Raw genomic sequence first — 57,671 nt, 5'->3', positions numbered from 1 at the left:
ACTTCATCCTGCCCCTGTTTCACGGCATTCAGGGTCGGCTCGGGCAAAGCCTCCCCCGGCTTCGGTGCGGCGTCAGGAAAGCGAAGGTCGCTCATCAGCCGACCTTCCGCATCGATCAGGAACCCCTCACCGGTCTCGCCCATGCCGCGCGGGTTGGCCATGATCTGCCCAAGCTGTGTCATGGGCTTTTGCAAGACCACCGCTCCGAGGTTGAGGCCGGTGCCGCTGCGCACGGGGCGCGCTGCGAAAAACCGCCCCTCGCCGGCGTTGAAATGCGGCGGAGGCACGGCGACGGTGCTTGCCGACACCATGCGCCGCGGCGCGTTCAACCAGTCCAAAGCCTTTGTCGCGGCCTCCTTCAGGCCGGCGGGCTCGTCCCTGAGGGGGTGGCCGATCGCGGCGTGATCACGAACCGCGAAGACGATGCGACCGTCGCGATCGACCAGATAAAGATCGTCCAATCCATGCTCAGCAAAAATCTGTTCGATCACGGGGCCATAGCGGTCCTGCAGCAGGCGGTAGTCCCGCAGAGGGCCGCTCATTTCGCCCGCGGACGCGCCGGCCTCGGCCGTCCCGTTTCTCAAACTATCGATCGCCGCGGAGTCGAGGTTGTCAACGCTTCTTGTGAACTCGTAAAGCGCCCGGGCCGTGTCGGGATTGGCCGAGATCGTGCGGGTGTTGGAAGCAAGCCGCTGCGCCCAGTCTTCCACCAGCGCCGCGCGCGCCTCGAGCGTCCGCCCGAGACGCTGCCTCCCCTCGCTTTCCAGCAACCCGTGCGCGGTGCGATAGGCAGAAATTCCCATGATCGTCAGTGCGACCATTGCGATCGCCACCAGCATCAGCGGTAACTTCAATCCGAGTTTGAGATTGTCGAAAAAGCGCATCAACGTCCTCCGGCGAACTGCGGCAGCGACCCGACAGATCGGGGCAATCGCGGTCACCATCCGGCGAAGAGTTGAAGATTCCTCTAACTTCGGAAAATTTCCTGCGCTCTACGATGCAGACGCGCTCAGACACCAAGCAAGGCGGCGCGCAGAAGACCCGAGCGACGCCGGAATTCCGACAGCACCAATGCTCCCGGCGCGAGCGGGTCATCTGAGCCGTGCGCGCGCGCGAGGACGGCTCTCGCCTGCCATCCCGGTAGAAGCGCGGCCTTGGCGGCGCCGAGCCGCAGCTTGCGCGCGGGCTCGAGGCGCGCCTGCCCCTCGGCCGCGAGCTGGCGCAAGGTCGCTGCGTCGGGCGCAGCGAGTGGCGGACGACCGCGCGCAGCCAGGTCGGGCCATGCCTGCAGAAGCGCCGCCAACCCGGCGCCCGCGCCGAAACTGCGCACCGCGATCTCGGCCTCATTCGGCGCGCCGAGCGCCTCGGCAGCGGCCCAGTACAGCGCTCCAGCGGTCTGGTCGAGATAGGCCCAAAGGCTTGAAACATCGCCGAAAGGTTCGGGCCAACAGTCGGCGCGTCGAGCCTCGGCGGCAGCAATCAGATGGCGGGCGGGCGCTGCGACCGACACCAGCGCGGGGCCGATCTCGTGCGGGGGCTCCCGCTCTTCGGACAGCGCCTCGAGGGCATCGACCCACCATTGCAGTCGCATCTCGGCGACCATCGGCTCTGACGAAGCCCAGGGCGCGCGCGCGATCTCGAGATTGGCGGCGTAAAGCGGCCAGAGGCGGTCGCGCAGTTCGGCGGGCGCGGCCATCGTCGCGGCGAAGCGATCGGGATCGCCCTGGCGCACGGCCTCGGCTGACGCTTGCAGGGAGGCGGCCAGATCGCTCATGCCGGTTGCGCCCCGTCGCGAAGCAGTTTCCAGATCATAGCGTCGAGGAGCGCCTCGAAACTCGCGTCGACTATGTTCGGCGACACGCCCACGGTGGACCAGCGCTGGCCTGCGCCGTCTTCGCTGTCGATGATGACGCGGGTCACGGCCTCGGTGCCGCCTTGGGTGATACGGACCCGGAAATCGACCAGTTTCATGTCGTCGATGAGGTTCTGATAGGGGCCCAGATCCTTCGACAGGGCTTTCGAGAGTGCGTTCACCGGGCCGCGGTCATGGCCCTGCTCGTCCATACTTTCCGAGACCGAGAGCATCTTCTTGCCGCCGACCTTGACCACCACGACGGCTTCCGAAATCGAAACCATCTTGTCGTAGCGGTTCTTCCGACGCTCCACCGTGACCTTGTAGCGCTTCACCTCGAAGAAATTCGGCAGCTGCCCCAGTTCGGCACGCGCGAGCAGCTCGAAACTCGCCTGCGCGCCGTCATAGGCATAGCCCTGATCCTCGCGCTCCTTGATCAGATCGAGGATACGCGCGAGGCGCGGATCGTCCTTTTCGACCTCGATCCCCATCCCCTTGAGCCGCGCGCGCAGGTTCGATTGGCCCGCCTGGTTGGACATCGGGATCAGCCGCGTATTCCCCACCACAGCCGGATCGATATGCTCGTAAGTGTCTGGATTCTTGAGGATCGCCGAAGCGTGCAGACCAGCCTTGTGAGTAAAGGCCGAGGCGCCCACATAGGGCGCCGAGCGCAGCGGCACCCGGTTCAGGATATCGTCGAGCTTGCGCGAGAGCTTGGTGATCCCGCGCAGGCTCTCATGGCTGATGCCAGTGTCGAGCGTCGACGCGTAAGGCTCTTTCAAGAGCAGCGTCGGGATCAGCGTGATCAGGTTCGCGTTGCCGCAGCGCTCGCCCAGACCGTTGAGCGTGCCTTGGATCTGGCGCGCACCGGCCTCGACCGCGGCGAGGCTGCCCGCCACGGCGTTGCCGGTATCGTCATGGCAATGGATGCCGAGACGGTCGCCGGGAATGCCCGCCGCGATCACCGCCTCGACGATCTTGCCGATCTCGCCCGGCAGCGTGCCGCCATTGGTGTCGCACAGAACGATCCAGCGCGCACCCGCCTCAAAGGCCGCACGGCAGCACTCCAGCGCATAGCCCGGGTTCGCCTTGTAGCCGTCGAAGAAATGCTCCGCATCGAACAGCGCCTCGCGACCTTGCGCCACCATATGCGCGACCGAGGCGCGGATATTCTCTAGGTTCTCCGCCAGCGTGATCCCGAGCGCGGTGGTGACGTGGTAGTCATGCGTCTTGCCGACGAGGCAGACGGCGGGCGTATTCGCGTTCATCACGCCCGCGAGAACGTCGTCATTCGCGGCCGAGCGCCCTGCCCGCTTGGTCATCCCGAAAGCCGTGAAGGTTGCCCGCGTCTCGGGCCGTGCTTCGAAGAAATCGCTGTCGGTCGGGTTCGCCCCGGGCCAGCCGCCTTCGATATAATCGATGCCGATTGCGTCGAGCGCCTTGGCGATATCGATCTTCTCAGGCACCGAGAACTGGACGCCCGCTGATTGCTGCCCATCGCGGAGCGTCGTGTCGTAGAGATAGAGGCGTTGTTTGGTCATTGGTTGCCTCCGTCGAGGTTACGTTCCGCCCAGCGGCACGTCGGGCCGCGCCCTAAGGGTCCAAGAACCACCGGATCGCTTGCGATCCGGTTCGCCCCCGACTCGCCCCCCAGGGCGGGGGCGAAGATGCCCCCACCCTCGGGCCGGGGGCAAACCTGCGTTGCGTAAGCCATCACAGACCCTCCAGCTTGGCGGGGTCGAAATCGGATCCGGGCAGCAATTCCACCCCGGCCTTCGACATGCGCACCTCGACACCTGCCGCGACGAGCGCCTGTTTCATTGCATCGACCGGCGCGAAGTCCTTGGTTTCCATCGCATTAGCACGCAAAGCAACGAGCTTGTCGGCGAGCCCCGAGAGATCGGCCTCCGGTGCCGCGACCCAATCGCCCATCCCATCGTCAAGCAGGCCGAGCATCGCAGCGGAAGCCTTCAGAACTGCTGGATCATCGATTTGATGCAGCGCCGCGATGGCACCCGCCGTGTTAAGATCGTCGGCGAGCGCAGCGATCACCTCCGGCGCCGCCTCGGGTGAAGGTGTGACCCCATCAACAGCTGTCCGCCACTTGCGCAGGGTCGCAGCCGCCGCCCGCGCCTTCTCCGCCGTCCAGTCCATCGGCTTCGTATAATGCGTCTGCAGGAACACAAACCGGATCACCTCGCCGGGAATGCCCTTCTCGCCGTGATGGCCGTCGAGCAGATCCCGCACGGTGAAGAAATTGCCCAAGCTCTTGGACATCTTCTTGCCCTCGACCTGTAGCATCTCGTTATGCAGCCAGTAATTCGCGAAAGAGCCCTCGGGATGCGCGCAGCAGCTTTGCGCGATCTCGTTCTCATGGTGCGGGAATTGCAGGTCGATGCCGCCGCCATGGATGTCGAACGACGCACCCAGCAGCTCGTAAGACATGGCCGAGCATTCGATATGCCAGCCCGGACGGCCTCGGCCCCACGGGCTATCCCAGCCCGGCAGCCCCTCGTCGGAGGGCTTCCAGAGCACGAAATCCATCGGGTCTTCCTTGAAGGGCGCGACCTCGACCCGCGCGCCCGCCATCATGTCGTCGACCGTCCGCCCCGACAGCGCGCCATAGTCCTTGTAGCTGCGCACCCGGAACAGCACATGCCCCTCGGCGGCATAGGCGTGACCGTCTTCGATCAGCTTTTCGATCATCGCGATCATCGCGCCGATATAATCCGTCGCGCGCGGCTCCCGATCCGGACGCAACGCGCCGAGCGCATCCATGTCGGCATGATACCAGCCGATGGTCTCCTCGGTCCGCGCGCGGATCAGTTCTTCCAGCGACCCTTCGGCCCCGGCCTCCTTGCGCGCCAGCGCCGTCGCGTTGATCTTGTCATCCACATCCGTGAAATTGCGCACATAAGTGACGTGTTCCGGCCCGTAAACGTGGCGCAGCAGCCGGTAGAGCACGTCGAACACCACGACGGGCCGCGCATTGCCGAGATGGGCGCGGTCGTAAACGGTCGGCCCGCAGAGATACATCCGCACGTTCTTCGCATCGATGGGATGGAAATCCTCGACCTTCCGGGTCAGGGAATTGCGCAAACGGATCTGGGTCATAAGTCCTCGCAAAGGGTCGGCGGCACCTGCCGGCGGGCTTACAAGGTCATGTCGTTTTTGGAAAGAGAAGACCGGCCCGCGTGACGATGTCAGCGGATAATGCAGCAGATGATGATGGTCTTCGTGGTCATGGCGAGAAGATAAGCCGTCGCCCGCCCAAAGGTCCAGAGCAAAATTGGGCGCGCCCAAAAACGAAAAGGGGCAGCCGCAGCCACCCCTTTTCGGACTTCTGATCAGCGATTTACGCGACGATCTTCACTTGAACTCGACGTCGTCCATCGCCTCGACGATCACCAGATCGCGTTCGGCCGCGCCTTCGGCATGGGCCAGCGCCGCCTGATAGTCGTCGGAGCGGTAGCAGGTTTCGGCCGCCTCCAGCGAGGGGAACCAGGCAACCACGTTGCGCGCCCGGTCATTGCCTTCCAGCTGCACGTAGCGCGCGCCGCGGGCGAGGAAGCGCCCGCCATGTTTCGCGATCGCGGGCCCCGCGCCTTCGGCATATTTGCCATACGCCTCGGCGTCTTTCACGGTTACATGGGCGATCCAGAATGCGCCTGCCATCAAAGTTCCTCCAACAAAGTTTTCACGGCCGCAACGGCCTCCTCGGCTTTCGATGGATCGGCCCCGCCGGCTTGCGCCATATCGGGACGGCCACCGCCGCCTTTCCCACCAAGAGCCTGCGCGGCGGCCTTCACCAGGTCGACCGCGCTCACACGCTCGGTCAGGTCCTTCGTCACGCCAGCCGCCACGGCCGCCTTGCCGCCCGCATCCGCGACGACGAGGATCACGCCGGAACCGACCTTGTCCTTCAACTCGTCCACGATGCCGGGAAGGTCCTTGCCGGTCACGCCGGACACCACTTGAGGCACGAACTTCAAGCCATTGATTTCACTTACGTCCGGGCCGCCGGAAGCACCACCGCCCATCGCAAGTTCGCGACGCAGCTGCGCGATCTCGTTGGCCTGCGCCTTGCGCTCGTCGAGGATCGCCTGCAGACGCCCGAGCACATCCTGCTCGGAGGTCTTGATCAGCCCTTCGATCTCGGTGAGCAGCTTGTCGCGGCGGCGCAGTTCGGCCATCGCGATATCGCCGGTCAGCGCCTCGATCCGGCGCACGCCAGACGACGACGCGCCTTCGCTCGTCAGCACGAAAGTACCGATATCCCCGGTGCGCTTCACATGGGTGCCGCCGCAGAGCTCGAGCGAATAGATATTGCCGGTCGTACCCTTGCCGGAATTGGCCAGTTCGCCCATCGAGACGACGCGCACCTCGTCGCCGTACTTCTCGCCAAACAGCGCCTGCGCGCCCAGGTCGCGAGCATCATCCGGCGTCATGATCCGGGTGTCGACCGGCGTATTTTGGCGAATGAATTCATTCACTTCGCGCTCGATCTTCGCGATTTCCTCCGGGCTGAGCGCCTTGTTGTGCGAGAAGTCGAAGCGCAGACGATCCTCGGCATTGAGCGAGCCGCGTTGGGCCACGTGATCGCCCAGCGTGCGGCGAAGCGCCTCGTGCAGCAGGTGCGTGGCCGAGTGGTTCGCCCGGATCGCGCTGCGGCGGGCGTGGTCGACTTCCAGCTTCGCGCCCTGCCCCTTCGCAATCTCGCCTTCGGTCACACGCGCGAACTGGATGAACACGCCAGCGACTTTCTTGGTGTCGGTAACCTCGGCTTTACCTGTGTCGGTCACGATCCAGCCACGATCGCCGATCTGGCCGCCGCTTTCAGCGTAGAACGGGGTCTGGTTGACCACGACCTGAACCTCGCCGGTCGCTGTGTCGATCTCGGCACCGTCGGTTACCAACGCGGTGATCTGCCCCTCGGCAGTCTCGGTGTCATAGCCGAGGAATTCGGTCGCGCCGAGTTTCTCGGACAAATCGAACCAGATCGCGGCATTGGTGGCTTCACCCGTGCCGGACCAGCTGGCGCGCGCCTTGGCCTTCTGCTCTTCCATCGCGGAGTCGAACCCTTCGGTGTCGACCTCGCGATCCCGCTCGCGCAGAGCGTCCTGCGTCAGATCGAGCGGGAAGCCAAACGTGTCATAGAGTTTGAACGCGGTCTCGCCCGGCAGCTTCGACCCTTCGGGCAGGTCCAGAAGCGCCTCGTCGAGCAGCTTTAGCCCGCGATCGAGCGTGGTCTTGAAGCGGGTTTCCTCGCCCAGAAGGGTCTCTTCGATCAGTGCCTGCGCCCGGCCAAGCTCGGGGTAAGCCGCGCCCATCTCCCGGATCAGCGAGGGCACCAGCCGGTGCATCACCGGATCCTTCGCGCCCAGCAGGTGCGCGTGGCGCATCGCGCGGCGCATGATCCGGCGCAGAACATAGCCACGTCCATCCGCCGAGGGCATCACGCCATCCGCGATCAGGAACGAGGTCGAACGCAGGTGATCCGCGATCACGCGGTGATGCACGTTGCCCGGCCCGTCCGGGGCGCCATCGGTCGCGTTGGCCGAGGCCTCGATCAGGTGGCGCATCAGGTCGGTGTCGTAATTGTCGTGCTTACCCTGCAGCAGCGCGCCGATCCGCTCGAGCCCCATGCCGGTGTCGATCGACTGCATGTCGAGCGCGCGCATCGAGCCGTCCTCGAACTGCTCGTTCTGCATGAAAACGAGGTTCCAGATCTCGATGAAGCGGTCGCCATCTTCCTCGGGCGAGCCGGGCGGGCCGCCCCAGATGTGATCGCCGTGATCGAAGAAAATCTCGGTGCAGGGACCGCACGGCCCGGTCGGGCCCATCTGCCAGAAATTGTCCGAGGTCGGAATGCGGATGATCCGCTCGTCCGGCAGACCCGCGACTTTCTTCCACATCTCCGCCGCCTCGTCATCGGTATGGTAAACCGTGACCAGCAGCTTTTCTTTCGGAATATCGAAATCCTTGGTCAGCAGCTCCCAGGCGAAGGGGATCGCGCCGTCCTTGAAATAATCGCCGAAGGAAAAATTCCCCAGCATTTCGAAGAAGGTATGGTGGCGCGCAGTGTAGCCGACATTGTCGAGGTCGTTATGCTTGCCCCCGGCGCGCACGCATTTCTGCGCGGTCGTCGCCCGGTTGTAGTCACGCTTCTCCACCCCGGTGAAGCAGTTCTTGAACTGCACCATGCCGGAATTGGTGAACATCAGCGTCGGGTCGTTGCGCGGAACGAGGGGCGAGCTGTCAACGACCTGGTGGCCGTTGCGCTCGAAGTAATTGAGGAAAGTGGAGCGGATTTCGTTAAGGCTGGGCATAGTGTCCTGTCTCGCCTGATCGGGCTTGTTCGCTCCCGTTTAACGCCCGCCCTTCCCCCTGTCCAGCAATCGCAAAAGGCCGGGAGTTTGCGCTCCCGGCCTTTGCAAGAATTCGCGGTGAAGATCAGTCTTCGGTCAGCGCGTCGTCTTCGGACAGATTGTCGAATTCGAGCCCGTGGCTGGCGCGGATTTTATCCTCGATCTCGTAGGCGACATCGGGATGTTCGCGCAGGAAGGTTTTCGCGTTTTCACGGCCCTGCCCGATCCGCTCGTCCCCGTAGGAATACCAGGCGCCGGCCTTGTCGACGACCCCCGCCTTGACGCCCAGATCGACCAGTTCGCCCATCTTCGAGATACCCTCGCCATACATGATGTCGAACTCGACCTGCTTGAACGGCGGGGCGACCTTGTTCTTGACCACTTTCACGCGGGTCTGGTTGCCCACCACCTCGTCGCGATCCTTGATCGAGCCGATGCGGCGGATGTCGAGGCGCACGGAGGCGTAGAATTTCAACGCGTTGCCGCCCGAGGTCGTTTCCGGCGAGCCGAACATCACGCCGATCTTCATCCGGATCTGGTTGATGAAGATCACCATGCAATTCGAGCGCCCGATCGACGCGGTCAGCTTACGCATCGCCTGGCTCATCAGGCGGGCCTGCGCGCCCACGGTGTGGTCGCCCATATCGCCTTCGATCTCGGCCTTCGGCGTGAGCGCCGCGACCGAGTCGACCACCACGAGGCTGACCGCGCCGGAGCGTACCAGCGTATCGACGATTTCCAGCGCCTGTTCGCCCGTGTCGGGCTGCGAGATCAGCAGCTCGTCGAGATCGACTCCGAGCTTGCGTGCATAATGCGGGTCGAGCGCGTGTTCGGCGTCGACGAAGGCGCAGACGCCGCCCTTCTTCTGCTCTTCCGCGATCGCGTGGAGCGTCAGCGTCGTCTTGCCCGAGCTTTCAGGCCCATAAATTTCGACGATCCGGCCTTTCGGAAGACCGCCGATCCCGAGCGCGATATCCAGACCGAGCGAGCCGGTCGACGTCGCTTCGATTTCCCGAGCGGGCGTCTCGCCGCCGAGCTTCATGATCGAGCCTTTGCCGAACTGCCGCTCGATCTGCGCCAGCGCCGAGTCGAGCGCCTTCTGCTTGTCTGCCTTGGGAGATTTATCCATGTCGAAAAGCTTCGCTACTGCCATTTGTCCGCTTCCTTATTTCACAGCGACGGCCGGTCGGCAATGCGACGACCTCGCGCGGATGTTCACCTCATGTTCTGCTCGCACTATGCGCACGAAACATGAACATTACAATAAAATTCTGATAGCCCTACTGAACCGCATTTACTCTTAAGAAACGGTTTACCGACGCGAACCGAATGATTATCACCGGCGGAGTTAGGAGCTAGACCCGCCAAGATGCTGATTTTCTGGACACAAAAACTCGTCTTTCTGGCCACGCCGAAAGCGGGCTCCTCGGCGGTCGAGACCGCTCTGGAGTCCCTCGCCGATGTCGCGCTGACTCGTCCGGCGGTTCTCAAACACGCCTCCGCCCGCAATTTCCGGGACCATCTCGAGCCGCTTCTTGCCGCGAAAACCGATGCGAGCTTTACCACGGTTGCGCTGATGCGCGAGCCGCTCGACTGGCTGCGTTCGCTCTATCGCTTTCGGCTGCGCGACTTGATCGAGGAGAGCGACATCTCCGCCGGCTATTCCTTCGACCAGTTCGCGCGCGATTATATCGACGATCCGCGCGCCGGGTTCAGCGACGTGCCCAGTCAGTCGGCGTTCCTGTGCGACGACGATGGCAACACGCTGGTCGACCGGATTTTTCCCTATGAGCGGATCGAGGATTTCGTGCATTTCCTCGAGGATCGGCTCGGTTTCGCGATAACTCTGCCGCGGGTGAACGTGCCGCCTGCAGTCGAGACTGGGCTCGCCCCCGAGACCGAGGAGGCGCTGCGGACCGCGATGCAGGAAGATCTCGCGCTCTACGATCGGGTCACCCGCGCCTTAGCGTGAGAGGAGCTCCTGCACAGTCGCGGTCAATTCGCCAAGCGAGAAAGGTTTCGGCAGGAAGACCGAGTCGGGCACCGGCGAGCTGCCGTTCTGGAACACCTCCTCGGCATAGCCCGACATGAAGACCGTGCGCGTGCCCGGCCGCGCCTCGAGCGCCTGCCTCACCCAGCTTGGCCCGTCGAGACCGGGCATGATCACATCGGTGACGAAGATATCCACCTTCAGCTCCGAGTCTTCCAGCAATTCCAACGCCTCTTCGGCGCTCTCAGCCTCGAGCACGGTGTAGCCGCGCAGCTGGAGCGCGCGCGAGGCGAAGGCGCGAACCGGCGGTTCATCCTCGACGAGAAGTACGGTCGCGTCACCGGCGATGACGTGGCTGTCACGGACGGAGGTTTGTGCGATCTCCACCTTGGGCGCGATGGTCGATGCTGCGGCGCGCGGCGGCACCGGCGCCTTTGTCGCAGGCTCGAGCTCGGGCGCGGACTCGGCCGATTGCGACACCTCGGCCTCCTCCGCCAAGTCATAGGCGGGCAGCAGGATCGTGAAGCTCGTCCCCGTGCCTATGACGGAATCGCAGAAAATGTAGCCCCCGGTCTGCTTCACGATGCCATAGGCGGTGGAGAGGCCGAGCCCGGTCCCCTCGCCCGTGCGTTTCGTGGTGAAGAAAGGTTCGAAAATCTTGCCTAGCTTGTCGGCGGGGATCCCGGAGCCGGTATCGGTGACCTTGATCGCAACATAATCGCCCTTGGGCACCGTGACGCGGTCCCGCGGGCGGTTCTCGGCCAGGTGGAACGCTTCGGTCTCGATCCGGATTTCGCCGCCGCCGGGCATCGCGTCGCGCGCATTCACCACGAGATTCATGATGACCTGTTCGAGCTGCCGCTTATCCGCACGCACCCGTCCGGCATCACATTCGTGCCTGACGCTCAGCGCGACCTTCTCGCCGACCAACCGGTTGAGCAGATGGGTCAGGTCTGACAGCGTGTCGCGCAGATCGAGGGTTTCGGGTTTCAGCGTCTGCTTTCGGGAGAAGGCGAGTAGCTGGCCGACGAGCGCCGCGGCGCGATTGGCGTTCTGACTGATCTGGTCAAGATCGGCGTAATCGCCATCTCCCTTGTCATGGCGCAGCATCAGCAAGTCGCAATGCCCCGAGATCGCCGTGAGCAGGTTGTTGAAATCATGCGCGACCCCGCCCGCGAGCTGGCCGATCGCCTGCATCTTCTGGCTTTGCACGAATTGCGCCTCGAGCGTCTTGAGCTGCGTCGCGTCGGACAGCACCGCCAGAAGCCCCGCGCGTCCATTTTCCACGATCCGCGACAGGGTGACCTGCAGGAAGACCTCCTTGTCGCCGCGTCGGGCGCGCAGCACTTCGGGGCGGCCATCGGCACGACCGGCGAGGGCATCGTTCACCCAATCCGAGACCGGACGGCCGAGCCCTTCGAGCAAGTCCGACAGACGGGACTGCGGCTCGATCCGGCCCAACAGGCCGCGCGCCGCGCGATTGGCCGCGCGCACCCGGCCATGCGCGGAAAGACGCAGCATCGCGACGGGCAGCGCCTCGAAATTCGCGCCCTCCTCTGCCGAGCGCGGTCCGGGGATCGGCAGCAGATAGACCTCGGATCGTCCTCCTGCGCCTTGAAGCTGCGCTACGACTGCCGTGACCGGGCCATCCTGCCCCTTGATCTCATGCTCCTCGCCCGAGCGCAGCGGAAGATCGGTGAAGATCCGGTCGAGAGACCGCACCCGCTCTCCGACGAGCCGCCTCAGCGCTTCGTTCATGAACAGAATCGTGCCGCCCTTGGAGACGGTGAGCATCGGCAGGCTGATCGTTTCCGCACCGCGCCCGCCAATCGCCCTCTCGGCCATGTCTTCGAGACGCCACAGAAAATCGCCAGAGCCGATGCGGTGCACCGAGAGTCGCAGATGGCCGCGCCGGGTCACCAGATCCTCGCGCGCGGCCCCCTTCGCCTCCGCCTTGCTCTGCAATCGACGCAGCACTGCGCCCGGATCGGCGAAAAGTTCCGCAAGGGTTCGCGCTAGCCCCTGCCCGCCGCGAGAGCCGAACCGGTCCAGCGCGGCGCGATTTTGGTAGCCGATCTCGCCCTCCGGGTCCGTGGTGAAGCTGGGCGCGGCGTCATGGGCGACGAAATTCGCGATCGTTTCCTGCTGCCGCGCCCGTCGCCTTCGCTCCTGCGCCAAGGCGAGCCGCAACCAGCCCGCCGTGATCACGAGCGTGCCGGCGACCGAAAACATGGCCCAGGTCACAACCTCGTCGGGCATCACGAAGGCAACCGCAGCCGCGATCCCTGCAGCAAGCAGCAGATAAATCGCACCTGGCGCCAGCGCGGCCATCGTCTTAGAGAGTGGCTGCAGCATCAATTCGTTCCGCCCCACACTCTCCTCCCTGCCTGACGTCTCGGACCCATAGCGCGGCAAAAAACTTAAAACCCAATTAACGAGACTAGACTTTCAGCGAACGCGCGAGTCAATCACGCGACCGTGAGAAAGCGAGCGCCCGTTCGGGAAACTCAAAGCTGGAGATGGGCCACGAAAAACCCGTCGCCACCCGAGAGCGGCGTGATCTGGCGCTGCGACAGCACCTCGCAGCCGTGGCGCATGGCGAAATTGGCGATTTGCGCGCCATTCTCGACCGTAAGCAGCGAGCAGGTCATGTAGACGAGGCGGCCGCCGGGGGCGACAAAGCCGCGCGCGGCGTCGAGGATTTCGCTCTGCAAGGCGACGAGTTCCGACAGCCGCGCGGCGCTCAGACGCCATTTCGCATCCGGCGTGCGTCGCCACGTTCCCGAGCCCGAGCATGGCGCGTCGACCAGAACCAGATCGTAGCCCGTCCCCGGATCCCCCGGCGCGCGCAGGGACACCTTCGCCCCGGCCCGTTTCGCGCGCGCGGGCAAATCGCGCATCCGGCCCGCATCGATGTCATGCGCTGCGATCAGCGCCTCCGGACAGGCTGCCGCCAGCGCCAGCGACTTGCCGCCACCGCCCGCGCAATAATCGAGCACACGCTCCCCGGGCCCGAGCGGCACCGACGCGATCGCCGCTTGCGAGGCCGCGTCCTGCAACTCCACCAGACCGTCCTTGTAAGCCGCGGCCTGCTGAATGCGCCGCGCCCCCGCGCCGAGTTCCAGCGCGGTCGCGGCCAGCGGGTGGGGCGTGGCTTCGATCCCGTCCTTCGCGAGCGCCGCGATCGCACGTTCGCGGTCCGTCTTGGCAAGATTGACGCGGAGGAAAACCGGTGCGCGGGCGCGCATCGCCTCGGAGATGGCGCCGAAATCCGCACCAAGATCGGAAGCGAGCTGATCACGCAGCCAATCGGGCCAGTCCAGCTGGGCAATATCGTCGGGCAAGGCATGGGGCAGCGCGGCGCGCTCGGCTTCGGACAAGGGGTCAGGCGCAAAGCCCTCCCCGGTGAAGATCGTCGCGGGATCGACGCCTTGCAGGCGCAGCGACCCGGCGACGAGCGCGCGTCCCGCAGCCCCGCCGCCGGCAAGCGCTGCGCTTGCCTTGCAGCGCAGCACGTCAAAGACGTGATCGCGGATCGCCGCGCGATCCTTTGAACCCGCGAAACGGTGACTGCGCGCCCAGTTGGTCAGCGCGCGCTCGGCCACCTCGCCCGACTGGATGCGGTCGAGAATATCGATGGCGGCGGCATAGCGCGCGGCTGGCGTCATGGGCGGGCTCCGAGGCGGGCTGTGATCTGGCCCGGTTCTAGGCGCGCCGGCTGGGCGGCGCAATGCCACGCGACAAAGACCGCTCCCGGGCCACACGCTCGTAGAATCTTGCTGTTAAACCTTAATTTATTGATCGTAACCCACTTTTTGCCACATTTACGCCGCGACAACTCCCTTTTTCTCCCTAAGGAACATGTAAAAGGACGTTTTCAGCCACGGGGTATCCCTCCTTGAAACGATTAATGAGTTTTCTGTCGGCCGAAGACGGCGCCACGACGATCGAGGCGCTGCTCTGGTTGCCACTTTTCGTCGGAATGCTGGCGGTAACCGTCGACGTTTCCCTCATTTTCAACGCCCAGTCCCGCATCCTCGGCATCGTGCAAGACGTCGATCGCGCCTATTCGGTCGGGCGGTTCGAGAATGACGAAGACACCATGGCGCGGCTGCGCGCGCTGCTTCCCTATGACCAAAACACCTACACGCTCGACACGAGCGTCACCGACGGGATCATCGAGACCCGCGTGACGATTCCGATGTCCGAACTCGTCGCGACGGGCCTCTTCACCAAAGTTCTGAACATGGACCTCACGGTCCGCGACTACCGCTACATGGAGTCCTGAGATGAGCCGCGTAACGATTACCGATTTCACCGCTGAAGAAGATGGCATGATCACTCAGCTTTCGCTGTTCTGGACGATCCTGTTCCTCGCCGTCGGCAGTCTCGCGCTCGACGTCTCCAATGGCTATCGCGAGCGGGCGCAGATGCAGGATGCGACGGATGCTGCCGCGCTCGGTGCGATGTATCTTGCTTCCGACCCCCTGATCACCAAAGACGAGGCGAGGACCCGCGCGGCCGAGCTGGCCCATTCCAACCTCGGCTCCGACGATGCGACTTCGGTCATCACCAAAGACGATGTGACCTTCGGCTATTACGACGCGACCAACAATCGCTTCCTTACGGATTACGCCCCCGACCTCGATCTCAGCCCCGCGGTGCGCGTGATGGCGCATCGCACCACCGACCGCGCGAACGCAGCGCCCACCTTCTTCGGTAAGGTGATCGGTCAGGACGGGTGGCAGATCAATACCGGCGCCGTCGCCGAAGCATACCAGCCCGCCTGCCTCACCGAAGGCTTGGCCGCGAAAGGTGTCATCGACCTGCAATCGGGCAACAGCTTCGCGTCGGGCTTCTGCCTCTACGCGGCGCAATACGTGTCGCTCAACCAGAACAACATGTTCGAGAGTGGCGCGATCGTGTCGATGCCCGACACCAGCAAGCTCGACATCCCCGCATCCGGCTTCACGCAGAACGACGGCTTGCAAGAGGCGCTGCGCACCTCCTTCTACAAGCTGCGCGTGCTCGACCGCATTCCGAAGATCATCGAATCCATGCGCGACGGCACTGGCTATTTGCCCTCCTATATCACGAACCGGACGCCGACCTTCCTCAACGGGACGAAGCTCGACACCACCGATTTCGCGCCCGGCAATCTCTACATACTCGACTGCAATTCGAGCGTGACGATCTCGGTCCCGAACAAGGTCGACGGGTCCGTGACGACCGACCCGAGCGTGATCTCCGAGGTCGCGGTTATCGCGAACTGCCCGGTGAAATTCGGCAACGGCGTCGCGCTGGAAAATGCGATCTTCGCAAACACCTCGACCGATGATCGCAGCTTCTCGGCGCCGCAGGGGCTGAGGATCGGGCGCGACGACAATTGCGCACCCGATGGCGGCGCGAAGCTGATCACGATGGGCGGTGTCTCTTCGGCGGCAAAAATTTCCTTCTACGGCGGTCAGATCCTCGCGATGAAGGATGTAAGCTTCTCGGCGCAGGCAGACGGGATCGAAGGAGTCGCGATCGTCTCTGGCGGCAAGATCGACGGCACCTCCAACTCGCGCTTCGGTCATTGCGATACCGGCATGGAGAGCAATATCGAGATGAGCTACTTCCGCCTGCGGATGTAAGGGACCTCCCAGCGGGCGCAAAGCGCGATCGAAACAATCCGCGGAAGATGGGATAGGAGAGGCCACGTTTTGGCCGCTCCATTGCTCCCGTCGTCGCCATGCCTGATCGCGCCGCTTCCGAGCAACCGCCTTCCCTACCGCGCGTGGCGATCGGTTTCAACAAATGCGGCACCCGCTTCCGGGGATGCCATGGCGGCCTGTTCGCGGTTCGGGCGTGGTGATCCCGAGCTTCGAGATTTTCGCCCGGCCCAGTAGTTTTCGCAGCAGTCGCGCCTTTCGCAGCAGTCGCGCCTCCCGCCCCGGTCACGGACCGGGATGGCCCTGCTCAATCGTCGGATTTGTAGCTGTAGCGGTAGTTATAGTGATATTGATAATGACCGCCATAACGCTCGGCCGCCTCGGCCTTGAAGCCGTTGAGGACCGCGCCCGTGATCGACGTGCCCGCCGCCTCGAAGCTCGCCTGCACGGCACGCACCGCGCCCTGCATCGTCTCGAGATGGCGCGCGATCACGATGCTCGCGCCTACGGAGCGCCCGATCACCACCGGATCGGTGACCGCAAGCGCGGGCGGCGCATCGACGATGATGAGATCGAACTCGCTGTCGAGCTGGCGAAGCATGGTCCCGAACTCGGCCCGCATCAGCAGTTCCGACGGGTTCGGAGGGTAGCGGCCCGAGGTGATCACCTTCAGCCCCTCGACCGGCCCGTCGCGCATCACCTCTTCCAGCGCCTTCTCGTGGCCGAGATAATCCGAAAGGCCCTCCACCGTCTTCGGCAGATGCAGGAACCGCGCGAGATAGCCTTTGCGCATATCTGCATCGATCAGACAAACTCGCTGCCCCGCTTGCGCCGCGACTACGGCGAGGTTGATCGAAAGGAAGGTCTTGCCCACCCCCGGCGCGGCCGAGGTCACCTGGATCGAGTTGGTCTGCGCATCCAGTAGCCCGAAATGCAGCGAAGTGCGCAGGGATCGCAGCGCTTCGGTCGTCACGGCGTCTGAATGTTCAAGCGCGAAGATCGGCAGGTCGCCCTTGCGGTGACGTAGATCGGACGCCTCCTTGGCGAAGGGAACGGTTGCGAAGACTGGCAGACCGAGCGCTTCGATCTCTTCGGCGCCCTTGATTCCGTGACGCAGCGCGCGACGGATCAGAACGTAGGCTGCGCCGATGATGAGACCCAGTATCCCCGCCAGCGCGACGATCCGAGATTTGCGCGGCGCGACCGGGATGATGCTCGCATAGGCTTTGTCGATCACGCGCACCGAACCGACAGTCGAGGCGCGCACGACCTGCAATTCCTGCGATCGGTTGAGAAGCTGGGTGTAGACCTGCTGCGCCACTTCGAGGTTACGCTGCAGATTGAAGATGTCCTTCTGCGTCTCGGGCAAACCTTGGGTCGCCTTCTTCGCCTGTTCCAGCTGCGCTTGCAGTTCCTTGCGGTTTTGCAGCAGCGCCTGATAGGCGGGGTGGTTGACCGTGTACTGGTTCTTCAGCTCGGCCTCTTTCAGATCGAGCGCGGACAGTTCCCCCTCGATCTTCGTGACGCGCTCCAACAGGGCCTGGGTCTCGTATTTCACGTCGACCGATTTCTGCTTCTGGCGATAGGCATTGAGCGCCTGCTCCGCCTCGGACACGTTCTTGCGCGCCTCGGGCAATTGCTTCTGGATGAATTCGAGGCTGTTCTCGGCGGAGGCCGAATTGCGCTCGATATTCTGGTCCACGAAAGACGCCGCGATCGCGTTGAGAATCTTTTCCGCGCGCTGGCGGTCGGTGTCCTGATACGCGGTATGCAGGATGTTCGAACCGCGCGGGCTTTCGGAGACCGAAAAGTTTTCGCGCATCGCCTGAATCGTCGCGTTGAGAGAGCGGCGCCCGATGTAGAACTCGCGGCCGACCGGGGCATCCATCTCGGATAGCGCAAGCGCGAAATCGCCATCGCGCGCGGTAACTTCGTGGCCGACCGTACCGCTGACTTCGGTGCCGTCGAGCAGCGTGACGCGATAGCTGTCGGCGCCGGTCACGGTCAGCGTCATCGGCTCTCCCTGCCATTGAGCGGGCACTTTCAGCTTACCGATCTGAACCGTCTCTGCGTTCCACTGGTATTGGGTGAACAGGCCCGGATCGGGCAAGTGCAGGTTCGCGGGAAGCATGCCGATAAGCGGCAGCCGGCGCGGAATGACGAAGTTCTGCAGGTCGAGCTTGTTCGCCGCATCGCCCAGCACCAGCCGCGACGACATGATCGCGATCTGGGTCTCGGCCTGCGATTTGCCGCCAACATCGCTGCCGAGAAGCGTCTGCATCGACTCCGGAAGCGCCGACAGACCGTTTTGCGACTGCTCGAGCTGCAACAGGCCGTTCGCCTCGTAGACCACCGGTTTGCGCAGCGCGACGAAAGCGCCGAGGATCACAGCCAGGGCAAAGGCCAGCGCGATCCATTTCCAGCCCCCCAAAAGCGCGCCGGCAAGCGCCATCAGGTCGATTTCGTCATCCTCGACCTCGGGCTGCGCAGCATGTCTCTGGGTTATCTCGGAAATTTGCTTCATCTGTCCCGCTCAATTTCTCAAATGCTTATCCAAACCCACGCGCGCCGCCAGTTACGCCGCTCACCGTTTCGGCGCGAGGCGCGAGACCCACGCCTCGCTCGCGGCGGAAATCTCGGTAAATGCCTTGCGATGAGCCTCGATCGGCTCGCGGTACGGGTCGGCGATCCCCTTGCTGCCCATCCATTGATCGAACAGCATCACCCGCCCGCCCAGTTGCGGCGCGCGGCGCGTTATCTCGCGCTTGTGGCCAGCCTCCATCACGAGGATCAGCTCGTGCTCGGCCCCGATCTCGGCGGTGAACTGGCGCGCGACATGGCCGTCGAGGCTCAGTCCGTTTTCCGCGGCGACCTCGCTCATGGTCTCGTCCGCGCCCGCGCCGACCACCGCGCCGATTCCGGCAGAGGTGACCTTGCACTCAGGCAGTGCCGCAGCGAGAAGCCGTTCGCCCACAGGCGAGCGACAGATATTTCCGACGCAGACGACGAGGATGGATCCGACTTTCGCCATCGCTCAGTTCGCCAGTGCGGAGGCCGCGCGAGCGGTGCTCAGCGTCGGCAGGATGTTGGAGACCACACGGTTCCATTTCGCGACCGGCGCGGTCGTGACATAGACGACGTCCTGCGGGTGCAGGAAGAATTTCGTGCCGACGACAAAGGCCGCTGCGCTCGACGTATCAAGCTGGAACACCACCACGCCGCTCGGCGTGTCACGGAACACGAAGACGCCGCGCGCATCGGCCTGATTGGTGTTCAATCCGCCGACAGCGGTGACGGCTTCGGTGAGGCTCACGTCGTCCTTGGTCAGGTCGATCGGACCGGGCTTCACCAACTGCCCCAGCAGATAGGCTTCCAGCTTCGTCGCGCGCTGCACCGAGACGACATCGCCATTGCGCAGTACCGGGTTGTTGGAGGCGATCCCCTGATTGAGGAAGGCCTGCAAGTCCACCGCGTAGCTGCGCCCGCCGCGGCGCACAAGAACCCGACGCGCATCGGCGGCATCGTTCAGACCACCCGCCTCGTTGATCGCATCGAGCAGCGTGAGCGATTTGGAGGTCAGCGGGATCCGCGCAGGCTTGCCGACCTCGCCGGTGACCGACACGGTCTGCGAGTTGTAGCCCACCACGCGCACCGAAACCTGCGGCGAGGGGATGAACTCCTTCAGCTTGCGCGAGAGATCGGCACGCACCTGTTCGGGCGTCCGGCCCGCGGCGCGCACGTTGCCGACGTAGGGATAGTAGAAACTTCCGTCCGAATTGACGCGAAGACCGCCCTCGGCGGGCGTCCGGGTCGAGCCTGCGGGCGAGGTCAGTTCGGGATGTTCGTAGACGACGATATCGAGCAGATCGCCCGGCCCGATGCGGTAGTTCCAATAGCCGTTCGAAGGCAGGGTCGTGCGCCCGCCGCTCAGATCGGAGGGCGCGCCGAAGGTGGAGACGTTGGCGAGGCTCAGCCGCACAATCGCGACATCGCCCGCTGCCGGATCCTCGACGGAACTGACGTTACGGGTATTTACCGGGAAATTGGTGGTCGACGTGTCGCAGGAGGCCAAAAAGAGCGACGCGCAGAGCGCCACAAAAATCCTCGTCACTGCCCCCATCGTGCCCTCCTGAGCCTCTTAATCCAAGCTTCTGATCCGTTCCGGCCATGCGGTCGGGACCGGGTTTCGTCTAGCGCCTCTGAATAGACAAGCTGTCGCCGTTTTCAACCGTCCAATCGCGTCGAGGCGCGATTCTGGCTCAAATCACTCAACCTGACGGCGAGCCTCCCACCCGCTGGAACCGCGTGAACTCCGCCCCGATCGTGTGAGCATATGCGCGACAGGAGCTCATCCTCATTGGTCGCGAACGCATTGGTCGCGAACAGGTGAGTGAAGTTTTCTGACGTTTTTCGCCTAACGCGAGTCAAAAGCCGTTGACCCTCCGGAAAAAAGTTAAGTATCCCTGTCGAGCAAGAGTATCCGTACGATTATCGATATTTTTTACGATGACGCGTTAGCGGAATATTAACATCTGCCGCCGCGATAATATTTTTTTCATGCAAGAGGGCAGTGTATGATTGGCCTTGAATATGTTGTGACGGCTTTCCTGGCATCGTTCCTGATGGCGGCCCTCATCGTTGCAACAAAGAGTTTTCATGGCAAGCTCACGCTCGACGGCGATCACGGCATCCAGAAAATCCACGCGGCCCCGACCCCGCGGATCGGCGGCTTTGCCCTTCTGTCAGGTGCGTTGGTTGCGGGTCTGACTTTGGATGCGCAGACACAGGCGCTTTGGTGGACGATCTGCCTCTGCGCGAGCCCTGCATTCGGCTCCGGGGCGATCGAGGACATCACCAAGAAAGTCTCCGCCAAGTGGCGCCTGCTCGCCACCGTATGTGCGGGGCTGATTTTTTGCCTCGTGTCCGGCTACCACATTGAACGCGCGGATATCCCCGGGCTCGATTACCTGCTGCGCTACCCGGCGTTCGGGATCGCACTCAGCGCCATCGCTATCGGCGGGATCGCCAATTCGCTCAACATCATCGACGGGGTGAACGGGCTCGCCTCCGGCAGCGCGATCATCGTCTTTTCTGCTTTCGCGGTTATCGCCGAGCAGACCAATGACGGGCCGATCTTGGCGATCTGCCTGCTGATGATCGGCTCGATCGCGGGATTCTTCGTGATGAATTTTCCGGCCGGAAAGCTGTTTTACGGTGACGCCGGGGCCTATGCGACAGGGTTCGTACTCGCCGTGATCGGCATCGTCTTGCCCGCCCGCAATCCCGAGATTTCACCGCTGATCGCCGTGCTCGCGCTCGCCTATCCGTGGATCGAGACGGTCGTCTCGATTCGCCGCAGGCTGAAGCGCGACGGAACCCATCCCGGCGCGGCGGATCGGCTGCACCTGCACAGCCTCGTCTATCGCAGCCGTGCGAAACGAATTGCCGAAGCGCTCGGACATCCGGAGATGCGCAATCCGATCACCTCGGTCGTTCTCTGGTCACTGAGCCTGATCGCGTGCTCCATCACCGTGATCAGCGCGACTTCACCCGCATCCCTCGGCGCGGGGGTCGGCGTGGTTTTTGTCTGCTACATGCTGATCTATCGTCGCGTCGCGCTTGGCAGCAAGCTTCGTCGTGCAATGGCGACCGCGCGCCGCGCACGGATCGATATGTAACGCGAGAGCTCACGCGCATCACCTTGGAATCCGCGCGTCTTAGCCCGGCGTATTCCAAGCGGTGGAGCCGAGTGCCGACCGGCGCGTCGAGTCTTACCTATCCTGCGCGGATCGGCGCTCGTCACCACCTTGCCCGGGCCCAGATCGGCCCAAGCGATTCCCTAATTGGCCACCTCGCGATACGGCGCTTCATCCTGCACAGGTGCAATGCTCTCCCAGAGCATCATCCACACCAAGGCCGCGAGAGGAAAAATCGCGAGTCCTGTCAACATCGGCTCCTACCCCAACACTCAAACACCCGTCTTATGATTGTCATATCATAACTCGAGCGAATCAGTGCGCATTTGTAAGGCCTGGAGCACTGTCGATTTGGATAGTTTTGCAGCGTTCCTCTGTGGTTAGGCGGAATCAAAAAGGCCCCGCTTCAAGCGAGGCCTTTCGAAAGATCGCGGATCGCGCGGATCAGTTGGTGCCGTTGGTTCCGTTGGTCCCGTTAGTGCCGCCGCTGCCCATAGCAGCTGCCGCGAGGCCGACGCCAACGATCACCGCAACGACCGGGGTCGCACCGCCGAGGTTGCTATTCGCCGCCGCCGTGCAGGATACCACGGCCTCACCTTTATTATTGTACACAGCGTCGACCACAGCTGTGTCGCAAACATTATTCGCTTTTGCCCAGGCAACGAGCGCGTCGTGGCTAAGATTGGCCGGCGCTTGCAGGTTCTGGGCCGCACCCGGAAGGGCACCAGCAAGAGTGGCTGCCACTACAACGGCACCCGTAAAGAACTTCGTCATCGAAACCTCCGATCAGGTTGGGATAGGTAAGACATTATTATCTTACATTAATCTTTTGGTGAACCATAGGGTTATTTGATACCCAAGGCCCATTCAGTTTAGTCGAGCACGCCGATCGCGATCTGCCCCACAGTTGGGGAAACCCATTGCCGCCCGGCCTGGATCCGTCCCGTTTTATCGGTCCAGTAAATATTGGTTATGGCCATCTTCGGATTGCGACATTGTTCTTCGTGGCGCGACAATTTTAGCCCTGCGAGGGTTTCGTTTCCAGCCGCAGTCATCTTGCAGCCGAGCAACACATAGTCCGCATGATTGTCCGCCGTAAGGAAGCGGTAGGTCCGGCGATAGGCGTCCATCTTGGCGCTGCGAAGGGCGGCGAGCGTCGGCCCCGAATCCGCCGCCATCAGATCGTCGCCCAAGCCGCGGGTCGCGACCACCACGCCCCGATCGACCGACACGGTGATATCGTCTCCGGACCGCCAAGTCTCGACGGTGCCATTCCGCCCGGCCAGAGACAGGGTCGCATTCGCGTCGCGCGACGGAATGACAACTTCGAGCCCGCGCTTCGGAACTGCTCGCGTCACCACCTTCACGCCCACACCTTCGCCATTCGTTGCGGATCGCACGGGCGCGCCCTGCCCCACAGCCCCTCCGCCCGGAAGCGTCATCGTGTTGCCCAGTTTGTCGAATTGCGCACAGCCCGCGACCGCCAGCAGCGCCGCGCCGAAAACAAGTGATCTCATCGCCAGAACCGCTCCCAATTTCCGTCGAAGGAGGCGGGCTGATCTTCGCGCACCATCCCGTAAAGCCTGTTGGCCACACCCAACCGCGCCCCGCCGTCGCGCACGATCGGCTGGATCACCGTCGAATAGCGCTGCTTCGTCGGCTGCCCGGTCGCCCAGTGCAGCGGGATGGTGATCATGAAGCCCTTGTCGAACGAGCCCTCGCCGAAATCTTCCGAGGACACATCGGTCCTCGTCGCATAGACCCCGACTTTCCAGCCATTGTCGAAAACGCGCGAGAAGCTCAGCGTCGCGCCCCAGTCGCCGGCGAGGTAACGGCCGACATCGAGCTGCGTATAGAACTGGTCGGTGAACTGATAATAAGCGGATAGATGGCCCGTCGTGACCTCGTAGTCGCGCAGATCGAAGCGCTGGTCGTAGCCGCGCTGGCGTACCCGGTTAAGCTCGGCCCCCAAAGCAAGGCGGCTGTGTTCCGGCGCCCAGAGAAGCTCGGTCGAGACACCCGCGAACATCGGCTCCAGATAGCCGGCGGTCACACGCCCGAAGAGATCGCGTCCCGGACGGAAGAAATAGGCCCCCGTCAGTTCCGGAATCGTCGGACCCGACCCCTTGTAATAGAGCCACGCATCCGAGCGCACATGCGGTAGCACCGAATCCGACGGCCGGTTCGCCTGATCGAGATTGCCGATCACCTTCTGGTTCACGCGCCCCGACAGCAACAGACCTGGCGCGATCTCGTATTGTGCCTGCACGCTTACACCCAGATCGGCGCGCAACGGATCGTCCGGGTCGAACAGGCCCGGAAGCAAATAAGGGCCGACACCCCAGGAAAAGCGCGGGTAGGTGCCGGGCGCGACCGGCAGCCGAGGGGGCGCGCCGTCAATCTGTGCATGGGCGCGCATCAGTTCGCCGCCGACGGGGTGGAATTCATAGGCCTCGAGGTCGTCGCGACGGATTGTCGTGGTCGAGACGGGCTGCGAATTTTCCGACAGGGTGATCGCGAACCGATCGACCATAGCAGGGGCCTGCGCGCTCAGCACCCGCGCGGCGCGCCCGAGCGCTTCGGGCGGCGCGTTGTATCGGTCGTTGCGAATCTGGATCGCAAGGGTGGAGCCGCTGAGCTTCGCACCTTCCAGCACCAGTCCCTGTTGCGCCAAAGCCGGGCGCAGCTTCGCCGTCAGATAGGCCGGATCGTTCGTCCAGCTTTGCGCCGCCTCGACGCCCGCGCGCGGTACGACCGGCGGCGGTGCATCTTTCAGCCCGCTCGGATGCGCGTTGTGCTTGGGGTTCAGCGCGTAGCTCAATTGCACGCTGAAATCGGTTCCGTAGAGATAGCCCGCCGTGATCGAGGCCTGATCGTTGATCTTGTATTGCGCGGCGATGTTGACCGGGGATTTGCGATCGAAGGTCGGACCGTCCTCGCGCGTATAGGCGTCGGAGGAATATTCCGCCATCAGCCGCAGCCTGTCCGTCGCCTGCCATTCGACACCCGCAAACAGTGCCGCATCCCCGGTAAACCATTGCTGCGGCTGGAACGTCCCGCCCTGCGCCCCGGTGCGATCTCCGCGCGTCTTGAAGTGATCGCTCAGCACGCCCAGCGGATTGTCGAAGCCGTTATTCGACCCAAGTCGCCCCCAACCGATCCCCGCCGTCGCGCGCAGTTTCGGCGAGATCGACTTGGTCGCCACGACATATTCCCCGGAATAGACCCCGGTGCCGGTCATGTCGTTGATGCCGAACGCCATCGCAGGCCAGAAGCGCCCCTCGTCGAGGAACCGATACTGGATCGAGAAGCTGCGATCGTAGAGCGTACCGCCGCCCATGTAGTTCTTGATCGTCGAATATCGGAAGCCAGCCGACAGGCGCGGCGTGATCTGGAACGCGGCCGAGACGCGCGTCTGTCCGGCGAAGGCGAAGACATTGAAGCCAAGCTCCGCATCCTCGCGACTGCCCGCGACGGGCATGTCGATCAGCCCCGGGATGCCATAGCTGTTATAGCCCCAGGCCCTGTCGGCCGATTGCGCGCAGGCGGGGCCGAAGCCGAGACCCGCGAGCGCACTGCTCGCCATAGCAAAGAAGAGAAAACGGGAGCGGTAGGGGCGCGCCAACATGTCAGGAAAATCCGCCTCGGTCACAATCAATTGGAGACCTAGCAGAGAGTCGCACTCCTCTGAAACGCGAATTGCTGCTTTTCCAAGGAATTGTCACCGATTTGCACTGCCGGGCGGCGACCCGCCGCCGAGCACGTGCTATTCGCCCACTGCGCGCATGTAGACATCTTCGTAGCGGATGATGTCATCTTCCCCGAGATAGGCCCCCGTCTGCACTTCGATCAGAACCATCGGCATCATTCCGGGGTTTTCGAGCCGGTGCGTCTCGCCGATCGGAATGTAGACGGATTCGTTTTCCGTCACGAGGCGCGCTTCCTTGCCCAGCGTCACGAGGGCGGTGCCCTGAACGACGATCCAATGCTCGGCCCGGTGGTGGTGACTTTGCAGACTGAGCGCCGCGCCGGGCTTCACCGTGATCCGCTTCACCTGGAACCGATCTCCGGTGACGAGGCTCTCGAACCCGCCCCAGGGTCGGTGATCGCGCGGGAAGTCTGTCGCCTGCGCAGCGTCGCGGGCCTTGAGCGCGTTAACCGCCGCTTTCACATCCTGCGCGCGCGAGCGATGCGCGACGAGGACCGCGTCGGGCATCGCCACCGCGATCACGTCCTCGAGCCCGATCCCGACCATCTGTAGCCGCGGGTCTTCCGAGCGCAGCAGGCTGTCGCGGCAATCGATCGCGGTGGCAGCGCCCGACAGCGCGACCCCGTCGGAACGCGCAGCCGGGGCCGCGCGGCGCACCGCCTCCCAGTCGCCCAGATCCGACCAGCCCGCCTGCACCGGCATCACGGAGACGCAGCCCGCGCGTTCCATGATCGCGTAATCGATCGAGATGTCGGGCGCATCCCCCCAGGTATCCGGGTCGAGTCGGAGAAAACCCAGATCGGCGCGCGCGGCAGCGAATGCCGCCTCGACGCGCGCGAGGAGGCTCGGCGCGTGGGTTCGCGCGGCCTCGAGGATCGCGCCCGAGGAAAACAGAAAGAGGCCAGAATTCCATAGGTAATCGCCGCTTTCATAGAGGGCGCGCGCCCGTACGAGATCGGGCTTTTCGATGAACCGGACCAGGGGCACGGGGCCGCCGACGCCTGACTCCTGAGAAGGTTCGAGATATCCATATCCCGTCTCGGCCCGGTCGGGGGTAATGCCAAAGGTCACCAACCGCCCTCCCCGCGCCGCCAGCTCCGCGCCTGCGATCGCCTCCTGAAACGCCTGCGCATCGGCGATGACATGATCCGAGGGCGCGACCAGCATCAGCGCCTCCTCCCCTGCCTCGCGTCGGAGCAAGAGCGCCGCGGCGAGAATGGCGGGGGCGGTGTTGCGCCCCTCGGGCTCCAGCATCACCGCGCCGGGATCAATGCCGACCGCGGCAAGCTGCTCGGTCGCGATGAAGCGGAAGTCGGATTGTGTGAGCACCAGCGGCGGCGCGAAACCCGCGCCCGACAACCGCTCTGCCGTCGCTTGAAACAGTGTTACCGGCCCTGTCAGTTCGGCGAATTGCTTCGGATAGCTGCGCCGGGACAGCGGCCACAGACGCGTTCCCGACCCGCCCGCTAGAAGAACCGGAGTGATCATGTGCATCCTCCCCATCTCGGCAGGTTTGTCCTGCCATGTCGGAGCTTTGCACGGTCATTCCTAACGTTACGTTAACGACGCTCGGAACCACTTTGGCGCGCATCTTTACGCACGAATTCGCCTTGTCAGATTGACTTGTCAGGCCCTATCCATCAGTCAGCAAAGCACACCCCGGTTGGACAAAAGACCCAAGCCATGACCGATCAGAGCCCGGCCCGCGCGTGGCATGTGGCGCAGTTCAAGCCCAACAGCGCCGCCATCGCCCGGCGCAATCTGGCGCGCCAGAAGTTCGAGGTTTTCCTGCCGATGATCGAGACGACGCGCCGCCAGTCGGGCAAATTTGTGACCCGCAGCGCGCCGCTCTTTCCAGGCTATCTTTTCCTGCGCGAGACACCTGGCTCGGCGCATCTCGGCGCGGTGAACGGGACGCAGGGGATAACGCGGCTCGTGGCGCTTGCAGGTCGCCCGACGCCGGTGCCCGACGCGATGATCAAGGCGCTGCGCGCGCGCTGCGATACTCAAGATCAAGTTCAGCCGCTGCCGGATTACGCGCCCGGCGATGCGGTCACGCTGGCGACCGGGCCGTTCGCGGATTTTGTGGCGACGGTCGAAAGGGTCGATGCCGAGAGACGGGTCTGGCTGCTGTTGGATTTCATGGGCCGCGAGACCCGGATCAAGGCTACGCCTGACGCCTTGATCTAAGCCCGCGAACCAGCGCTACAGCCTAGCCTTTGTGCTGCTCATACGCGGCCAAGGCGCGCTCCCGCCCTTCCTTGAGATCGATCAGTCGATCGGGATAGTCCTGATCCGGCGTTAGCGCCCAACTCTCTGGGATCGCTTCGAAATAATCCGTCGCCATCTCAGGCGGATTGGCCTGCCCCTCGGCGATGAAATCCTTCCGGTAGCGCCCGTCCCTATCGAATTTATCCAGCTGCGTCTCCGGATTGAACACGCGGAAATAGGGCGTCGCGTCGGGCCCCGGACCTGCGACCCATTGCCATCCCATCGCGTTGCTTGCCGGGTCCCAGTCGATCAGGCAGTCCTCGAACCAGCGCAAGCCCACCCGCCAATCGGTCATCAGGTGCTTGCTGAGATAAGAGGCCACGATCATCCGGGCGCGATTATGCATCGTGCCGGTGACATACATCTCGCGCATCGCCGCATCGACGAAAGGCTCTCCGGTCATACCGCGCCGCCACGCCTCGGCGTCGTTATTGTCGCGCCGCCAGTCGAAGCCGTTCCACTCGTCGCGCCAGTTTCTCTCGGCCATGTCGGGCCAGTGAAAGAACAGGTGCCAGGCGAATTCGCGCCAGACGAGCTCTTTCAGGAAGGTCTCTGCACCGGGGTTGCCCTCGGCCATCTCGCGATAACCGGCATGCCAGATCGTACGCGGGGAGATCTCGCCATAAGTCAGGTTTTCGGACAGGCCCGAGGTACCGCCCGAAGCGGGCACATCACGCTGCGTCTTGTAGGCCGAGAGGCGATCGCGCAGGAAATTCGACAGCCGCGACTGCGCGGCGCGCTCGCCGACATTGACATGTTTCGCAACGATGGCCGCACCGCGCCGCATCGCCGCTCCCATCTTCCAGTCCTCCAGCTTTTCGCTTCTTGGCCAATCACTTGGCGGGCGAAGTTCAGACACTGTCTTAACTTCCGGCGCGACATCCGTGCCCTTCACCGCGTTCCAAAAGGGCGTGTAAACCTTATAGGGGCCGCCGGTCTTGGTCTCCACCGTCCACGGTTCGAACAGCAGATGCCCGGTGAAGCTTTTTGCCTCGATCCCGTCGTCGGAGAGCGCGGATTTCACCTCCGTATCGGTGTCGCGACCCGGCTTGTCGTAGCGGCGCGACCAATAGACCGCGCCCGCCCCCGTCTCCTCGATCAGCGCACGGAGCACCGTAAGCGGCGCGCCCTTGCGCAGGATCAGCTTCGAGTCTTTCTCCGAGAGGCTTTCCGCAAATGCCTCCACCGCAAGACCGAGCCGCCATTTCGCCGCCGCCCCCAAGGCTTCGACCTGGTCGTCATGGATGAAGACCGGGATCACCGGGGCACCGGTCGTCGCGGCCGCCGCCATCGCCTCATGATCGTGGAATCGGAAGTCGCGCCGCAGCCATAACAGGACGGGGGTGTCACTCATGCTCGTCTCCTTTGCCTCCCTCTCCCTACGCGCCGCGCCCGATCCGGTTCAGTCGCGCCCAAATTTTCCGCATCCGCCCCGCTTGACCATAGCGCCGCACCGTCAAACCCGGCGCTCCTGCCTAACGGCCGTGCAAATGCCTCTTGCGAGGGCGAAAAAGCCGCTCTAGCGTTTTCACAAAACGAACACAAAACAGGGAAGATACAATGAAGACTTCTGCTCTCCTTATGGCGGGGATCGCCGTGGCCGCACTGAGCGCGCCCGCGCGGGCCGCCGATCCGGACCTGACTATCTTCGATTGGGCCGGCTTCGAAATTCCGGGCCTGTTCCAGCCCTATATCGACAAATACGGCGACAGCCCGACTTACGCCTTCTACGGCGATGACGACGAAGCCTATCAGAAACTCGCCTCCGGCTTCAAAGCAGATGCCGCCCATCCCTGTTCGCAGATGATCTCGAAATACAAGGACGCCGGGCTGATCGAGCCCTGGGATGTCTCCAAGATCCCGGAGTTCAAGAATATCGACCCCAAATACCTGAACTCGAAGATTTTCGTCGATGACGACAAGAACGTCTGGTACCTGCCGACCGATTGGGGCGCGACCGCAATCGCCTACAATCCCGACAAAGTCCCGGCCGAGGACGTGGCCAGCCTCGATGTCTTCGTGAACCCGAAATATGCGGGCCGCACCTCGCTGCCCGACAGCTCGGACGACGTCTGGGCGCTGGCCTATCTCGCGACCGGCGTGACCGACTGGACCAATGTCACCGACGAGCAGTTCCAGGCCGCCGCCGACTGGCTGCGCGAAGCCAACAAGAACGTGCAATCTTACTGGACCGACCCCTCGCAGCAGGCGCAGTTGATGGCCTCGGGCGAGGTTCTGGTCGCGTGGTCGTGGAATGACGGCGTCGCCTATCTGCAGGACGACAATTATCCGGTCGCCTTCCAGCGCGAGGCGAAAGAGGGCTCGTCGACCTGGTTCTGCGGCTTCGTGAACCTCAAGGACGGTCCCGGCTCGGAAGAAAAGCTTTACGATTTCATGAACGCATGGCTGCGCCCGGAGGCGGGCCCGGTTCTCGTCGACGAGATCGGCTACGGTCACACGAACACCGAGGCGATGAAACTGATCCCGCCGGAGCAGCTGGAAACGGCAGGCCTGACCGAGATCAACGCGCCTGTCCTCGCACAGACGCCGAACTCGCCGGAGCTGCGTGAAAAGCAACTGGCCGAGTTCGAGAAGATCAAGGCTGGCTTCTGATCACTGCGCCGAATACGTCACAACCCGAGGGCCGCGTCTGACGCGGCCCTTTCTAATTGCCCCCCTCGTGCTAGCTGCGTGCAACCGACCATTTGAGACCGACCATGATCCTCGACGCAGCCATTCTCATTCTCGCCCTGATCGTCCTTGCCGCGATGTTCCTGCCGCAGCTACGCGACCTGCCGCGCTGGCGCGCCATGGTGACGCCGCTGGCCTCGATCATCGGCTCGGGCTTCCTGGTGCTGGGGCCGATCCTAGAGGTGCGCTACGGCAGTTTCGCGCCGCTTGCGATGGCGGCCTTGTGTGGCTTGGGATGGCTGTTCGGCGCGGCCGTGCGCGCCAATATCCGCGCCGAGGACGTGCCCGACACCCGCGCCGTCAAGCGCATCGAAGAGGTGGCACAGCTCGCACTCGCCTTCGCCTATGTCATCTCGGTCGCCTATTACCTCAACCTGTTCGGGGCCTTCGCGGTTTCGCTTACGCCGTGGAACACGGCTTTCGCGGCGCGCGCGGTGACGACGACGATGCTCGCCATCGTCGCGATCGCCGGATTCTCGGGCGGGTTCAAACGGCTAGAGCAGATGGAATATGCCTCGGTCGCACTCAAGCTCGCGATCATCGCCGGACTGATCCTCGGCCTTGCGGTCTATTTCGGCAAGGTCGCCGTCGCGGGCGATCTTGTGGTCGATGCGCCGACGCTGGGGCCGTGGGACTCTTTACGGCTGCTCTTCGGCCTGATCGTGACCGTGCAGGGGTTCGAGACCGCGCGCTATCTGGGCAAGAGCTACGATGCCGACACCCGGGTCGCTGCGATGAAATGGGCGCAGATGCTCGCGACCGCGATCTACATGGTCTATATCGCGCTGCTGGCTTACATCTTCACGCCCAACGCCCATAACCTGACCGAGACCGCGATCATCGACATGATGCGCGTCGTCGCCCCGATCCTGCCGGCCATGCTGGTAGCCGCGGCGCTGGCCGCGCAGTTCTCCGCTGCCGTGGCCGATACCGGTGGCGCGGGCGGTCTGATCGCGGAATTCTCGCGTGGGAAGATCCCGCAAAAGGCGGCCTACCCGGTGTTGATCGGCGCGGGCATCGTGCTGACCTGGACGACCGACCTGTTCCAGATCATCTCCTACGCCTCGCGCGCCTTCGCGGGCTATTACGCGCTGCAAGCAGTGCTGGCCGCACTGCAAACCGAAGGGACGAAGCGCCACGCGTTCTGGGCACTTGCTGCGCTTGGGGTCGCGATCACGCTTCTGGGCATCCCGGCCGAAGGCGACTGAGGCGCCTATCCGGCCAAGCTAGCTCTCGGCCAGCGCCTGCGCATGCAGCCGCGCATCGAGCGCATAGTAATCCCCTATGAAGCCGCGAATATCGTCCGTCAGGAACGCCTCGTAAGGTGGGGTGCGCGCCCCCATCCAGTCCCCCGGCAGGGCATCGGAGAGATCGCGCGCCAGCGTCCCGCGTGTCTTTTGCGCCGCATTGGTCAGCCCGAGCCGGATCTCGCGCAGGTCCTCCGGCAGGCGCTCACGCAGGAAGGCCTCGAAACTCTCGATCTTTTCCAGCGCGAAGAGCCTGTCCCAGCGGCGATTTTGCAGGTAGCTCCACTGTGCCGCCCAGTGGCTGTCCTGCACCTCGCGCGCAGTGGCGTTGATGTAGAAACAGAATTGGCGAAAGCTCAGCCCGCGCTCGACCATCTCCCGGTCCGGCGCGTCTCCCCCCGCGAAGAACGCATAGACCGACCGGGTATGATGGAGCACCGAGTCTTGCATACGATTGCGCCCGAACTTGTCGCAATAGCAGCTGACGAGCCGATCGACGGGATCGCGCAGAAGCGCGACCGAGACCCAATCCGGCGCGTGATCAACGCGGGCGCGTGCGGCGAAGGCCCAGTGGCGTGCCTGCATCCGGCTCTGCCCGGAATCGAGCCAGTAATGCGACATGCCCGGCTCGGCTCGTCCATCGCCCACCAACCGCAGAGCCCAATCCTTGACCGAGGTATTGGCGACCTTCGCGATCGGGCAGAACACCACCCGCGCCGGCGCAATGTAGAGCATCGCGCCATCGTACTGGCTACGATCCTGATCGCGCAGAAGCCGGGCCTTGCGTCGATATTCCTCCGACCCGCGCAGCTCCCGCTCGACATCGGCCACGCTCGCGCGCCGCTCTTTCAACGCGGCCTGCGCCCGCGCTTTCGCAGGCCGCCCGAGATAGGCCTGAAACAACGTGTCGATCGCGTCAGGCGTGGCGCGCATTTGCGCGGCCAGTTCCGGATCGGCAAAGGCGACGGGCTGCAGGGATAAACCCGTCATGCGGCGAGACTTTCATAGCCGGACATCAGAGGCGCGAGCTGCGCGGGCCAGCCATATTGCGCCACGTCTTCGGGGCGGCGCTGCGAGCCGATCGCCCCCGTCATGGCATCGCGCAACAAGCGACGAAACTGCACAGGATCGTCCGCGACATGAACGCCGCTCAGCCCCTCCGCATCCTCGAACCCGCGCATCGCCGGGCGCATCGCGACGACGGGCTTGCAGGACAAAAGCGCCTCCGCGGTCTTGAGATTGGTGCCGCCTCCCTCGGTGATCGGCAGGCAGATGGCGCAGGCGTGATGCAGAAGACCACTCAAGGTTTCTTCCGCCACCACGCCCAGGGGCGCGACGAATTCCGCGTTCATCTGCGCGTAACGTTCATAGCGGGCGTCGGTGGTAATAAGGTGGGTCATCGCCCCCGCGACGGCGAGGCGGCTACGAGGCGGAAGGAACCCCGGAATTTCGCCAAAAGACGCCCAATAGCCCGTGGCGTTCGGCGGATGCGCTGAGCCCGCAACGAGTGCGTAAGCCCCATCCAACGGTGCGGGTGGACGCGCCTCGGGATCGGGCGCCCAGCAGCCGTTCGGAGCCACGACGATTGCCGGCGCGCCCGGCTGGCACGCGAAGTGCCGTGCATCGGCCTCGCAGACCGCGATGACCAGATCGGCCGCCGCGACGAGCGCCGCTTCGAGCGCTTCCGCCTGCGCGCGCCAATGCGGGTCGATCAGCGCCGCCTCGACATTATGGGCGGAATAGATGAGCCGGGCGCGGCGCAGGATGGGGTCGCGTTCCAGCGCTTCGGCGAAAAGCGGATAGAGCCATGGATGCTCGAACTGCACCGCGTCGGGTGCGAAGTCGCGCAACTCGCCGATCAGCCCGGGGATCAATGGATGAGCGGCGAGAGTGTCCGATATATGCAGATCCTCTCGGCGCTTCGGATCGTGGAGACGCGGCAGCAGCGCCATCGGCACCGCCGTACGTTGCTCGTCCGGGGAGCCGTCGGGATAGCCGCGCGTCGAATAGATCGGGACATAGCGAAAGATATGCCCCGCCGCCCGCGCCTGCCGCGCGATCGCTGCGACCCGGCGCTGACCGCCATGTAGCGGGCGGTGGATCGGATAATGACCGAAAGCGGCGATCTTCATGCGGCGTCCTCCCGGTAGGTCGTGGCGTTTTCGGAAAGCGCGTAGGATGAGGCGGGACGTGAAGATTTCTCCGACGAGTCCACGTCGAAACCTTCGGTCAACGCCACTCGAAAATCGGCCCATCTATGCGGCTTGAACCGCTCCACATGCGCGCGGGCCGCGCGATAGGCCGCCTCGTCCACCATCAGCGCCTCGGTGCGCGCAAGCCAGCGCTCGCCCTCGAACAGACCGATCGCCTCGGAGGCCCCGCCCCCGGCTTCGATCAGCGCTGGCGCATCCGACGTGAGACAGGGTTTGCCATGCAGCAGCGATTCCACGACAGGCAGGCCCCACCCTTCGTAATGGGAGGGGTAGATGGTGAAGCGACAGTTGCCGTAGAGCACCTGCAACTCGGCATCGTCCACATCGTCGAGGATGCGGATCGCGCCATGCGGCAGGCCGGGATCGGCCCGCACCATCGCGAGCAGCGGGTCGATCGACCAGCCGGGCTGCCCCACCCAGACCAAGGGCAAGACATCGCCGCCGTGCCGCGCACACAGCTCCCGCCAGAGGCGATAGGCGAATGCGTGGTTCTTGCGCGGCTCTTGCGTGCCGACCATGAGGACGTAACGCCCGGGCTCCAGGCTTCGGTGCGCGAAGATTCCCGAGAGATCGTCGGCGGGCGTGGTTCGCGCCACCGCATCGGCACCGAGGGCAACGACACGCACTTGGGTCGGGTTCAACTCGGGGTAGCCGCAACTGGCGGCGTGGGCGAGCAGATCGCACCGCGTCACCTCTGAATTCGTCCAGATCCGATCCACCCCCCAGAGCATCCAGTGCAGCGCGGGCGGAAAAGTCTTGCGCGTCGTGGGTTCGGCGACATGCCCCCAGAGGATCGGGATCAGGTCATGAATGTAGTAGCTCAGCCGCCAGCCGTGGGACTGGCGCATCTCATAGGCCGCGCGGTAGCGCGCGTCGCCCCAGAATCCGCCGGCCGAGACATAGTCACTCACTTCCTCGGGCGAAATCCGGTTTCGATCGGCGCAAATCTCGTCATGGACCGTATCGATGAGCCCGTAATTCGCCCGGTGATTGAGCGCATCGAGCGCGCGGATGCGCGGCGCGATAGGCGGAGCGATCCGCTCGAGCCGTACGAGCCAGCGGCGCATCTGGGCATATTCGTCACCGCTCAGCCGCAGCAATTCCTCCGCCGCGGCGCTCTCACGCCGCGCACGAAGTGCAGCTTCGCTTGGTCTTGCGCCCTGTCCCGAGTCGCGTCCGACCGCCCGCAATCTGCGCGAGACTCGCCAGACAAACCGCCCGATCCGCGCCCATGACCGCCAGCGGCGCGGCGCGGTGAGGGCGCGCGCAGGTGCCTCCGGCTGAAAACCGTTGCGAAAGATGACCTCTTCGAAGATCGCCTGAGGGATGCGATAGAACCCGCCACGCGCCTCGTCATAGATCACTGGCACCGTCCGCACGCCGAAGTGCGCGGCAAACGCCCGCCAGACCTCATGTTCCACCCGAAGGATGCCCATGGGGCGCCAATGGCGGAACTGATAGCTCGTGCTGAGATCGATCAGGATCGTCTTGTCGCGCATCGCGCCCCTCCATGGCCAGTTCTTGACCCGACTCGAGCTATAGCGTGCTGCCAGTTCACGTCCGGTTAATGCGCATTCATCCCATCCGACGCCTTGAAGCGCCCTGATCTTCCCCCTATATTCCAAAGCGTTCCCGGCAACGGGGACTATGGGCATAAACGCGCATGTAATAAGCGGATCGGACCCGGGGGCGGTACCCGGCGGCTCCACCAATCAACCCTCGTTGGGGGAGAATGGGGCCGAAATAGGATCGACGAACGTGTAAAGATGTTTGCTTTGTCCCGGTGAGCCACCACCGTTATCGGTGCAAATTGTACAGTTGCCAACGACAACCGTGCTCCGGTCGCTCTGGCTGCGTAAGCAGCTCGGGTAACCGAAACTTAACTCCTTGCGCTTAGCCGCGTAAGGCGGGGCCCGCAGGAGCCTTGCAACAGAATCCTGCATTTCTTCCCCCCTTTGTTCATTCGATCACCGTTAACCGGTTTGAAATTCGTGACTGCAATGCTGGCCCGAAAGGATCGGCTGGACGAAATCGACGGGTTGTTTGACGCGGATGCCTTGACCAAAGGACCGATCTCTGGGCTCGAGATTCGACCGGAGGTTTTCGGCGAACGGGTTCCGGCGTTGCGGGCGCATTTACACGGAATTCAGATAGCCGTGCTACGCCATGTCGAATCCGGCGACTGGCTCTGGACGCTTCTGAAAGTCGCGGGAAAATCCGCGCAGACCGCGCGTTCGCTGGAGTTTACCGGACAATTGGCCATGCGATTTCGCGGAGAAAAAATCGTGGAATCTTACAACACTCACGACGTGATTGCGCTGCTCTAGGGCTTGGAACTGATGCCCGCCGACACGGTCGCGCTCTGCCTATCCGGAGAGATGCTGGAGTAAGCAGAAACGCTACCCCGTCTCGCCTCTAGGATGCAAAAGCATCGATCGCGACGAGGCTGGCGCGTCCCCGCAAAGTCGCGCTTCGCGCTCCCTCGCCCGCCTTGCGGCCCGCCAAGAATCCCCTATGCTTGAGGCCGAGAAGAAAGGGACTTGGCCATGACGCAATCCATTGATTACGGAAACCTGATGCATCACGCGATGCGCGGGCTGATCCAGACAGTGCTGAGCGACATCGCGGCGAATGGCCTGCCCGGTGAACACCACTTTTTCATCACCTTCGATACCCGTCATCCCGACGCCGAACTCGCCGATTGGCTGCGCGAACGGTACCCCGAGGAAATGACAATCGTCATCCAGAATTGGTATGACAATTTCGAAGTGGGTGAGGACGGTTTCTCGATCACGCTGAACTTCGGCAATTCGCCCGAGCCTCTCTATGTGCCGCTCGACGCGATCACCACCTTCGTCGATCCCTCGGTAGAGTTCGGCCTGCGTTTCGAAACGCAGGAATATGACGACGAAGACGAATTCGAAGAGGAAGAGGTGGCCGAGGAAGAAGAGGCGGCCCCCGCCGCGCGTGGCGAGGCCGAAGTCGTGAGCCTCGATCAATTCCGCAAGTAACCCGGTGGCGTCGGAGCCTCCGAACCGCGAAGCGCTTCTGTCGCTTTATCGCGGCTATCTGACTTGCCTGAACGAACAGGACTGGGCGCGTCTCGGTGATTTCGTGCATCCCGAGGTCACTCATAATGCGCGCCCGCTTGGCCTCGCGGGCTACCGGGAGATGCTCGAGGGTGACCATCGCGCGATCCCCGACCTTCATTTCGATGCGGAAACACTTGCGGCCGATCCGCCAGTGATCGCAGCACGGCTGCGCTTCGACTGCACGCCCGTGGGAATGCTCTTCGGTCTGCCGGTGAACGGCCGCCGCGTGAGGTTCGACGAGCATGTCTTCTATCGCGTTGCAGATGGCCGCATCCGCGAAGTGCATTCGCTGATCGACCGGGATGCGATCGCCGCACAGATCTGAGAGCCGCCCCAAGTATACCTCCGTATACCGTTGCAAAATTCCTTCGCGGGCCCTATCAGTGCGTGCGAAAGATTGCGCGCAATCATGGAGGCCCAGATGACCGCGACCCGCACCGAAACCGACAGCTTCGGCCCGCTTGAAGTTCCTGCAGACAAATATTGGGGCGCGCAGACGCAGCGCTCGATCATGAACTTCCCGATCGGATGGGAGCGCCAGCCGGTCCCGATCATCCGCGCGCTCGGCGTGATCAAGAAGGCCTGCGCGATGGCCAACAAGGCGCAGGGCAAGCTGGACGCGAAGATCGCCGATGCGATCATCGAGGCGGCCGGCGAAGTGATCGAAGGCAAGTTCGACGACAACTTCCCCCTCGTGGTCTGGCAGACCGGATCGGGTACGCAGTCGAACATGAACGCCAACGAGGTGATCTCGAACCGCGCGATCGAAATTCTGGGCGGCGAGATGGGCTCGAAAGACCCGGTTCACCCGAACGATCACTGCAACATGGGGCAGTCCTCGAACGACACCTTCCCGACCGCGATGCATGTCGGGATCGCGATGCAGGCGCGCGACGTGCTGCTGCCCGGTCTGCGCAAACTGCACGCGGCGCTGGAAGCCAAGTCCGAGGACTTCAAGGACATCATCAAAATTGGCCGCACCCACACGCAGGACGCGACGCCGCTGACCCTCGGCCAGGAATTCTCCGGCTACGCCCATCAGGTGAAGAAGGGAATCGAGCGCGTCGAAGCCTCACTCGGCGACATCTACGAACTGGCCCAAGGCGGCACCGCCGTCGGCACCGGTCTGAACACCCAAGTCGGTTGGGCCGAGACCGTGGCGGCGAATATGGCCGAGATTACAGACCTGCCCTTCGTCACCGCGCCGAACAAGTTCGAAGCGCTCGCCGCGCATGACGCGATGGTCATGTTCTCGGGCGCGCTGAAAACCGTGGCCGCCTCGCTCTTCAAGATCGCCAACGACATCCGCCTGCTGGGCTCTGGCCCGCGCTGCGGTCTGGGCGAGCTGATCCTGCCGGAGAACGAGCCGGGCTCCTCGATCATGCCGGGCAAGGTGAACCCGACGCAGGCCGAAGCGCTGACCATGGTCTGCGCCCATGTCATGGGCAATGACGCGGCCATCGGTTTCGCCGGCTCGCAAGGCCATTTCGAGCTCAACGTCTACAACCCGATGATGAGCTACAACGTGCTGCAATCCATGCAGCTTCTGGGCGACAGCGCCTCGGCCTTCACCGACAACATGGTTGCCGGCATCGAGGCCAACGAGCCGCGCATCGAGAAGCTGCTGCACGAGTCGCTGATGCTGGTCACCGCGCTCGCGCCGACGATCGGCTACGACAACGCGACCAAGGTCGCGAAGACCGCGCATAAGAACGGCACCACGTTGAAGGAGGAGGCGATCAAGCTTGGCTTCGTCGACGAGGAAACCTTCGACAAGGTCGTCCGCCCCGAGCGGATGATCGGCCCGAAAGCCTGATCCAGCTTCCATGAATGACGAAGGGCGGCCCCGGTGGCCGCCCTTTTCATTGGGGGGCTCTGCCCCCGCGCTTTCAGCGCTCCCCCGGGATATTTCGGCAAGCCCGATGCAGCCATGTCCGTTCGGGCTTGTCTAAATATCCCGAGGTGAATGCCGAAGGCAGAGGGGCAGCGCCCCTGCCCGGCCCGCAGTTCTCAGGCAAGATGAAGATGTACGCGGCGGTTCATCTTGCCCTTCTTCTCGATCTTGCCGAGCCGGAGGCCACCGATCTCGCCGGTCGAGGCGACATGGGTGCCGCCGCAGGGCTGCAGGTCGATGCGGTCGGCAGCTTCGCCGATCGCGACCAGCCGCACCCAGCCCTGCCCCTTGGGCGGCGCGACCGAGAGCGTCTTGACCAGCTCTGGCTGCGCCTCGAGTTCGGCATCGGTGATCCAATGCTCGACCACTTTCAGGTCTTGCGCGACCCAATCGTTCAGCTGCCGTTCGATCGCTTCCAGATCTTCAGGCCTCTCCGGCATATCGAAATCGAGCCGCCCCTTGTCGGACCCGATCTGTCCGCCCGTCACCGGCAGCGGGATCGCGACCGACAGCAGGTGAAGCGCGGTATGGACGCGCATGTGGCGGTGGCGGCGTTCCCAGTCGAGATGCTGCTGCACCTGAGCACCGAGAGGCGGCAGGGGCTGCGGCTCGGCGGGCACGAGGATCACCGCGCCGGGCGCACCGGGTTCGGCCTTCACGGTGGTCGCGATCTCGATCTCGCCGCCGTCCCAGACCAGCTTGCCGCTATCCCCCGGTTGGCCGCCGCCGGTCGGGTAGAAGATCGAATCCGCGCAATAGATGCCGCCTTCGTCGGTCAGCCCGGTCACCGGAACTTCGAGATCGCGGGCATAGGGGTGGATACGGTAGCTTTGCTGCTGCGATTGTTTAACGGTCTCCTGCATCGGCCTCTCCATCGGAACTGTCGTGGCGCTGTCGTTCTAACCCTTCCGGACCTTCGCCGGGTTGGGGCTTGCCATACTCGGCGCGGCTGACGGGGCGCTTGGAGGCGGTGTCGTCACCGTCCTCCGAACCCTCGTCCTCGGCCTCGGCGGATTGCGCCTCGGCGTCGTCCTTATTGGGCCGCAACACCTCGGGGTTGCGCAACCAGACGTCACGCTGTGCGAAGGGAATCTCGATCCCGGCCTCGGCGAAGCGTTGATTGATCTCGTGGTTCATCTCGCTCTGGACGCGGAGGATGAAGTTCACGTCCGAGAGGATCACGCGCACCTCGAAATCGAGGCTGTCCGCGCCGAAGCCCTTGAAGATCACGACAGGCTCGGGGTTCATCATCACCAGCGACTGGTTCGCGGCCACCTCGTGCAAGATGGTCTCGACCTTGCGGGTGTCGGTGCCATAGGCCACGCCGACCGGCACGATCAGGCGCCCCGTGACATTGCCGCGCGTCCAGTTCGTCACCTGCCCCGAGATCAGGTCCGCATTGGGCACGATGACTTCGGTGCGGTCGAAGGTCTCGATCCGGGTGGAGCGCACGGAGATCGCCTTCACGATCCCCATCTGGCCGTTGACCTCGATCCAGTCGCCTTCGGAGATCGGGCGCTCGATCAGCAGGATGATGCCCGAGACGAAGTTCTGCACGATGGTCTGCAAACCGAAACCGACACCGACAGAGAGCGCACCGGCGACGATGGCGAGCGAGCTGAGGTCGATCCCGGCCGAGGAAATCGCGATCACCGCGGCGAGGAAGATGCCGAAATAGCCAAGGCCCGAGACGATGGCGTTCTGCCCGCCCTTGTCGATCTTGGTCTTCGGCAGAAGCGAGGTTTTCAGCGCCCCTTGCAGGAGCCGGGTAACCATCAGGCCGATCACGAAGACGATCGCGAAGGTCAGGAAAATGCCAGGCGAGATCGTGACGCCGCTGACCGAGACGCCGTTCTGGAAGCGCGTCCACATCTCGGCCAGATCGGCCGGGCGCGCGCCCCAGATCAGAGCTGCGGGCGGCATCGCGAGCAGGCCAAGCAGGAACCCGATCAGCGCCGGGATGAGAGAGTCGCGCCCGTCGTCCTCGCGCCGGGCGACCAGCACATAGACATCGGTAAAGAACTGGTTGAGCACCAGGAGCAGCGCGATCAGCCCCAGCGTCAGGATGGTCGGGAAGATCAGCGCGTTGGCGGCGTTGATATAGCCGATACCGCCCAGAACCGGCGCGACCACCGCGACCGCGATCAGCGCATTGCCGAGCGCCCCCACGAGCCGGTCGCGGAACGCGCCCTCCTCGGAGCCGGAGGTCTCGTTGCGCAGGTGACGCCGCAGCAGTTGCCCGAAGCGGAATAGCGCGATCGCGGCAAGAACCTGCAGCGGAAAGACCAAGACGCCGAAACCGGCATCGAGCGTATGCCCCGCCGCATCGATCTCTTCGGCCGTTTTCGCGCTTCCCTCGATCACATCCTGCCCGCGCGCGACGAGCCAATCGCCGAACGGGCCCTGGATCGCCGCGAAAACCGCCAGCGAGATCGTCAGCAACCGGCCTTCGCGGCGACGCTCGCTTTGCAGGGTGAAGGGCGCGACTTGCCGGTCGTTGCGCGGGAAGATGCGGCCCGAGAGCCAGAAGGCGACGAAGGCCGCGCTCAGCACCACGCCGATCGCTATGAGCAGCTCCATCCATCGCGAGCCGAAGAGTTCGGTCTGAACCAGCGCAGCTTCGAGCAGCACGATCCCCGCGATCGGCAGCAGGAGCTGCCCCAGCGAGACGATGAAATCGATCACCCTCTGCGCATTGCGCGCCAGCCGCGCCTCGAGCACATCGGCCAGCTTGTCGATCCATGTCCGGCCGCGCGCCACCAGAAGCAGCGCCACCAACAGCAAGCCCACGATCGCGGGCGCGTTGTTGCGCGCACTGGCATAGGGATCGGTGTCATTGAGCTGCTGGCCCATCTCCGAGGCAAGCTCGGAGGTCAGTTCCGACAGCACTTTCAGCCCCTCGGGCCAGTTTATCGGGTTCAGCGGCGAGGGTGTGAGCCGCAACAGCTTGTCAGTCTGCCGCGCGCGCAGAAGCTGGTCGATATTGGCAACGATGGAATCCGCGCGGCTCGCGGCCTCGGTCGCGCGCAACCCAGGCGATTGCAGCTGCGCCAACTCGTCGTTGAGCTTCTTGCGCCGGTCGGCGATCGCCTTGTCCTCGCTCTGGCCCTCCTTCGGCGGAGGTCCGAGCGCTTCGATCTGCGCCTTGACGGTCGAGATCTGGCTGGCGTTGATATCCTCGGCCGCCTTGAATTTCTCGCGCCAGTTGACGACCTCCTGCCGGATCTTGTCGAATTCCTGGCGCTGTGCCTTGTCGGCCTGCACCATCTGCTCGGCTTCGGTCGCGGTTTTTTCCCACGCCTTGTAATCCGGCGGCTCGGGGCTTTGTGCAAAGACGATCCCCGGAAGCGCCAGCGCGACGGCCAGCAATAGCAGACGCGCCAGACGCAGGATCGTCATCCCTCGAACACCTCCGGCATCTCACGCGGGGCCCGGTCGAGCCATTCCGGCACAGGCAGCCCCTTGCCCTTGAGGAAGTCGGGGTTGAAGAGCTTCGACTGATATCGGTTGCCGTAGTCGCACAGCACCGTCACGATCGTGTGGCCGGGGCCAAGCTCGCGCGCCATATGCATTGCGCCCGCGATATTGATGCCTGAGGAGCCGCCCAAGCAGAGGCCTTCTTCCTGCAGCAGGTCGAACACCACCGGCAGCGCCTCGCTATCGGGGATGTTGAAGCTCATATCCGGGGTGAAGCCCTCGAGATTGGCGGTGATCCGCCCCTGCCCGATGCCTTCGGTGATCGAAGACCCCTCGGATTTGAACTCGCCGGTCGTGTAATAGCTGTGCAGCGCCGCGCCATCGGGATCGGCGAGGCCGATCTTCACGCCCTTGGGCTGCAGCGCCATGCCGGTGCCCGCGAGCGTGCCGCCCGAGCCCACCGCGCAGATGAAGCCGTCGACCTTGCCGCCGGTCTGATCCCAGATTTCGGGGCCGGTCGTTTCGATATGGGCCTGCCGGTTCGCGGTATTGTCGAACTGGTTGGCCCAGATCGCGCCATGCGGATCGGTCTTGGCCAGTTCCTTCGCCAGCCGCTCGGAATAGCGCACGTAGTTGTTGGGGTTGCGATACGGCGCGGCCGGGACCTGCACCAGCTCGGCGCCGGCCAGCCTCAGCATGTCCTTCTTTTCCTGGCTCTGCGTCTCGGGGATCACGATCACCGAGCGGAAGCCCATCGACGCGCCCACGAGCGCGAGGCCGATGCCGGTGTTGCCCGCCGTGCCTTCGACGATCGTGCCACCGGGTGCGAGCTCGCCGCGCTGGATCGCGTCGCGGATGATGTAGAGCGCCGCGCGGTCTTTCACCGATTGGCCGGGATTGAGGAATTCCGCCTTGCCGAGGATCGTGCAGCCGGTCTCTTCCGATGCCTTCCTGAGCTTGATGAGCGGGGTATTTCCCACCGCCGACGCCAGATCGCTGCAGATACGCATCGCGCTTTCCTCCCGTATCGAGTTGCCCGCCACGGGGCCGTTGAAGCCAGACTTAGGACGCGGCGCGCGCCACCTCAACCCCGCGATTACGCGACGCCCGCCATCCGCTGCAGTGCGGCGCGCTGCCCGGCGAGCCAGAGTGCGAGCACGACAAGCGGCGCATTGCCCGCCTCGCCGGTCGCCACCAGCGTCATCAGACGCTCGAACGGCACCAGATGAGCGCGGATATCTTCATGCTCATCGGCCTTGCCGCCAAGCTGCGCAGCCTCGTCGGGAAGATCGGCGATCCCTATATAGGAATAGACGAATTCGCTCTTGGCTCCCGGCGACGGATAGTAGCGCGGGGCCTCGATGAGGCGCGCAATCGTGATGCCCGCCTCTTCCCCCGCCTCGCGCAGCGCCGCTTCCTCGGGCGTCTCGCCGGGATCGACCCGGCCCGCGATCGCCTCGATCATCCACGGGTTCGGCTCACCGCGGGCCAGCGGCCCGGTGCGGATCTGTTCGATCAGCATCACCCGGTCGCGCACCGGATCATAAGGCAAAACGACGCTCGCATCGCCCGAAACGAAGGCCGCCCGGTCGAGCTTGGCGCTCATGCCTCCGGCAAAGAGCCGGTGTTCCAGCTTGTAATCTTCGACGGCGAAAAATTTAGCGTAGGCAGTCTGTTGCGCGTCGATCTTGATGTCGCCATCCTGCAGGTCGCGGCGCAGGTCCTGCGCCATCGGGGCAGCGCGCGCCCGCAGGATGGAGGCCGCGCGCACGAGGATCGCATGATAGCGCGCATTGGCGGCGTCGGGCCCGACGGCCTGCGCTTCAGCGATGAACAGGCGCGCGGCTTCAGTCTTCAGCGCTGCCCATTTCGGCGCCCAGTCGCCGAGCGTCCACTCCGCGCCGACCTCCCAGCGATCGGCCTGCGGCAGCCAGAGCTTCGCCTCGCGCGACCCCGCCCCGGTTTCCAGCTCACGAATTTCGGCGTCGTAACCATCCTCGTACCACGCGATGCGCTCCGCCTCGGCCTCGGTCAGATCGGCCACGACCCCGCGCGTCACCGCCCCCGGCGTTTCGATCAGGATCGGAAAGCCCAGACCCTGCTCCTCGCGGCAGGCCTCGTACGGCGCGAAACCTTCCAGCCGTGCCGGAACGAGCTGCGGCACACGTCCGATCACCGCCTCCAGCAGTGGCGGATGACAAAGCGTTCCGTAAAAGAAATGTGGTTGCATGAGCATCCCCGCAGCTTGGCGCATCATGCGCTTCAACCTGCAAGGCAAGCGCGCGATGTCAAGCCAAGGGTGCGGCCCGCGCGGTGTTCAGCGCCCGTAGCGGCGATAGGCGAACTCCGACAGCAGGCCCGCGCCCATCGCGCCCAGACCGAGCGTGATGACCGGCGCCACCCCCAGCGAGGCCACCCCGATCGCGACACCCTGCCCGATGACATCGGTCACGGCGGAGAGCACGTCGTCATAGCGCATCCGCAGTGCCAGCTTCAGCATCTGGATTGTGCCGAGGAAGAAGAAGGTCCACATCAGGACATAGATCCCGCCGCGCAGCCCGTCATTGATTGCATCGACCCAACGCCGTCCCTCCGACACGCCCACCACGCGCCAACCAACCAGAAGCCCGAAGGAGCCCATGATCAGGCCCAGCTCTTTCGCGCCATCGACCCCAGCCGGAATCGCAGGCATGATCTGTTGGGCGGCGAAGAACCCCGTCGCCCCGAGCGCGAGCGCCGCGAAAAGTTTCGCGAGGGTCGGGATTTGCGCCTGCGACTTGCGCACTGCGATACGTTGCATCATTGCCGGGCCTCCATCTCGAAACCGATCCGGTCTGAGGGTGATCCCTACTGGTTAACGCGCGATTACGGCGAAACTATGAAAGACTGACGTAAGGTAATACGACATCAAGAAGGCCATCACGAAGGACGCATTTGTCCGGTCGCGTCGCTCGCTTTCACACGTCAGGCCCCCGCGCCGCCCAATGCATCCCGCGCCGGATGATCTCGGTCACCTGCTCGACCTTCAGATCGTCGAGCGTGTGCCCGATCGAGCAATAGAAGATCCGCCCCTTGTCCCAGCGCCGCTTCCACACGACCGGAATCACCGTGCCCTCGATCCACCACAGGTGATCGCCCGAGAAGGTCGTCGTCGCGAGCACCTCGTTGCTCGGATCGGTAAGCATATAATACTGCTCGGATTTCAGCCGGAAGCTGCGGATGCCCTTCACGATCGGATCTGCGGGGCGGCAGATCGTGACGTCGTAGTCGACGTAATCGTCGGTCGGCACAAGGTTGTCCGGCCAGCCCGGTGGATGGGCGACGAACTGCCCGCCGATCAGGAAGTGGTAGGTCGGGCGGTCGCGGAAGGCATCGCCCATATGGCCGTGCCAGCCCGCCAGCCCACAGCCGCTTGCCACCAGCTTGAGAAGCCCGTCCTCCTCCGCCTTGGTCATGTTGCCGAATTCCGGCTGGTGCGCGGAGCGGGCGGACGACCAGATCGGCACGATCAGGTCGCAATCAGCCATCTTCTCGGGTTCGGCAAGGGGCGCGAGCGTGTCATGCACCACCACCTCGAAGCCCTCGCCCTCCAGCAGGTCGCGGCACCAGTCTGCGAATTCGGTCGGCGCGTGGCCTTCCCAGCCTCCGACGAAGAGAACGGCTTTCATTATTTATCCTTTCGCGTGAAATCGACCATCGAAGCCATGTCGCGCGCCCCTCGGCCCGCAGCTTCGGCGGCGCGCAGCCGCTCCAGCACCACCTCGCCCTGCGGCAGCGCGACGCCAAGCTGCGCGGCCAGTGCCTGCGTGACCTCCATATCCTTGCGCGCCAGCGCCACTGTGAAACTGACCGGGTGGGCGGCTTCGTCCAGATAAAGCGGCTTGCGGTAGCTCAGCATCGGCGCGGCGGCGGCCGAAGCCTCGATCGCGGCAAAGGCCGTGCTTGTGTCGATGCCTGCCGCATCGGTGAGGCTCAGCGCCTCGGCGAGGGTCTGGTTGACGCTGTGGATGAGCATGTTCACGGCGAGCTTCATCACCGCGCCGTCGCCCACATTGCCCAGACAGATCACCGTCTTGCCCATGGCATCGAGCGCGGGGCGCAGCGGCGCCGCCTGATCCTCGGTGCAGCCCGCCATGATCATCAGGCTCGCCGCCTCGGCCGCGGCTGTGGAGCCCGAGACCGGCGCGTCGATCACCTGCCAGCCTGCGGGGGCCTCGCCCGCGAGATCAGCGATATGTTCGGGGCTCATCGTGCCCATCTCAAGCACCGTCAGCGGACCGGACGCGGCGAAGAGACCGTCCTCTCCCAGATGCACGGCGGAGGACGCCGCATCGTCGGAGAGCATCGTCACCACCAGTTCCGTCCCCTCCGCCAGGGCGCGCGGGGTGGCGGCCACCCCTGCTCCGGTCTCGGCGGCGAAGGTCTCAGCGCGGTCCGGAGAGCGGTTCCAGACCGTCACCTCGTGCCCGGCCGCGATCAGGTTGCGCGCCATCGGCGCCCCCATCCGCCCGAGCCCCGCAAACCCGATCCGCATCACGCGACCTGTTCTTGCTCGATCCCGGAAATCGCGGCGACGAGGCTGTCCTCGGTCACTTCCTCGGCGGTGAAGCGGCGCATCACGCGTCCATGATACATCGCGAGGATGCGGTCCGAGACATGAAGCACTTCGGGCATCTCCGAAGAAATCACGATCACCGCGTAGCCCGAGCGGGCAAGCTCGCGGATCAGGTCGTGGATCTCGGATTTCGAGCCCACGTCGATGCCGCGCGTTGGCTCGTCCACGATCAGGATGCGCGGATGCATCGCGAGCCATTTGCCGATCACGATCTTCTGCTGGTTGCCGCCCGAGAGATTGCCGACCGCCTGCCGCCAGCTGGGAGTCTTGATCTTCAGCGTATCGCGATACTGGTCGAAGATCGCGATCTCGGCCCCGTCCGACACGAACGGCCCCGAGGTCAGATCGCCCACCTGCGGCAGGGTGATGTTGTCGCGGCAGTTCATGCCAAGCACCAGCCCCTGTTCCTTGCGGCTTTCGGGCACCAGCGAGATGCCTTTCGCGATCGCGTCGGCGGGCGAGTGGATCGAGGTCTCCTTGCCGTCGATCTCGATCGTGCCGGCGGTGGGACGGCGCAGGCCGAACAGCGTCTCGGCGATCTCGGTGCGCCCCGCGCCCACAAGACCGTAGAAGCCCAGCACCTCGCCCTCGCGCAGCTCGAAGCTGACATCCTGGAACAGCTTGCCGCAGCTCAGCCCCTCCACCTTCAGGGCGACGTCACCGGTCTTCACCTCAGCATGCTGGCGGCGCGACAGGTCGAGCGAGCGCCCGATCATCAGCTGGATCACCTCGTCCTCGGTGGTGTCGCCGGCGACCAGCGTCCCGCGATAGCCGCCATCGCGCAGCACCGAGATCCGGTCGGCCAGCGTGAATATCTCGTCCATTCGGTGCGAAATGTAGACGATGCCGACGCCGCGCGCCTTCAGGTCGTTGATGATCTCGAACAGCACCACCTTCTCGGCATCGGTCAGCGAGGCGGTCGGTTCGTCGAAGATCACGACCTTTGCATCTACCGTCAGCGCGCGGGCGATCTCTACCATCTGCTGGTTGGCGATGGAGAGTGCGCCCACCCGGTCCTTCGGGCCGAAGCCGCAATTGAGGCGTTTGAGGATTTCCTCCGACTTGGCGAAGAGCGTCTTCCAGTCGACCCGGCCAAGGCTCCGGCGCGGGAGTTCACCTAGATAGATGTTCTCGGCGACCGTCATCTCCTCGGCCAACGACAGCTCCTGGTGGATCAGCACCACGCCGCGCCGTTTTGCCTCGAGGGGCGTGCGCATCGTGACCGGTTTGCCCTCGATCTCGATCGTGCCCTCGTCGGGTTGATACATCCCGGCGAGCACCTTCATCAGGGTGGATTTGCCCGCACCGTTTTCGCCCAGCAGCGCGTGGACCTCACCTGCGCGGACGTCGAATGTCACGTCGTCCAGTGCGCGCACACCGGGAAAGGTCTTGACGATCCCCTTGAGTTGCAGCGCGGGGGTCTTGGTTTCAGCAGCGTCGCTCATACCCGAAGCTCCTCTTTGCCCTTGCGGTTGAGCTGCTTGTCGAGCAGCAGCACGGCGATCAGGATCGTCCCGAGGATCACCAGCACGTAGAAAGCGGGCACCTGCATCAGGTTCATCCCGTTGCGCAGGATGCCGATGGCGAGCACGCCGCCCAGCGTGCCGATGATATTGCCCGCACCGCCGTTCAGCTTGGTGCCGCCAAGCACGACCGAGGTGATGACCCACAGTTCGTAATTCGTGCCGAGGTTCGGCGTCGCCGCGCCCATCTGCGAGGACAGCGTGACCCCTGCAAGCGCCGCGAAGAAGCCGACGATCATGAAGTTGATCAGCATGTGCGGCCCCACGCGGATCCCCGCATTCACCGCTGCTGCCCGGTTGCCCCCCACCGCGTAGGTGTTACGGCCATGCACGGTGCGCGCAAGCAGCAGATGCACCACTACCGTGCAGACGAGGAACAGCACCGCCAGCGTCGGCAACGGTCCGAGATTGCTCGACCCGAAATCCGAGAAGGAGAAGTTCATCGCGAAGAAGGACTGTTCCTTGGTGTAGACGAAGACGAGCCCGCGCACGCCAAGCATCGCGCCCAGCGTCACGATGAAGGCATCGACCCCGGTTTTCCAGACGATGAACCCGTTGAGCGCGCCAAGGGCGGTGCCCGCTACCAGCGCCGCGATCACGGCGGGCAGGAGCGCCCAGTTGCCCCAGGCCGAGAACATATCCCAGCCCTGAATGTCGACGCAGAGGCTCGCCGCGAGGGCGACGACCGCACCGACGCTCAGGTCGATATTGCCGTTGATCATCACCAGCGTCATGCCGAGCGCGATCAGGCCGATGGTCGAGGTCTGCACGAGGATGTTCTGGAAGTTCTGCACCGCGAAGAAATACGGGTTCGCGAAGCTGAAGAACACGAAAATCAGAACGATGAAGCCCCATATCGGGTTGGCTGCGAGCCAACGCACGGGCGATTTGATAACGGTATCCGCCATTGTCTCCTCCTCAGGCGATCGGGGAAAGCAGCCGGCCACGCTTGGCCGCGATGTCGAGCCAGACCGCGAGGATGATCACCACCCACGTCACCAGCCACTGCACGTAATATTCGAAGCCCATCAGCAGCAGGCCGTTCTGGATGAAGCCGAGGATCAGCACGCCGATCACCGTCTTCCAGATCGTGCCCGAGCCGCCCAGCAGCGACGTTCCGCCGAGGATCACGCCCGCCAGCACCTGCAGCTCGTAGCCTTGGCCCACGTTGTTCTGCGAGCCCATCACCCGGCTGCCGAGGATGATCGCGGCGATGGCGACGCCGGTGGCCGAGATCAGGTAGGTCAGGAACACCACGCGCGAGCGCCGCACGCCCGAGAACACCGCCGCCGTGGCGTTGCCGCCGGTGGCGTAGATGCGCCGTCCGAAGGGGGTGTAGGCCATCGTCAGGTGCAGCACGATCGCGCAGATCCCGAAGATCACGATGGGCGTCGGGATATCGAAGATCGAGCCGCGCCCGAAAATCTTGAACCAGGTCTGATCCTGATTGACGATATCGACGTTCTTGCCGCCCGAATAAATCAGCGTGAGGCCCTGTATCGCCGAGAGCATACCGAGGGTCACGATCAGCGAATTCAGCCGCGCGACGCCGACGAGCAAACCGTTCACCGCGCCGAGCGCCAGAGTGGCGACCAGCATCACACCAATCGCCGGTGCCGGGCCGATCTTGTCATGCAGATCGACCACCAGGACGGTCGAGAAGGACAGCATCGAGCCCACCGACAGATCGAGATTGCCGCCGATCACCACCACCGTCACGCCTAGCGCCATGACCCCGATGATCGCCGAGGAGCGTATCACCGAGAAGAGGTTCTCCGGCGACAGGAACCGATCCGAAAAGATCGAGAATCCGATCAGGAACAGAGCGAAGGCCACCAGGATGCCCTGCCGCGCCAGCACGCCGGCGATCGTTTTCCACCTGTCTCGGTTCATTCCACTCCCCCTGCTGTCACGCGCCACGCGCGCCGTGTGCGGGCTGCTTGCGGCAGCCGGCTTCTCCACATGCGAATTCGCCATTTTCTCCTCCCGTCGGGCAGCCTCCTCGCTGCCGCTGACGGCGGGTCAGACCAGTGTCATACCGCCGTCGATCATCACGATCTGTCCCGTCATGTAGTCACTGTCGGGCGAGGCGAGGAACGTCGTGGTTCCCGTGATATCGGCAGGTCGTGCGACCCGTCCGCGCAGGATGCCCGAGGCGAACTCCTCCATCGCCTGCCCGGGCGCCTGCGCCGCGCCGATCTCCATCAGGTCGCGATCGACCTCTTCCCACATCTCCGTCGCCACCACGCCCGGCGCGAAACCTGTCACGGTGATATCGTGCTTCGCAAGATCGCGCGCGCCTGATTGCGTCAGCGAAACCACCGCCCATTTCGAGGCGCAATAGGGCGCCACGTTGTCAAAGCCCTGACGGCTCGCGATCGAAGCGGTGTTGATGATCTTGCCACCACCGCCCTGCGCGATCATCTGATGGGCCGCTTCCTGCATCCCGATCAGAGTGCCGAGCCCATTGATATCCATGATGAAATGCCAATTATCTTCGGTCACGTCGAGGAAGTTCATCGGGCGATTGACGCCCGCATTGTTGAACACCACGTCGACCCGGCCGAATTCCGCAGCGACCTTCTGCATCATCGCGCGCACTTCGTCACGCTTGGTCACGTTCACCTGCGCCGACATCACCCGGCCACCCGCAGCTTCCGCGCGCGCCGCATTCTCCGTCGCAAGTTCGGCGACCCGCTCACCGTTGAGATCGGCGAAACAGACATCCGCCCCCTCATCCAGCAAAGCCTCGGCAATCGCGCGTCCAATACCGCGCGCAGCACCCGTCACGAGACAGACCCGTCCAGTTACGCGTCCCATCGAATTCTCCGTTTTTCCTGCAATAAGGTGGGCATGGGTCGCCCCGTGAGCTTGACCCATGCCCTGGGGAGGAGAGATCAGAAGGCAGGCTTCTTGAACTGGTCCATATTCTCCTGGGTGATCTGGGGCGTCTTGAAGTAGTTCATCTTCGGAACGTCCTTGCCCTGGATCACGTCGATCGCGGTCTGAAGCGCGTTCTTCGCATCGTCGATCGGCGACTGGTAGACCGAGCCGTAATACTCGCCCTTCTTCATCGCCTCGTAGCCGACCGCGAAGTTGGTGGCGCCGACGAACTTGATGTCCTTGGCACGACCCGCAGCCTTGGCGGCGTTGAGCGCACCGACGCCCATGTTGTCATCGGCCGCATAGACGCCGTCGATCTTCGGATATTTCACGAGGAAATCTTCCATGACGCGCTGCGACTTCTCGCGGTTCCAGTCGCCAGGCTGGGTGTCCATGATCTTCACGTCGGGGCAAGCTTTGGCCAGCTCGTCCTCGAAGCCCTTCTGGCGTTCGATCGCGGTGGTGTAGCCGGGCTTGCCCGAGATCTGCACGATGTCACCCTTGCCGTTGAGCCCGGTGCACATCATGTCCGCGGCTTCCTTGCCCTGCTCGATATTGTTCGGGCCCGAGAAGGCGGCGATGAAGGGCATGCCCTGCTCGGCGATGTTGGAGTTGGTGATGATGACCGGGATGCCCGCGTCATGCGCCTTCTTGACCGCCGGGACTACGGCCTTGCCGTTGGTCGGCCAGACGATGATCGCCTGCACTTTCTGCTGCACGAGATCCTGGATCTGCGCGATCTGGCGCGCCACGTCGCCGCCCGCATCGAGCACGACCGCATCGACGTCGGGATTGGCCGCCGCCGCCTCCTTGAAGGCCTTCTCATAGGTGGTCTGGTAGCTGTCCACCCCGACGTTGTTCTGCGTAATGCCGATCTTCATCTGTTCGGCCCATGCACCGCCGGCAAGCGCGAGCGTTGCGACTGCGGTGGTTCCGGCGACGAGCGCCTTCATCGATCTTTTCATCATTATCCTCCCATGATGTTTCAGTCCGGCCGTTGGTCAGCCGTGGCACCCACCCCCTCCTGAGTGTCTGCCATGCAGCCCGAATCCTCCGGCGGCACATCCTGATCATTCCGACAGCGGCCCCGGCTTTCGCCCGCCAACTTATCCATTTTGAACATCTTTGCATCCATAATGGATATTTTTGCTAAGGTGAACGATCCTCGATCTGGACATCTTTCGGAGGACTTCATGGCGAAGCAACCAAAACCACAGCTCGGACACAGACGCGTGACCAAACTCGATCCGCAAAATATCCAACATGGACATACCGGCGCCCCGGCGCCGTCCGCGTCCGTCGTTCAGGATCGGGACACCGCGCTGTCGATGATCGACCTGCTCGAGTCTCTCGCCGACGAGATCGATTCCACGCTCGCGCTCTCCACCCCAAACCCGTATCTCGCGATGGCCGCCCATCTGGTGCGCTGCCATCTGGAGGGCAAGATCGTCACGCCCTCCTCGCTCGTCGCGGCTTCGGGCGTGCCCTACGCGACGGCGATGCGCAAACTCTCGGACATGATCGATGCCGGGATGATCGAGCAACGCCCGCGCACTCGCTCTGGCAAGACCGTTTCGCTTCATGCCAGCACGCAGCTGCTGACGAACTGGGGCCAGCTTTCCGATCGCGTCGCGCGTCTGGCCCGCAAGCACCTCGCCGACTCCGATGGGGGCGAGCGCGACTATTACTTCGGCGGCACCTACCTCGCCGGTCATTCGATTGCTCCGCCCTCGGTGCTGCCCGAGCCGATCACCGTGCCGGGCGGCCTGCGCGTTCTGGTTCATGGCGATCCGACCTTCATGGTGATGGAGAACCTCAAGCGCCAGTTTGAACATATCGTGGGTACATCGATCTCGCAGCGGGCCTTCTCGATCGACCGGCTGCACGAAGAGACGCTGCGCAATGCCACCCGCAAGACCAGCCATTACGACATCATCGCCGTCGACCTGCCGTGGATCGGGGAATTCGCGAAGAAAGGGCTGTTGATGCCGCTCGACGAGGTGATGGATATCTCGCGCCTCGATCCGAGCGATTTCCATACCGCGGGCTGGCGTGGTGCCCATTGGGAGGGCCGCCCCTATGGCGTGCCCAGCCAGACCACGCCGGAACTGCTGTTCTACCGCAAGGATCTGTTCGCCGAAGCCGGGCTGAAGCCACCGTCCACGACCGATCTCGTGCTCAAGGCCGCGCGGCATTTCCACGACCCCACGCATGGCCGCTACGGCATCGCGTGGAACGCCGCGCGCGGCACCGCGCTGGGGCACACCTTCATCATGGCGATGGCCGATTTCGGCCAGCCGGTCGTCAATCTCGACCCGATCGCGGGCGGGTTCGACGCCGATCATCTCGATCGCGACGATTTCGTTGCGCAGTTCGACACCCCCGCGACCGAGGCGGCTGCAGAGTACCTGCTGCAGCTGATGAGCGTCTCGCCGCCCGACATCCTGTCGATGTCCTGGTACGAGCGCGTGCGCCCCTACGCGGCGGGCAAGGTCGCGATGGCCTATGGCTATACGCTGCTCGCGCCGTATTTTGAACTCGACGCGAATTCGCCCGCGCATGACACGACCGGCTATCTTCCGCATCCGACAGGGCTTGGCGCGAAGCCGGTGGCGCCTGTGGGCGGATACGTGCTCGCGATCCCGGCCAATCTACCCGAGGAGCGGCGCGCCGCCGCGGCAGAGGCGCTGATCGCCTTCACCTCGCCCGCGGCGCAGAAACTGTACGTGCTCAACGGCAGCCGCACGGTGCCGCGCTACTCGGTCGGCGCCGATCCGCAGGTGCAGCATCTCTCGCCGATCTTCGAGGCGGTGGACGCGATGTCCTGGCGCGACGAGCTGCAATTCTGGCCGCGCCCGCCGCTGCCGAACATCTGCGAGCTGATCGAGATCTGCGGGCAGGAAATTCACGACATGCTGCGCGGGGTCACCACCCCGCGCGAGGCACTCGGCAAGGTCCAGATTCGGGCCGACCGGGTGCTGAGGACAGGTTCAAGTTAGGGAGGAAAGACATGGACCCCGATCGACTGAAGGGAAAGAACATCCTGATCACCGGCGCAGGCCAGGGCATGGGTGCGTGCAACGCGGAGTATTTCGCGCAGCAGGGCGCGAATGTCTGCCTGGGTGATATCGATCTCGACGCAGCCCAGGAGACCGCCGACCGTATCAACAAGGGCGGCAACGGCAAGGCGATCGCGGTGCGCATGGACGTCACCAAGCGCAAGGACAATGCCGATGCGGTCGCAGCCACCGTCGACGCCTTCGGCATGATCAATGTCGGCCTGTTCAATGCGGGCCTGAACAAGCCCCGGTTCTTCATGGATATCGATGAAGACAACTGGGATCACATCATGACGGTCAACACCAAGGGCATGTGGCTCGGCATGCAGGAAACCGCACGGCAGATGATCGCGCAGGGCAAGCAGGACTATCCCTACAAGCTGATCAACGTGGGCTCCGTCGCCTCGCGCAAGCCGCTGGTCGACGTGACGGTCTACTGCACCTCGAAATATGGCTGCCTCGCGCTGACCCATTGCGGGGCGATCGCGCTGGCAGAGCATGGCATCACCGTGAACGGCTACGCGCCCGGCGTGGTGAAGACGCCGCTCTGGGAGCAGCTCGACAAGGATCTCGTGGATATCGGCTTCAAGGAGCGTGAAGGTCAGGCCTTCGACGATCTGGCCGAAATCCTCGCGCTCAAGAAGGTCTCCTACCCGGATGACGTGAAGGGAACGGCGGCGTTCCTCGTCAGCCCGGAGAGCGACTACATGACCGGCCAGATGATCCATATCGACGGCGGCTGGGTCATCCAGTGATCCGCGCCTGAACCGGGCCAACACCCCGGGACTCTTAGACAATCGCAACCGAACAGGCGCGCCGGAACGGCCGCGCCGGGAGACATATCATGACCACGACCGCCCTCAACCCGCGCATTCTGCAACCCGGGGACATCGACCCGAACTGGCGCTGGGAAAAGCACATCCCCGCCTGGGGTCACACCTCGGTGGATTTCGAGCGCCGCGTCGATCACGACCGTCTGCGCCGCTACCGCCTCAGCCGCGCCAAGGATGCGCTGAAGAAATCGGGCTGCGGCTCGCTGCTGCTGTTTGATGTGAACAACATCCGCTACATCTCCGGCACCAAGATCGGCGAGTGGGAACGCGACAAGATGTGCCGGTTCTGCCTGCTCGCAGGCGATGAAGAACCCTATGTCTGGGACTTCGGCTCCGCCGCCGTGCACCACCGCGAATATTGCGACTGGCTCGACCCCGAGCGGATGCTGGCGGGCGTCGTCGGCATGCGCGGAACGATCCCGCCCTCCTTCGGGCTGATGAAGAAATATGCCGAGGAGATCGCCTCGCTGATCAAGAAGGCCGGGATGGCCGACATGCCGGTGGGCGTGGACTATGCCGAGACGGCGATGTTCTTCGCGCTGAAGGAAGCCGGGCTGAACGTCGTGGACGGCCAGCAGGTCATGCTCTCGGCCCGCGAGATCAAGAATATCGATGAGATCCAGCTGCTCAACCAGGCGGCTTCGATGGTCGATGGCGTCTACCACATGATCCACGAGGAGTTGAAACCGGGCGTGCGCGAGAACGATATCGTCGCGATGTCGAACAAGCTCCTCTACGAGATGGGCTCGGACGACGTGGAAGCGATCAACGCGATCTCGGGCGAGCGCTGCAACCCGCACCCGCATAACTTCACCGACCGCCTGTTCCGGCCCGGTGATCAGGCCTTCTTCGACATCCTGCAAAGCTATCAGGGTTACCGCACCTGCTATTACCGGACCTTCAACATCGGTCGCGCGACGCCCTCGCAGAACGACGCCTACATCCGGTGCCGCGAATGGCTCGACAACGCGATCGCTTTGATCAAGCCGGGCGTCACCACCGATGTCGTCGCGAAGGCTTTCCCGAAATGCGAGGAATTCGGCTTCCCCGACGAGCTGTCGGCCTTCGGTCTGCAATTCGGCCACGGCCTGGGTCTCGCGCTGCACGAACGGCCGATCATCAGCCGGGCGGTGTCGCTCGACAATCCGATGGAGATCCAGACCGGCATGGTCTTCGCACTCGAAACCTATTGCCCGGCCTCTGACGGCTATTCGGCGGCACGGATCGAGGAGGAGGTCGTGGTGACCGACAAGGGCTGCACCGTGATCAGCCTTTTCCCGGCCGAAGAGCTGCCGATCGCGGCCCGCTACTGACCGGCTCCCGGGCCCGCGCCATTCCGCGCGGGCCCGGACCTTACGCATAACGCCTACGCCAAAGGGGGGAGCGCGCCATGGCCAAAGCCACCAAGCGCAAGACGAATACCGAAGACTACCTGCGCATGTATCGCCAGATGGTGCGCATCCGCAGCTTCGAGGACAACGCCAACCAGCTGTATCTCTCGGCCAAGATGCCGGGCCTGACCCACATGTATTCCGGCGAGGAGGCCGTCGCGGTGGGCATCTGCGAGGCGCTGACCGACGACGACAAGATCACCTCGACGCACCGGGGCCACGGCCATTGCGTCGCCAAGGGGGCCGAGTTCAAGCAGATGTTCTGCGAGCTTCTCGGCAAGGCCGAGGGCTATTGCCGCGGCAAGGGTGGCTCGATGCATATCGCCGATCAGAGCCACGGCAACCTCGGCGCCAACGCCATCGTCGGCGGCTCGATGGGGATCGCCACAGGGGCCGCGCTCTCGGCCCGCCGGCTCGGGCGCGACGACGTGACCGTCTGCTTCTTCGGCGACGGCGCGACCGCGCAGGGCCTTTGGTACGAGGTGATGAACATGGCCGCGCTCTGGAAGCTGCCGGTCATCTATGCCTGCGAGAATAACGGCTATTCCGAATACACCAAGACCGACGAGATCGCCGCTGGTTCGCTGACCGCGCGCGCCGAGGCTTTCGGCATCGAGAGCTTCGAGGTCGACGGGCAGGACGTGCTGGCGGTGAACGAGCTGGCGCAGCGACTGGTCGCCCGCGCCCGCAAGGGCGAAGGCCCGTTCTTCATCGAACTCAAGACTTACCGCTACCACGGCCACCATGTCGGCGACATCAACCGCGACTACTACCGCTCCAAGGACGAAGAGACGATCTGGAAGGAGCAGCGCGACCCGATCATCAATTTCGGCAAATGGCTCGTCGGCGAGGGCGTCGCGAGCGATGCGGAACTCGAGGAGATCCGCGAAGCGGTGAAGAAAGACGCCGCCGACGCCGTCGAATATGCGCTGGCCGCCGCCTACCCCGACGCGGGCGAGGTCGACATGCATGTCTACGCCCCCAACGACGCCGCCTGAGGAGGAAATCATGCGCGAGATCACCCTGTCCAAGGCCGTCAACGAGGCCATCGCCGAGGAAATGCGCCGCGATCCCACGATCTTCCTGATCGGCGAGGACGTGGCCGAAGCCGGCACCCCCTTCAAGGTCCTCTCCGGGCTCGTCGAGGAATTCGGCACCGAGCGGATCATCGACACCCCCATCTCCGAGCCCGGTTTCATGGGCCTCGCTGTCGGCGCCGCGATGACCGGATCGCGACCTATCGTCGATCTGATGTTCGGCGACTTCCTGTTTC

At 63.9% G+C, this 57,671-nt stretch carries 48 protein-coding genes and 1 other RNA gene (2 of these 49 running past the window's edge); 17 read left to right on the top strand and 32 right to left on the bottom strand.

All coding sequences use genetic code 11. From position 1 onward, the window contains the following. From B6V74_RS10325 to recA, 7 genes are all read right to left on the bottom strand, one after another. Nucleotides 1-884, bottom strand: the start of a protein-coding gene (locus B6V74_RS10325) for a methyl-accepting chemotaxis protein (RefSeq protein WP_168184213.1). It extends 2,167 nt beyond the left edge of the window; 884 of the gene's 3,051 nt are visible here — the first part of the coding sequence; it begins with the start codon at nt 882-884; its stop codon lies beyond the left edge, outside the window. Between the two features lie 125 nt (nt 885-1,009). Beyond that, nucleotides 1,010-1,774: a squalene/phytoene synthase family protein gene (locus B6V74_RS10320; protein WP_088722741.1), complete on the bottom strand. Its 765-nt coding sequence runs from the start codon at nt 1,772-1,774 to the stop codon at nt 1,010-1,012. Continuing rightward, nucleotides 1,771-3,393, bottom strand: a complete 1,623-nt coding sequence (cimA, locus tag B6V74_RS10315) for a citramalate synthase (protein WP_088722740.1) — start codon at nt 3,391-3,393, stop codon at nt 1,771-1,773. Before cimA ends, B6V74_RS10320 begins: the two co-directional genes overlap by 4 nt. A 172-nt stretch (nt 3,394-3,565) precedes the next feature. Then, nucleotides 3,566-4,966 carry a cysteine--tRNA ligase gene (cysS, locus tag B6V74_RS10310; protein WP_088722739.1) on the bottom strand — a complete coding sequence of 467 codons (1,401 nt, stop codon included), beginning with the start codon at nt 4,964-4,966 and terminating at the stop codon, nt 3,566-3,568. Between the two features lie 255 nt (nt 4,967-5,221). Then, nucleotides 5,222-5,527 (bottom strand): DUF1330 domain-containing protein, encoded by a 306-nt coding sequence (locus B6V74_RS10305; protein ID WP_075776494.1) that lies wholly within the window; start codon nt 5,525-5,527, stop codon nt 5,222-5,224. After that, on the bottom strand, nt 5,527-8,181 hold the full coding sequence (gene alaS, locus B6V74_RS10300) for an alanine--tRNA ligase (protein WP_088722738.1): 2,655 nt from the start codon (nt 8,179-8,181) through the stop codon (nt 5,527-5,529). The genes B6V74_RS10305 and alaS overlap by 1 nt, the downstream gene beginning before the upstream one ends. A gap of 124 nt (nt 8,182-8,305) precedes the next feature. After that, on the bottom strand, nt 8,306-9,373 hold the full coding sequence (recA, locus tag B6V74_RS10295) for a recombinase RecA (RefSeq protein ID WP_075776496.1): 1,068 nt from the start codon (nt 9,371-9,373) through the stop codon (nt 8,306-8,308). Nucleotides 9,374-9,589: 216 nt separating this feature from the next. Here recA and B6V74_RS10290 point away from each other — a divergent pair, with 216 nt between their 5' ends. Next, entirely contained in the window at nt 9,590-10,192 is a 603-nt protein-coding gene (locus B6V74_RS10290; RefSeq protein WP_088718658.1) for a hypothetical protein, read from the top strand. On the opposite strand, the gene B6V74_RS10285 is transcribed toward B6V74_RS10290, so the two are convergent. After that, nucleotides 10,184-12,565: an ATP-binding protein gene (locus tag B6V74_RS10285; protein WP_088722737.1), complete on the bottom strand. Its 2,382-nt coding sequence runs from the start codon at nt 12,563-12,565 to the stop codon at nt 10,184-10,186. The two genes, B6V74_RS10290 and B6V74_RS10285, sit on opposite strands and share 9 nt — an antisense overlap. Before the next feature lie 152 nt (nt 12,566-12,717). Then, the gene (locus B6V74_RS10280) at nt 12,718-13,878 is read right to left on the bottom strand and encodes an RsmB/NOP family class I SAM-dependent RNA methyltransferase (protein WP_088722736.1); all 1,161 of its coding nucleotides are present in this window, start codon (nt 13,876-13,878) and stop codon (nt 12,718-12,720) included. Between the two features lie 242 nt (nt 13,879-14,120). Here B6V74_RS10280 and B6V74_RS10275 point away from each other — a divergent pair, with 242 nt between their 5' ends. Beyond that, nucleotides 14,121-14,498: a TadE family protein gene (locus B6V74_RS10275; RefSeq protein ID WP_088722735.1), complete on the top strand. Its 378-nt coding sequence runs from the start codon at nt 14,121-14,123 to the stop codon at nt 14,496-14,498. A gap of 1 nt (nt 14,499) precedes the next feature. Then, entirely contained in the window at nt 14,500-15,846 is a 1,347-nt protein-coding gene (locus tag B6V74_RS10270) for a pilus assembly protein TadG-related protein (RefSeq protein ID WP_088722734.1), read from the top strand. 325 nt (nt 15,847-16,171) lie between these two features. On the opposite strand, the gene B6V74_RS10265 is transcribed toward B6V74_RS10270, so the two are convergent. Genes B6V74_RS10265 through B6V74_RS10255 form a run of 3 tightly spaced genes read right to left on the bottom strand, consistent with a single transcriptional unit; the run spans nt 16,172 to nt 19,984 of the window. Then, nucleotides 16,172-18,388 (bottom strand): polysaccharide biosynthesis tyrosine autokinase, encoded by a 2,217-nt coding sequence (locus tag B6V74_RS10265; RefSeq protein WP_088718662.1) that lies wholly within the window; start codon nt 18,386-18,388, stop codon nt 16,172-16,174. Between the two features lie 60 nt (nt 18,389-18,448). Next, nucleotides 18,449-18,895 carry a low molecular weight protein-tyrosine-phosphatase gene (locus tag B6V74_RS10260; RefSeq protein ID WP_075776501.1) on the bottom strand — a complete coding sequence of 149 codons (447 nt, stop codon included), beginning with the start codon at nt 18,893-18,895 and terminating at the stop codon, nt 18,449-18,451. A gap of 3 nt (nt 18,896-18,898) precedes the next feature. Beyond that, entirely contained in the window at nt 18,899-19,984 is a 1,086-nt protein-coding gene (locus B6V74_RS10255; protein ID WP_088722733.1) for a polysaccharide biosynthesis/export family protein, read from the bottom strand. 454 nt (nt 19,985-20,438) lie between these two features. On the opposite strand from B6V74_RS10255, the gene B6V74_RS10250 reads away from it, so the two are divergent. Continuing rightward, nucleotides 20,439-21,542 carry a glycosyltransferase gene (locus tag B6V74_RS10250; protein ID WP_088722732.1) on the top strand — a complete coding sequence of 368 codons (1,104 nt, stop codon included), beginning with the start codon at nt 20,439-20,441 and terminating at the stop codon, nt 21,540-21,542. A 462-nt stretch (nt 21,543-22,004) separates the two neighbouring features. Here the strand turns inward: B6V74_RS10250 and B6V74_RS10245 are convergent, their stop codons facing one another. From B6V74_RS10245 to B6V74_RS10230, 4 genes are all read right to left on the bottom strand, one after another. Then, entirely contained in the window at nt 22,005-22,334 is a 330-nt protein-coding gene (locus B6V74_RS10245; RefSeq protein WP_075776504.1) for a hypothetical protein, read from the bottom strand. A 98-nt stretch (nt 22,335-22,432) separates the two neighbouring features. Continuing rightward, nucleotides 22,433-23,077 carry a YjbF family lipoprotein gene (locus B6V74_RS10240; protein ID WP_088722731.1) on the bottom strand — a complete coding sequence of 215 codons (645 nt, stop codon included), beginning with the start codon at nt 23,075-23,077 and terminating at the stop codon, nt 22,433-22,435. Further along, entirely contained in the window at nt 23,074-25,188 is a 2,115-nt protein-coding gene (locus B6V74_RS10235; protein ID WP_088722730.1) for a YjbH domain-containing protein, read from the bottom strand. Before B6V74_RS10235 ends, B6V74_RS10240 begins: the two co-directional genes overlap by 4 nt. Before the next feature lie 138 nt (nt 25,189-25,326). Beyond that, nucleotides 25,327-26,757, bottom strand: a complete 1,431-nt coding sequence (locus tag B6V74_RS10230; RefSeq protein ID WP_088722729.1) for a mannose-1-phosphate guanylyltransferase/mannose-6-phosphate isomerase — start codon at nt 26,755-26,757, stop codon at nt 25,327-25,329. A 195-nt stretch (nt 26,758-26,952) separates the two neighbouring features. Here B6V74_RS10230 and B6V74_RS10225 point away from each other — a divergent pair, with 195 nt between their 5' ends. Beyond that, nucleotides 26,953-27,459 carry a transcription termination/antitermination NusG family protein gene (locus B6V74_RS10225; protein ID WP_088722728.1) on the top strand — a complete coding sequence of 169 codons (507 nt, stop codon included), beginning with the start codon at nt 26,953-26,955 and terminating at the stop codon, nt 27,457-27,459. 22 nt (nt 27,460-27,481) lie between these two features. Here B6V74_RS10225 and B6V74_RS10220 read toward each other — a convergent pair whose 3' ends face one another. Beyond that, nucleotides 27,482-28,894, bottom strand: a complete 1,413-nt coding sequence (locus B6V74_RS10220; RefSeq protein WP_088722727.1) for a deoxyribodipyrimidine photo-lyase — start codon at nt 28,892-28,894, stop codon at nt 27,482-27,484. A 206-nt stretch (nt 28,895-29,100) separates the two neighbouring features. On the opposite strand from B6V74_RS10220, the gene B6V74_RS10215 reads away from it, so the two are divergent. Together B6V74_RS10215 and B6V74_RS10210 are read left to right on the top strand one after the other, a co-directional pair. Further along, a complete protein-coding gene (locus B6V74_RS10215) occupies nt 29,101-30,153 on the top strand; it encodes an ABC transporter substrate-binding protein (RefSeq protein ID WP_088722726.1) in 1,053 nt (350 codons plus the stop codon). 104 nt (nt 30,154-30,257) lie between these two features. After that, nucleotides 30,258-31,439 (top strand): hypothetical protein, encoded by a 1,182-nt coding sequence (locus tag B6V74_RS10210; RefSeq protein ID WP_240496893.1) that lies wholly within the window; start codon nt 30,258-30,260, stop codon nt 31,437-31,439. Nucleotides 31,440-31,457: 18 nt separating this feature from the next. Here B6V74_RS10210 and B6V74_RS10205 read toward each other — a convergent pair whose 3' ends face one another. Genes B6V74_RS10205 through B6V74_RS10195 form a run of 3 tightly spaced genes read right to left on the bottom strand, consistent with a single transcriptional unit; the run spans nt 31,458 to nt 35,190 of the window. Next, the gene (locus B6V74_RS10205; protein ID WP_088722725.1) at nt 31,458-32,468 is read right to left on the bottom strand and encodes a sulfotransferase family 2 domain-containing protein; all 1,011 of its coding nucleotides are present in this window, start codon (nt 32,466-32,468) and stop codon (nt 31,458-31,460) included. Next, nucleotides 32,465-33,610 (bottom strand): glycosyltransferase, encoded by a 1,146-nt coding sequence (locus B6V74_RS10200; protein WP_168184212.1) that lies wholly within the window; start codon nt 33,608-33,610, stop codon nt 32,465-32,467. The genes B6V74_RS10205 and B6V74_RS10200 overlap by 4 nt, the downstream gene beginning before the upstream one ends. After that, nucleotides 33,607-35,190 (bottom strand): glycosyltransferase, encoded by a 1,584-nt coding sequence (locus B6V74_RS10195; RefSeq protein WP_088722723.1) that lies wholly within the window; start codon nt 35,188-35,190, stop codon nt 33,607-33,609. The genes B6V74_RS10200 and B6V74_RS10195 overlap by 4 nt, the downstream gene beginning before the upstream one ends. Nucleotides 35,191-35,279: 89 nt before the next feature. On the opposite strand from B6V74_RS10195, the gene ssrA reads away from it, so the two are divergent. The 5 genes from ssrA (at nt 35,280) to fumC (ending at nt 38,599) form a co-directional block, all read left to right on the top strand. Beyond that, nucleotides 35,280-35,635, top strand: a transfer-messenger RNA (tmRNA) gene (gene ssrA / locus B6V74_RS10190). 56 nt (nt 35,636-35,691) lie between these two features. Next, nucleotides 35,692-36,018 carry a nuclear transport factor 2 family protein gene (locus B6V74_RS10185; RefSeq protein ID WP_088722722.1) on the top strand — a complete coding sequence of 109 codons (327 nt, stop codon included), beginning with the start codon at nt 35,692-35,694 and terminating at the stop codon, nt 36,016-36,018. A gap of 219 nt (nt 36,019-36,237) precedes the next feature. Next, nucleotides 36,238-36,702 (top strand): ClpXP protease specificity-enhancing factor SspB, encoded by a 465-nt coding sequence (locus B6V74_RS10180; protein WP_075776513.1) that lies wholly within the window; start codon nt 36,238-36,240, stop codon nt 36,700-36,702. 4 nt (nt 36,703-36,706) lie between these two features. After that, nucleotides 36,707-37,108, top strand: a complete 402-nt coding sequence (locus B6V74_RS10175; protein WP_088722721.1) for an ester cyclase — start codon at nt 36,707-36,709, stop codon at nt 37,106-37,108. A gap of 96 nt (nt 37,109-37,204) precedes the next feature. Further along, nucleotides 37,205-38,599 carry a class II fumarate hydratase gene (gene fumC, locus B6V74_RS10170; protein ID WP_088722860.1) on the top strand — a complete coding sequence of 465 codons (1,395 nt, stop codon included), beginning with the start codon at nt 37,205-37,207 and terminating at the stop codon, nt 38,597-38,599. A gap of 194 nt (nt 38,600-38,793) precedes the next feature. Here the strand turns inward: fumC and B6V74_RS10165 are convergent, their stop codons facing one another. From B6V74_RS10165 to B6V74_RS10110, 12 genes are all read right to left on the bottom strand, one after another. Next, entirely contained in the window at nt 38,794-39,540 is a 747-nt protein-coding gene (locus tag B6V74_RS10165) for an alanyl-tRNA editing protein (RefSeq protein ID WP_088722720.1), read from the bottom strand. Continuing rightward, the gene (locus tag B6V74_RS10160) at nt 39,524-42,076 is read right to left on the bottom strand and encodes a DUF3772 domain-containing protein (protein WP_088722719.1); all 2,553 of its coding nucleotides are present in this window, start codon (nt 42,074-42,076) and stop codon (nt 39,524-39,526) included. The genes B6V74_RS10165 and B6V74_RS10160 overlap by 17 nt, the downstream gene beginning before the upstream one ends. Next, on the bottom strand, nt 42,073-43,104 hold the full coding sequence (locus B6V74_RS10155; protein ID WP_088718678.1) for a cysteine synthase A: 1,032 nt from the start codon (nt 43,102-43,104) through the stop codon (nt 42,073-42,075). The genes B6V74_RS10160 and B6V74_RS10155 overlap by 4 nt, the downstream gene beginning before the upstream one ends. An 86-nt stretch (nt 43,105-43,190) precedes the next feature. Beyond that, a complete protein-coding gene (locus tag B6V74_RS10150; RefSeq protein ID WP_168184211.1) occupies nt 43,191-44,324 on the bottom strand; it encodes an NUDIX domain-containing protein in 1,134 nt (377 codons plus the stop codon). 87 nt (nt 44,325-44,411) lie between these two features. Then, nucleotides 44,412-44,897 carry a TrgA family protein gene (locus tag B6V74_RS10145; RefSeq protein ID WP_075776519.1) on the bottom strand — a complete coding sequence of 162 codons (486 nt, stop codon included), beginning with the start codon at nt 44,895-44,897 and terminating at the stop codon, nt 44,412-44,414. Between the two features lie 154 nt (nt 44,898-45,051). Next, nucleotides 45,052-45,762 (bottom strand): ThuA domain-containing protein, encoded by a 711-nt coding sequence (locus B6V74_RS10140; protein ID WP_088722717.1) that lies wholly within the window; start codon nt 45,760-45,762, stop codon nt 45,052-45,054. Further along, nucleotides 45,762-46,628: an NAD(P)-dependent oxidoreductase gene (locus B6V74_RS10135; RefSeq protein WP_088722716.1), complete on the bottom strand. Its 867-nt coding sequence runs from the start codon at nt 46,626-46,628 to the stop codon at nt 45,762-45,764. Before B6V74_RS10135 ends, B6V74_RS10140 begins: the two co-directional genes overlap by 1 nt. After that, entirely contained in the window at nt 46,628-48,154 is a 1,527-nt protein-coding gene (locus tag B6V74_RS10130) for a sugar ABC transporter ATP-binding protein (protein ID WP_075776522.1), read from the bottom strand. Before B6V74_RS10130 ends, B6V74_RS10135 begins: the two co-directional genes overlap by 1 nt. Further along, on the bottom strand, nt 48,151-49,140 hold the full coding sequence (locus tag B6V74_RS10125; RefSeq protein ID WP_088718684.1) for an ABC transporter permease: 990 nt from the start codon (nt 49,138-49,140) through the stop codon (nt 48,151-48,153). The genes B6V74_RS10130 and B6V74_RS10125 overlap by 4 nt, the downstream gene beginning before the upstream one ends. Nucleotides 49,141-49,150: 10 nt before the next feature. Beyond that, complete coding sequence (locus B6V74_RS10120) at nt 49,151-50,125, bottom strand: ABC transporter permease (RefSeq protein ID WP_075776524.1); 975 nt, start codon at nt 50,123-50,125, stop codon at nt 49,151-49,153. A 129-nt stretch (nt 50,126-50,254) separates the two neighbouring features. Continuing rightward, on the bottom strand, nt 50,255-51,052 hold the full coding sequence (locus B6V74_RS10115; RefSeq protein ID WP_075776525.1) for an SDR family oxidoreductase: 798 nt from the start codon (nt 51,050-51,052) through the stop codon (nt 50,255-50,257). A 77-nt stretch (nt 51,053-51,129) separates the two neighbouring features. Beyond that, nucleotides 51,130-52,080 carry a sugar ABC transporter substrate-binding protein gene (locus B6V74_RS10110; protein ID WP_075776621.1) on the bottom strand — a complete coding sequence of 317 codons (951 nt, stop codon included), beginning with the start codon at nt 52,078-52,080 and terminating at the stop codon, nt 51,130-51,132. 267 nt (nt 52,081-52,347) lie between these two features. Here B6V74_RS10110 and B6V74_RS10105 point away from each other — a divergent pair, with 267 nt between their 5' ends. From B6V74_RS10105 to B6V74_RS10085, 5 genes are all read left to right on the top strand, one after another. After that, a complete protein-coding gene (locus tag B6V74_RS10105; RefSeq protein WP_240497090.1) occupies nt 52,348-54,114 on the top strand; it encodes an extracellular solute-binding protein in 1,767 nt (588 codons plus the stop codon). A gap of 11 nt (nt 54,115-54,125) precedes the next feature. Next, complete coding sequence (locus B6V74_RS10100; protein WP_075776527.1) at nt 54,126-54,929, top strand: SDR family oxidoreductase; 804 nt, start codon at nt 54,126-54,128, stop codon at nt 54,927-54,929. 89 nt (nt 54,930-55,018) lie between these two features. Next, complete coding sequence (locus B6V74_RS10095; RefSeq protein ID WP_075776528.1) at nt 55,019-56,320, top strand: Xaa-Pro peptidase family protein; 1,302 nt, start codon at nt 55,019-55,021, stop codon at nt 56,318-56,320. Between the two features lie 77 nt (nt 56,321-56,397). Then, entirely contained in the window at nt 56,398-57,396 is a 999-nt protein-coding gene (locus tag B6V74_RS10090; protein ID WP_088722714.1) for a thiamine pyrophosphate-dependent dehydrogenase E1 component subunit alpha, read from the top strand. Nucleotides 57,397-57,406: 10 nt separating this feature from the next. After that, nucleotides 57,407-57,671, top strand: the beginning of a protein-coding gene (locus B6V74_RS10085; RefSeq protein WP_075776530.1) for an alpha-ketoacid dehydrogenase subunit beta. It continues 731 nt past the right edge of the window; 265 of the gene's 996 nt are visible here — the first part of the coding sequence; the start codon lies at nt 57,407-57,409; its stop codon lies off the right edge, out of view.

Source organism: Thioclava sp. F42-5 (genome assembly GCF_002213195.1).
Taxonomy (GTDB): Bacteria; Pseudomonadota; Alphaproteobacteria; order Rhodobacterales; family Rhodobacteraceae; genus Thioclava; species Thioclava nitratireducens.
The sequence above is the reverse complement of the archived record's forward strand: the minus strand, read 5'-3'. Positions and strand labels throughout refer to the sequence as shown.

Excerpts from the sequence above, each read along its gene's own strand:
- B6V74_RS10140 (WP_088722717.1), bottom strand. The coding sequence starts at position 45,762 with ATGAAAGCCGTTCTCTTCGTCGGAGGCTGGGAAGGCCACGCGCCGACC.
- cysS (WP_088722739.1), bottom strand. The coding sequence starts at position 4,966 with ATGACCCAGATCCGTTTGCGCAATTCCCTGACCCGGAAGGTCGAGGAT.
- B6V74_RS10185 (WP_088722722.1), top strand. The coding sequence starts at position 35,692 with ATGCTGGCCCGAAAGGATCGGCTGGACGAAATCGACGGGTTGTTTGAC.
- B6V74_RS10090 (WP_088722714.1), top strand. The coding sequence starts at position 56,398 with ATGGCCAAAGCCACCAAGCGCAAGACGAATACCGAAGACTACCTGCGC.
- B6V74_RS10215 (WP_088722726.1), top strand. The coding sequence starts at position 29,101 with ATGAAGACTTCTGCTCTCCTTATGGCGGGGATCGCCGTGGCCGCACTG.
- B6V74_RS10150 (WP_168184211.1), bottom strand. The coding sequence starts at position 44,324 with ATGCAACCACATTTCTTTTACGGAACGCTTTGTCATCCGCCACTGCTG.
- B6V74_RS10260 (WP_075776501.1), bottom strand. The coding sequence starts at position 18,895 with ATGGCGAAAGTCGGATCCATCCTCGTCGTCTGCGTCGGAAATATCTGT.
- B6V74_RS10180 (WP_075776513.1), top strand. The coding sequence starts at position 36,238 with ATGACGCAATCCATTGATTACGGAAACCTGATGCATCACGCGATGCGC.
- B6V74_RS10255 (WP_088722733.1), bottom strand. The coding sequence starts at position 19,984 with ATGGGGGCAGTGACGAGGATTTTTGTGGCGCTCTGCGCGTCGCTCTTT.
- B6V74_RS10220 (WP_088722727.1), bottom strand. The coding sequence starts at position 28,894 with ATGAGTGACACCCCCGTCCTGTTATGGCTGCGGCGCGACTTCCGATTC.
- B6V74_RS10265 (WP_088718662.1), bottom strand. The coding sequence starts at position 18,388 with ATGAAGCAAATTTCCGAGATAACCCAGAGACATGCTGCGCAGCCCGAG.
- B6V74_RS10230 (WP_088722729.1), bottom strand. The coding sequence starts at position 26,757 with ATGATCACTCCGGTTCTTCTAGCGGGCGGGTCGGGAACGCGTCTGTGG.
- B6V74_RS10115 (WP_075776525.1), bottom strand. The coding sequence starts at position 51,052 with ATGGGACGCGTAACTGGACGGGTCTGTCTCGTGACGGGTGCTGCGCGC.
- B6V74_RS10160 (WP_088722719.1), bottom strand. The coding sequence starts at position 42,076 with ATGACGATCCTGCGTCTGGCGCGTCTGCTATTGCTGGCCGTCGCGCTG.
- B6V74_RS10100 (WP_075776527.1), top strand. The coding sequence starts at position 54,126 with ATGGACCCCGATCGACTGAAGGGAAAGAACATCCTGATCACCGGCGCA.
- B6V74_RS10125 (WP_088718684.1), bottom strand. The coding sequence starts at position 49,140 with ATGGCGGATACCGTTATCAAATCGCCCGTGCGTTGGCTCGCAGCCAAC.
- B6V74_RS10120 (WP_075776524.1), bottom strand. The coding sequence starts at position 50,125 with ATGAACCGAGACAGGTGGAAAACGATCGCCGGCGTGCTGGCGCGGCAG.
- B6V74_RS10155 (WP_088718678.1), bottom strand. The coding sequence starts at position 43,104 with ATGCGTATCTGCAGCGATCTGGCGTCGGCGGTGGGAAATACCCCGCTC.
- B6V74_RS10250 (WP_088722732.1), top strand. The coding sequence starts at position 20,439 with ATGATTGGCCTTGAATATGTTGTGACGGCTTTCCTGGCATCGTTCCTG.
- B6V74_RS10165 (WP_088722720.1), bottom strand. The coding sequence starts at position 39,540 with ATGCAGGAGACCGTTAAACAATCGCAGCAGCAAAGCTACCGTATCCAC.
- B6V74_RS10110 (WP_075776621.1), bottom strand. The coding sequence starts at position 52,080 with ATGAAAAGATCGATGAAGGCGCTCGTCGCCGGAACCACCGCAGTCGCA.
- alaS (WP_088722738.1), bottom strand. The coding sequence starts at position 8,181 with ATGCCCAGCCTTAACGAAATCCGCTCCACTTTCCTCAATTACTTCGAG.
- B6V74_RS10275 (WP_088722735.1), top strand. The coding sequence starts at position 14,121 with ATGAGTTTTCTGTCGGCCGAAGACGGCGCCACGACGATCGAGGCGCTG.
- B6V74_RS10235 (WP_088722730.1), bottom strand. The coding sequence starts at position 25,188 with ATGTTGGCGCGCCCCTACCGCTCCCGTTTTCTCTTCTTTGCTATGGCG.
- B6V74_RS10130 (WP_075776522.1), bottom strand. The coding sequence starts at position 48,154 with ATGAGCGACGCTGCTGAAACCAAGACCCCCGCGCTGCAACTCAAGGGG.
- fumC (WP_088722860.1), top strand. The coding sequence starts at position 37,205 with ATGACCGCGACCCGCACCGAAACCGACAGCTTCGGCCCGCTTGAAGTT.
- B6V74_RS10200 (WP_168184212.1), bottom strand. The coding sequence starts at position 33,610 with ATGAAGATCGCCGCTTTCGGTCATTATCCGATCCACCGCCCGCTACAT.
- B6V74_RS10145 (WP_075776519.1), bottom strand. The coding sequence starts at position 44,897 with ATGATGCAACGTATCGCAGTGCGCAAGTCGCAGGCGCAAATCCCGACC.
- B6V74_RS10225 (WP_088722728.1), top strand. The coding sequence starts at position 26,953 with ATGACCGATCAGAGCCCGGCCCGCGCGTGGCATGTGGCGCAGTTCAAG.
- B6V74_RS10285 (WP_088722737.1), bottom strand. The coding sequence starts at position 12,565 with ATGCTGCAGCCACTCTCTAAGACGATGGCCGCGCTGGCGCCAGGTGCG.
- B6V74_RS10280 (WP_088722736.1), bottom strand. The coding sequence starts at position 13,878 with ATGACGCCAGCCGCGCGCTATGCCGCCGCCATCGATATTCTCGACCGC.
- B6V74_RS10210 (WP_240496893.1), top strand. The coding sequence starts at position 30,258 with ATGATCCTCGACGCAGCCATTCTCATTCTCGCCCTGATCGTCCTTGCC.
- B6V74_RS10305 (WP_075776494.1), bottom strand. The coding sequence starts at position 5,527 with ATGGCAGGCGCATTCTGGATCGCCCATGTAACCGTGAAAGACGCCGAG.
- recA (WP_075776496.1), bottom strand. The coding sequence starts at position 9,373 with ATGGCAGTAGCGAAGCTTTTCGACATGGATAAATCTCCCAAGGCAGAC.
- B6V74_RS10245 (WP_075776504.1), bottom strand. The coding sequence starts at position 22,334 with ATGACGAAGTTCTTTACGGGTGCCGTTGTAGTGGCAGCCACTCTTGCT.
- B6V74_RS10195 (WP_088722723.1), bottom strand. The coding sequence starts at position 35,190 with ATGCGCGACAAGACGATCCTGATCGATCTCAGCACGAGCTATCAGTTC.
- B6V74_RS10270 (WP_088722734.1), top strand. The coding sequence starts at position 14,500 with ATGAGCCGCGTAACGATTACCGATTTCACCGCTGAAGAAGATGGCATG.
- B6V74_RS10205 (WP_088722725.1), bottom strand. The coding sequence starts at position 32,468 with ATGACGGGTTTATCCCTGCAGCCCGTCGCCTTTGCCGATCCGGAACTG.
- B6V74_RS10320 (WP_088722741.1), bottom strand. The coding sequence starts at position 1,774 with ATGAGCGATCTGGCCGCCTCCCTGCAAGCGTCAGCCGAGGCCGTGCGC.
- B6V74_RS10290 (WP_088718658.1), top strand. The coding sequence starts at position 9,590 with ATGCTGATTTTCTGGACACAAAAACTCGTCTTTCTGGCCACGCCGAAA.
- B6V74_RS10240 (WP_088722731.1), bottom strand. The coding sequence starts at position 23,077 with ATGAGATCACTTGTTTTCGGCGCGGCGCTGCTGGCGGTCGCGGGCTGT.
- B6V74_RS10135 (WP_088722716.1), bottom strand. The coding sequence starts at position 46,628 with ATGCGGATCGGGTTTGCGGGGCTCGGGCGGATGGGGGCGCCGATGGCG.
- B6V74_RS10095 (WP_075776528.1), top strand. The coding sequence starts at position 55,019 with ATGACCACGACCGCCCTCAACCCGCGCATTCTGCAACCCGGGGACATC.
- cimA (WP_088722740.1), bottom strand. The coding sequence starts at position 3,393 with ATGACCAAACAACGCCTCTATCTCTACGACACGACGCTCCGCGATGGG.